Genomic DNA, 57,671 nt, shown 5'->3' on the forward strand with positions numbered 1-57,671 from the left:
CGAGCTGCATCAGGCGTGGCAATTGCCGCTACCCGCGTCGCTACAGAGCGCGGTGACCAAACGCAAAGCCGAGCATCTGGCGAGTCGTTGGCTGGTGCAGCAAAACCTTGCGCACTTCGGCTTACCGCATTTTGTATTGTGTAATGCGCCCGATCGTTCACCGCTGTGGCCCGCCGGCATTCAGGCGTCGCTGTCGCACACGCACAGCGTTGCAGTGATGGCTGCGACGCGCGAACCACTGTGCATTGGCGTGGACGTTGAGCAGATAATGGCGGAGGAAACCGCTGATGAAACTGCTGAGATGTTGATGAACACGGCGGAAAAGCAGCGTCTGCTGGCGCAACCTTTGCCCTTTGCCCAGGCTGCTACGTTGCTGTTTTCACTGAAAGAGAGTGTTTACAAAGCGCTTTGGCCGCAGTTGCATCAGCTGATGGATTTTCTTCAGGCGGAAGTCGTAGAGCTGGACGTGCAGCAAGGCCGCGCAACGCTGCGCTTGTGTCGGGATTTTGATGGGCATTTCACCACGAAAGTATTGCTGGAGGCGCGTTTCTGGCTGGCTGGAAACCGTGTGATTACGCTGCTGACGCATCCGCTACCGACAAAATAAAAAACCGGCTCAGAAATAAACCCGAGCCGGTGACAACACAAGACGACAGAAAAGTGTTCCAGGGACGCAGAAACGAGGATTTCTGCTGAGAGTTACTTTATCCACTCCGCAACACCTTGCCCAATAAGGGTTTTCGCTAAGCTTTCCCGGCTGGCGTTAATGGCCGGTATCGGTACGTTGCACCGCATCCAGCGTTGCCATATCGCGTTCGTTGCCGGTCAACTCACTCAGCTGACCTTCGCGCATCTCCAGCAAGCGATCGGCATGGATAAAGTAGTGATCGTCGTGGCTAATGGCGAACACCGTTTTGCCCGATTCCTGTAACCACGGCAGCAGCTCACGATAGAAGATGCGACGGAAATGCGGATCCTGATCCGCCGCCCATTCGTCGAGCAGCAGGATGTCGCGCTCTTCGGCAGCCGCCAGCAGCAGCGCCAGTCGTTTGCTCTGCCCTTTCGACAGTTGCAGATTGAGCACCTTGTTGCCTTCCAGCTTGAGCTTGTCCTGCATCTTCAGACGCTCCAGCCACTGCTGCACCAGCGCAGGATTGGCCGGTTGCCCCTGGTCGCCGATTAAGCGATCAAACAGATGTACGTCAGTAAACACCGCCGAGAAATGTTTGCGATAGGCATCGAGGTTTTGCCAGTCAACCACTTTGCCGTCCAGCAGTAAGCTGCCCGATTGCGGTTGATACAGGCCAGTGAGCAGCATCGCCAGCGTCGATTTTCCGCTGCCGTTGCCGCCAATCAGGAACACCAACTCGCCGCGACGCAGCGTCAAATTGATCGGCCCAACCTGGAATCCGTGCTCGCCGTAGTGGAAGCAGACGTCGCGCAGTTCCAGCGTTTGCCATTCGCTGACTTTTGGCAGCGCCTTGAAGGTTTCTTCATACGGTGCCAGTTCGAAGGTGTTGAGTTTGCGGAAGGCAACCTGCGCACTGAGCAGCGTCGGCAAGGCGCCAACCGCCGCCAGCAGCGGCGTGCGCAGGAACAGCAGCGTCAGCGAATAGGTTGCCGCCACCGCCGTGTTGGCCCAGCCCAATCCGTTCGCCATAAAGAACACGATGCCAATCGCGCCCAGCATCATGATATTCGACCAGTTCACCGCGCTGAGATGGAAGGTATCGGCGCGCACGATGTGGTGGCGATAGCTTTTGGCATTTTCCTGATAAACGCTGTCGTAAATCAGCTGCGCACGTTCGCGGTTGAGCTGCAGCTCTTTGCGCCCTTCAATAATGGTCTGGAAATCGCGATACAAGTCATCTTCAATCTCCCGCAGCTTAGCCATGTGCTGATAAACCCGTGATACCAGCAACCAACCGCCAACCAGCGTCACCACCAGCCACAGGCAGGTGATCAGCAGCATTTTCGGTGAAAGCCAGGCGAGATAAAGCGCCGAACCCAGCGTAATAATGATGCCCTGAATCAGCTCGGGTAAACGCACGAAGGCGATGGTGATGGCGCGCACATCGCTGGTGAGGCCGGCCAGCAACTGAGCATTGCCGATCTGTTCGATGCGCTCCACGCGCGTGTCGAGGATCCGTTTGATGAATTCGCCACGCAGCCGCCAGACAAAGTGGTGGCCGAGCATGGTCAACGCCAGCTGTGAGCCGAGCGTCACCGCCATCAGCAGGAACAGTTGGCCAAGGAAACTTGGCAGCACCGAAATCGAGGTATTCACCGCGACGATCAGCTCATTATTGATATAGGCAATCAGGCCGATACCGAGCACGGCACTTAACAACGTGAGAAGAATAACGCCAATAAAAGGCCAGCGGTACTGGCGAAAAACGACTTGCAGCAATGCCATTAAAGGGTTCCAGCGGTCAATAAAGCAGCCTGCAGTTTAATGTCGGCTTGGCTGATAGCAAGAATAATTCTCATCTCAAATTTGCCTGAGTAAAATGTTTCTCGCCGCTCGTTTGGTAGCGGCTCGATTTATTGCGCATTGCTTGTCTGATATGAAAGTGTTTTGATTTAAATCTGGTGCGGGCGCTGTCACATCTGCTGCGTCACGGGCCGTCCTCGCTCCGCTAACGCGGTGCCTTCGGCTTCCACGTCGTGCCAACGGACCGTTCGCGGATCGGCCGTCCAGGCCGGCCCCGAACTGCCTCACGCATCCATGCGCGAGGCTCCTGGCCCAACGTAAAAGCCTCAGCGCTGCGAATGGCCCTTTTGCCGCAGCAAACGTGCCAGCGACTCTGGAAAATGTGCCCTTTTCAATAACACGCACTGAAGCTTAGAAGCAGGCCGGGGCCACTTTTGGACAGGCAATCCGCAGCGCTGAACGAAGCGAGGAAGCCAGGAGAGCCCGCAGGACGCGGGCGAAAGGCGGAGCCGGGACATGGAAGTCCCGTCTCCGCCGGTCCGTCAGGCAAACGAGCGAAGTGAAGGTACCGCGTAAGCGGCGCGAGGACCGCCGGACCAAAAGTGGCACCGGCCAGCGCCTTCATCAATGGCTTAACAACATGCATTCCAAATTAATTGAGCCGAGACGAAAATGCGCTAAAAAGCACGGCGGAAAGTGAGGTTGTAGCGGAACGCGCCCGCCTGCGGATGAATGCCGGGTTTGAGCGGCAGAATGCCGTGATAACGCAGGCGCGATGGCCCGCCCCATACCACAATATCGCCATGTTCCAGCAGCACGCGCTGGGTGGCATCACCGCGTTCGAAACCGCCGAACTGGAACACCGCAGGCAATCCTAATGAAACCGACACAATCGGCTGGCGCAGATCCTTCTCATCTTTATCCTGATGCAGCGTCAGTTTTGCGCCGGGTTCGTAGCGGTTAATCAGGCAGGCATCAGGATTGAAACCGGCGAAGCCCGCTTCACGCGCGGTGTGCTGCGCCAGTTCGCGGAACAGCGCAGGCATCGGCGGCCAGTGGTGTCCGCTGTTGCTGTCCTGCTCGGTATATTGATAGCCGCGCGAATCGGTTGACCAGCCAAAATCGCCGCAGTTGGTCATCGCCACCGACATGCGATGGCCGCCAGGTGTGATGCGATGGGCAAAGGGATTTTTAGCAGCGATGTCGTGAATCGCCGCCAGTAGCGCATCAGCCTGATCGCGAGCACGACGTCGCAGAATCACCGCGCCATCCGCCAGCGGTTCCTGCCACGGCGCTTCGTCACTAAATAAATCCAGCATGTGCGCCTCCTTTATTGAGATGCCTGATCGATGAGGAAGGTTTTAAACTGCGGCGACATCCAGTGAGTAAAGCTGTCGCCCTGCTTGCTGATCAAATAGACCGCCAGATGCTCTTTTAACGCCAACGCTTTAGCGCGTTCGCTGCCGAGCACCATTAAACCAGTATCCCAGCCATCCGCCTCCAGCGCGGTAGTAGCAATCACCGTCGCCGAAACCAGCTTGTGCTCAATCGGTCTGCCCGTGGTGGGATCGATGACGTGCGAAATGCGTTTGCCGTCCAGTTCATAATAGTTGCGATAGCTGCCGGAAGTGCTGATGCCGTGCCCTTGCAGATCAACGCGTGCTTCCACTGCGTTTTCGCGATCGGTGGGTTTCTGGATCGCCACGCGCCACGGCTGCTGATTGCCATTAACGCCACGGCTCAATACCGCGCCACCCACCGAAACCAGATAATTGGTGATGCCTTGCTGCTCCATCAGGCGAGCCAGATGATCGGTGGCATAACCTTCGCCCATGGTCGAGAGATCGACATACAAGCCGGGCAGATCTTTCTGCAGCCATTGGCCGTCAACGCCCTGAATGACACGCAGATGCTGCAAACCGGTCAGCGCTTTAGCGGCTGCGATTTCCACCTCGCTGGGCGTGTGCGCCGGTTGCTTCGTCGGGCCAAAACCCCACAGATTAACCAGCGGGCCGACGGTAATATCCATCGCACCCGAGGTTTTGTGCCCAATTCGCAGCGCTTCAGTGACAATATCCGCCATATCGGCGCTCACCGGCTGCGGAGTATTACCTTGATACTGATTAAAGCGCGACAGCACCGAATCACTTTTCCATGTCGAGAGTTCGCCGTCATCACGATCCAGCTGTTGCTGAATCAGCTGCTGTAACGCCGCTTTGCGCTGTTGATCGACGCCGGCAACACTGACGCGCCACAAGGTGCCCATGGTTTTACCTTCCAGCACCAGCGCGGGTTGGCTACTCTTTTTTTCGCAACCGCTGAGGCCGAATGCCAGCAGGCTAATTAGCAGAATATTCTGAAAACGCATCAATTCCTCATCTGTAACGCATTACTACAGCCAATTACAAAGCATAACTCGCTTGTAAAGCAGTCTAAAGCTGCTTGATGTTCGATAAACGCTGACACAGGATAAGCGGTTCCTGCACCGTTATGCCTACAGGAGCATCAGATGGTTTATATGATTGTCGCAATTACCGCCGCGCTGTTTATTTATGGCAGCTTCAAATGTTGGCAGACTTACCGCCATCGCCTGATTCAGCACTATCCTGCACGCCGACGTTAAATTATTGCACCAGAAAATCACCCTTCTGCACCGCTTCAGCGCTGGCGCAGTGTAGCAAAGCCGCTGCAAGGCGCGTGGCGCTGAGAGCGGTGCGCTGGCATGAATGCTGCATTGTTGAAGATGAGTTGAACTTCAGCGAGGTGCAGAATGGAAAATACTAAAACACAAAACAGTAAATGGCAGCACTGGCTTAGCTTCTCCGCCTTCACGCTGGCGGGTGTAGCGATGGAAGGCAGCCTGACAGCCATCACCAACCCGCCGCCGCAACCGGCGCCAAAAGCCAAAAAATGGCGCGGTATCCAATAATCGCTACAACCCCAACTCACTCAGGCCCGGATGATCGTCCGGGCGCGTGCCAGCTGCCCAGTGGAACAGACGCTGGTCTGCGCGGATCGGCAGATCGTTGATGCAGGCGAATCGCTGAATCATCAAACCATCGGCGCCAAAGTGCCAGTTCTCATTGCCATAGCTGCGGAACCAGTTACCGCTGTCATCATGCCATTCATAGGCAAAGCGCACCGCCAGCTTATCTTCGTGCCACGCCCATAACTCTTTGATCAGTCGATAATCCAACTCTTTGACCCACTTGCGCTGCAGGAAGGTCACGACTTCTGCGCGTCCATTGACGAATTCACTGCGATTGCGCCAGCGCGTGTCTTCGCTGTACACCAGCGAAACACGCTGCGCATCGCAGCTGTTCCAGGCATCTTCCGCCATGCGGACTTTCTGTAACGCGGTTTGTTGATTAAATGGTGGCACCAGCATGTTATTTCTCCCGATTAAGTAGACAGGTCTGTCTACTTGATTCATCCTGCCGTATGTAGACAATTCTGTCTACATGCACACAAGGAATTTTTTATGCTTGAGCCTCTGATCTTTGATGCCAGCGCATCCGCGCGCGATCGTATCTTGCTGTGCGCGCAGCAGCTGTTTTACCAACAGGGCATTCGCGCCACCGGCGTGGACAAGGTGATTGCAGAAGCGGGCGTGACTAAAGTGACCTTCTATCGTCACTTTCCGGCGAAAAATGCGCTGGTGCTGGCGTTTTTGCAGCAGCGTCATCAGCGCTGGATGCTGGCGTTTCGTCATGCGCTGAATCAGCACGCGGCGTTGATCGATGCCCTGCCCGCAGCATTACTGAGCTGGTTCAGGGATGACGATTATCGCGGCTGCGCGTTTATTAATACCGCGGCGGAACTGGGCAGCACGTTACCGGAAGCCAGCGAAATTATTCGTCAGCATAAACGTGAGATGGCGCAGGCGATAAGCGACAAGTTGATGCCTGAGCAGCAGGTAAAAACGGCGCAAATGGTGTTGCTGGTTGAGGGAGCGATTGTGCAGGTACAGATTGGCGAGGATGCGGAACTGGTGGTCGAGGTGCTGCGTGCCGCGCTGGTTGCGCTGCTGAAAACGGGAGCGTGACCGGCAAGTCACGCTCCATCACCCTTAGAACTGGTAAACCAAGCCCAGCGCTACGACGTCATCGGTATTGATACCGGCTGCGTCGGTGAAGTTGTTGTCGTCCAGCAGGTTGATCTGGTAATCAACGTAGGTCGACATGTTTTTGTTGAAGTAGTAAGTTGCGCCTACATCAATGTATTTCTTCAGGTTCTGGCTGCCGTAACCTTCGATATCAGTCCCGCGAGAAGAGACGAATGCCAGAGATGGACGCAGGCCGAAGTCGAACTGGTACTGTGCCACCAATTCCCAGTTATCTGCTTTGTTAGCGTAACCGTAAGCGCTTCCGTCGCTTGAACCAAAGCGAGTGGCGTTGTACGAACGGCTGTACATCGCGGCCAGGTAAACATTGTTAGCGTCATACTTCAGCGCACCGCTGTAAGCTTCGGCTTTATCGCCATGGCCCAGAATGCCCGATGTGGTGCTGTTCTGGTTGTTGGTACGGTCAGACTGGAACATCGCTGCACCGATACCGAAACCTGAACCCAGATCATAAGTGGTGCTCAGACCGTAGCCGTCACCGTTCTCGCCCAGCACATCACGGCCAGAAGAGGATTCGGTTGGGTTGTCGTTTTTGCCTTGATACTGAACCGCGAAGTTCCAGCCATCGACTAAACCGAAGAAGTTGGTATTACGATAGGTTGCGAGGCCGTTGCTGCGCTGGAACAGGAAGTTGTCCGCGCCGTAGGTATCGCCACCGAACTCTGGCAGAACGTCAGTCCATGCGCCGAGATCGTACATCACGCCGTAGTTACGGCCGTAATCGAATGAACCTGCATCACCAAATTTCAAACCGGCAAAACCAACACGCGTAAAGCTGTTAGCGGTGCCTTCGCTTTCTGCGGTGTTCAGTGCTGCCTGGTATTCCCACTGGCCGTAACCGGTCAGCTGATCGGTCACCTGAGTTTCACCTTTGAAGCCAAAACGCAGGTAAGACTGGTCACCGTCTGAGCTAGAGTTATCAGAGAAATAATGCAGACCATCCACTTTTCCGTAGAGGTCTAATTTGTTGCCATCTTTGTTGTAAATTTCAGCTGCGCTTGCTGATCCTGCAACCAGCAATGCAGGAATCATCAGGGAGAGAACGCGACGTTTCATTTTATTACCCTCTTTAATGTGCCTTTATTTTTGCCACTGCGAGCTGAACGATTAAAAATTCAGCCGGCAAGCCATTGTTATTTTATGTTGGGCAATAATCTATCACGAAAATGCTACTAAATTTCCAAAACTGTTTCATTCTATTTAATAGTTATTTCAGGATGTAAATATCGGGGAACTAATAACCAGCACAGATAGGTAAAAAATATAGCACTTTTTGCAAATATATAATTTAATCGTTTAAAAACATAAAATTACATGAGTTACATTTCCGCACTGAATGACAAAACTCTAACCCATCCAGAGCATACAATTATTCCCGCTATCATCATTTATTTCATTATTACCTTCATTCACCCCGAATGATTTGATTTACCCTAATTTCCCGCCGGGCTAGATTGCCCGGCATTTTTTTGCCCGAAATTCAGGAATCACCTTATATTGCGTAAAGTTAATTATGCGGGTTAAATTATCCACAATAATCGCCGCGCATTATTTGCCTCTTTCCGCACATTTTGTTCAATTCATAGTCTTAAAATGGCAATGTTAATTTCGGCACGTAACAAAGTTCGCTGCAATAATAGTCGGCGCAGATTATCAACGCTCGCGCAGTGATTCCTTCGCTTTATTCAGCGGCTTAAGTAAATAATCCATGACGGTTTTCTGACCGGTTTTAATTTCAACATTGGCCACCATGCCGGGCATGATGGCGAATTTGCGTCCGCTTTTATTAGTCAGCTCGGCTTTTTGCGTGCGCACATAGACGCGATAGTAAAATTCGTCGTGGCGCACGTCGTCCTGCAACGTATCGGGTGAAACGGTTTCGACTTCTCCGTGTAGGTCGCCATAGATGGAAGCGTCGTAGGCGGTGATCTTCACCACCGCAGGTAAACCCGGCCGAATGTAGCCAATATCGCGCGGATTGATGCGCGTCTCAATCAGCAGCTGATCCTCCAGCGGCACAATCTCCATCAGCTTGCCACCCGGCTCCAGCACGCCGCCCACGGTGGTGACGCGCACATCTTTCACAATGCCGCGCACCGGCGAAATCAGCGTGGTGCGCGTCAGCAGATCCTGTTTGCCCGCCGCCACCTGCAATTGCGCATCCAGCTCACCGTTGTTCTTCACCTGCTCTTCATGGGCGCGCACATAATAATCGTTGCGCGCTTCGTCGATTTTGCCGCGCAGATCGCTCACCTGGCGACGCAGGCGAATCACATCCACTTTGCCCGCCGCACCGCGCAGCATCAGCGGTTCCGTCACGTTGAGCTCTGCCTGCACCAACGTCAGCGATTGCTGCAAATTACCGATGGTCTCGATAAAGTTCTGCCGCCGCGCCTGGTAAAGCTGCGTTTCGCGCGCCACCAGCTCGGGATGCTGCAATATATCGGCACTGAATTTCAGCGGCGTATCGCTGAGCTCGGCCTGTAAACGTTCAGAGGAAGCTCGCAGCGTGCGCACCCGCGCAATCGCTTCACCAAAATTGGTTTGAAAGCGCGTGGGATCGAGCGTTGCCAGCACCTCGCCGCGCTGCACGATATTGCCTTCGTGCACATCGAGCTGTTTGACGATGCCGCCATCAAGGCTATCAATGATCTGCGCGCGGCTGGAAGGCGTGACTTTGCCGATGCCGACCGTCACTTCATCCAGCACCGCAAAGTGCGCCCACAGCAGAAACAGCAGCAGCGCTACCACGCACAGCCAGATGATGGCCGAGGTGCGACGTTCACGCCGCGCCAGATCTTTATCCAGCAACACCACGCTCATGCCGCATCTCCTTTTTTACTGGCGGCATGACGCAGAATCTCATCGCGCGCGCCATCGGCCACAATGCGGCCGTTATCCATCACGATGATGCGATCGACCATGCGTAGCAGCGCGGGACGATGCGTGACCAGCACCAGCGTGCGCCCGGTTACCCATTGCGCCAGCTGGCGAATCACCTGCGCTTCCAGCTGTTCATCCATCGCCGCCGTCGGTTCATCCAGCAGCACCACCTGCGGCTGGCGCAGAATCAGCCGGCTGAGCAGCACCATTTGCCGCTGGCCGCCGGACAAGCCGCGTCCGCCTTCATGAATAATGCGATCGAGGCTGGCTGCGTCCTGCTGTACCAGCGCTAACGCGCCGCTGATGCGCAGCGCTTGCAGCATCTCCTGCTCGCTGGCGTGCGGATTCCCGAGCAGCAGGTTCTGGCGCAGCGTACCGAAAAACAGCCGCGCATCCTGCGACAGCCAGCCAAGCTGACGCCGCAGATCGACCGGATCGATGCAGGTGAGATCGACGCCGTCCACCAACACTTTTCCCTGGCTGGCGCGCGCCTGACCGGCCAGCATTTTCAGCAGCGTCGATTTACCCGCGCCGACTTTACCGAGGATCGCCACACGTTCGCCGGGCGTGATCTGCAGCTGCGGAATGTTAAGCACGCTATTACCGCTCTCCTCTTCGTAGCGGTAATGCACGTTTTGCAGTTGATAGCTGCCGGTCAGCACCGGACAGTGCGCCAGCGTGGCGTGATCGGGTTGGTCGAGCGGCTTTTTCAGCAGCTCATCCAGCCCTTTCATTGCCGATTTAGCATGCTGCCAGCGCGAGAACACCATGGTGAGCTGCATCAGCGGCGCGATGGTGCGTGACGAGAGCAAGCTGCACGCCACTAGCGTGCCGGTGGTGATCTGATTGTCGAGCACCAGATAGACACCGAACACCAACATGCCGGCATAGGTGAGCTGCTGAACGCTGGCCGACCAACCGGTGAGGCGTGCGCCCCACAAACGTTGCTGATTGCTGATGGCCGCGCTGACTTCGTGCGTTTGCTCCCACTGCCGTTGAAAATAGGGTTCCGCTTGCAGCGCTTTGATGTCTTCAACGCCTTCGAGGGTTTCCACCAGCACCGCCTGACGCAGCGCGCTTTCACGCAACCCTTCCTGCGCCAGCCTCGCCATTGGGATCTGCACCAGCAAGCCGGGAATGACAATCAGCGGAATCGCCAGTAACGGAATCAGCACCAGCCAGCCGCCAATCGACGCCATGATCAGCAGAAACAGCAGCACAAAAGGCAGGTCGGCGGCGGCATTCACCGTGGTGGAAGTCAGCAGTTCGCGTACCTGATCAATTTCACGCAGTTGGGCAATAAAGGAGCCGGTAGAACGCGGACGCGCTTCGTTGCGGATATTCATCGCCCGCGCGAACAGCATGGCGGATATTTTCAGGTCGATGCGTTTGCCCATTAGATCGGAAACCTGGGTGCGCATCAGGCGAATCAGATACTCGATCGCCGCCGCCAGCACCACGCCGGCAAACAGCACCCACAACGTCGGCTGCGACTGCGCCGGAATCACCCGATCGTAGACCTGCATGGAAAACAGAATGCCCGCCAGCGCCAGCACGTTACCGACCAGCGATGCCAGGCTGATTTCCGCGATGCGCCGCTTCATGCCACGAAAGTTATGCCAGAACCAGTGCGGCTGATACGGCTGCACAAACTCGTCGATGCGCGCATCGCGCGCCCGTGCCGCCACGCCAATCACGCCAACCTGCATGTCGGCCTGCAGCAACAAATCCTGCAGCTGACCTGTGCGCACCACATCGCCACTTTCGCTCAGCCAGTAACGCACGCCACCATTGCTATCCACCTCTTCAATCAACGCCACGCTGCCGTTTTCCAACAGCAGCAATACCGGCACGATTTCCTGCCGCCAGCGCAGTTTGCTATGCGGCACCAGCATGAAATGCAGGCCTAACAGCCCGGCTAAACGTTCTAGTTGTTGCGTGGGTGCCAGATGTTGAAACCAGCGCATCTGCTGACGCAGCGTGCTGGCGTCTGCTGGTTTACCGAAGCGTGCCGCCACGCGCAGCATCGCCGCGATGCCGTTGTCGCTGTTGAAGGGTTGTGCAGTCATCCCTGTTGTCCCGTGAGCAATGAGAGTGGGCTGGCAACCGCTAGCCGAGGTCGCTAGCGGTTGATGTGCGGATTAAGCAAGGTTCTGAACCTGATGTTGCTGCAGATGATCGGCGAGGGTGTAGCTGCTATCGCTGGCGTTGTAGTGGCTTTCCGTGGCGCGCGCATCGCTGTGCGGAGCGGCGGTGCTGTCGCCTGACGGCTGATTCAGCGTAACGGTCGGCACCTGATGCGTGGCGACGTTGAACAGGTTCTCGATGATTTGCGTGTCGTGGTTACCGTACTCATCCCAGCGCGTGGCCAGCGGCGACACTTCACCATCCGGCAGCGCCTGCAGATCTTCGGCGCTGATGGTCACCATGCCGTTGACCGGCGTGTAGTTTTTGCCGTTGAGCGTCAGCTCCTTTACGCCTTCGAGATAGAAACTGAGATCGTGCTGTGCTTCCTGCTGACTCAGCGTGGTATCGCCGCCAATATCAATTTCGTAATAGATGTCTGGCAGTTTGGTGACCACGTTGAGTTCCAGCAATGCGTCGGTGCTGTTGCCGGCGCCATCCTGCGCATAGACACGCACTTCGCCCAGTGAAATGAAACTCGCCACTTCAGTGGACGGAATCGTCACCTGCCAGTGACCATCGCTGCCAATCTGTGCGTGATAGACTGCATCACCGCTGCACAGCAACAGTTGCTGGCCCGGCACCATCACCGAGAGGTCGCCGCTAAAGGTGAGATCGTTTTGGCTCTCTTCTTTATTGATCACGTTGTCCGCCGTGACCTTATCGAAGCTGATGTGAGGCAAACTGCTGACGTGGGTAATTAAGGTGACATCCTGCTGATAAGCGGTGGTTTTGCCGTTGGGATCGGTGGCGCTGACTTTCAGGCTATAGACGCCATCCTGTAATGCCTGAAGATCTTGTGAGGGAATGGCAGCGGTCCATTCGCCTTTGTCATTAACGCCGCCAATATATTTATTACCGGCTAAGATCACCGTAATGTGGCTGTTCGCCGGCACATGCGTGACGCTGCCGTGCACCTCCACGCCGTAAATGCCTTCAGCCACGTTAACCGCGTTATCCCCGCTGATTGGATCCACCGTCAGCGTGGGCTTGATGGTTTTATCCACGTAAACCCCAAAACCCACCTGCGTATCGGTGCTGTTGCCGGCTTTGTCGGTGATGGTTAGCGTCAACGAATAGGCGCCGTCGGCTAATCCGTTGAGCACCGAAGGCGGCATCGAGGCATTCCAGTAACCCCATTTATTCACCGTGCTGTGCCAGCTTTCACCGTTAAAGCTCAGCGTTACGGTGGCGCCGGGTTCGGATTCGGCGCGGCCGCGCAGGTGAATGTTCCTGCCGGATTCCCACGCGGCGATCACACCATCCATCGCTATGGGTTCATACGGACGTAGCGGCGCGGGCGGCGTGGTATCCACGCTGCGCGTTTGCAAAGTTGAAGTGTCGTCTGCTACCGGATAAAGGCTGACCGCAGATTGCAGAATCGCCGCTAATTGTTGTTCTGATTGATGTGAAGACATAGGTAACCTCGTTACAGGGAATGTATTGCAGCGGCCATTAAGCTTATTAATGATTTAAGCGTACCGGTGCGCCATACAGACCGTTAATAAACGGTCCGCTTCGCCTGATGAAAACGGGTTACCAGCAGGTAACAAGGATTAAAATAAGACACAGCAAAACTCTCCCAATCGGGAGAAATAATCTCGATCTCGCTATATTCCGCATCGGGAGCCGATGGGATGACTAACATATCGGTTTTAGGTGGTCGCTGCCTATTGGCGAAAATCCGGAAATGCGTGCTTTGCGACAGCGCCAAAAAATTGACGTGTAAGCCGCGTGTGGCGCGGAATCTTTCATCAGTATACTGCATCATTCAGTAGAAAAAATTTTACTTAAGTCACTCCAGTTTTGGTTGGCACATGCCAGGAAAGTTCTGGAAAAGCGCAGCGATGCGTGAAAAATCGGTAATATGCCTGTTTCTGGCGTTTAATCGCTGCCATCCGAATTGTCTGATGCGCGGTGTGACGCCCGCTTTGATGCTAAACTTCGTCGCTTCAACCGCTACTGAAAAATACTCTTTATGACAGCACTGGACGCCGCGCCGCACAATAAATTGCATCACCGTGTCAATCTTGGGACACGCATCGTTTTCCTTATCGCCGGATTGGGCATGTCCGCATGGGCACCGCTGGTGCCGTTCGCCAGCCAGCGTCTGGCGTTGAGCGGCGCGTCATTGGGCGGTTTGCTGCTGTGTTTAGGCATTGGATCGCTGGCGGCGATGCCGATTACCGGCGGTTTAATTGCGCGTTTCGGTGGTCGTCGGGTGATGTTGTGCTCCACGCTGGTAGTGCTGGCGGTGTTACCGCTGCTGGCGACACTCGATGTAATGTGGCTGATGGCCGCCACCTTGATGGTGTTTGGTGCCGGACTCGGCATGCTGGATGTGGCGATGAACGTGCAGGCGGTGGAAGTGGAAAAAGCCGCGCGCAAGCCGATGATGTCCGGTTTCCACGGTTTCTTTAGCCTCGGCGGCATTATCGGCGCGGGTTCCGTCAGCCTGCTGCTCGGCAGCGGCCTGACGCCGTTGCAAGCAGTTGGCGCGGTGATGGTGTTGATTGTGTTACTGCTGGTGTGGAGCCTGCCGACGCTGATGACCGAACGCCTGCACCAGCCCGATCAACCGTGGCTGGTTATCCCGCGCGGCTGGGTGGCTTTCCTCGGTTTGCTCTGCTTTATTCTGTTTCTTGCCGAAGGCGCGGTGCTGGATTGGGGCGCGCTGTTGCTGCTGCAAAGCCCGGATATGAGCCCAGCGCACGCCGGTTTGGGTTATGCGGTGTTCTCGGTGGCGATGACCATTGGTCGTCTGACCGGCGATAAAGTGATTCAACGCTTTGGCCGTTATCCGGTGATGTTGACCGGTGCGTTAGCCGCTGCAGCGGGCATGACGCTGGCGGTGTTGTTACCCTGGCCGCAAATTGCGCTGCTGGCTTTCCTGCTGGTGGGTTTTGGCCTCGCCAATACGGTGCCGATGTTGTTCAATGCTGCCGGGAATCAACACGATATGCCGTCGAATCTGGCGATTTCGGCCATGACAACGTTAGGCTATGCAGGTATTCTTTCAGGTCCGGCTTTAATCGGATTAATTTCCCAGTGGATCAGCCTGAGTGGTGCATTTTTGCTTATCGCTCTGCTGCTGCTGGCCGTCGCTGCCAGTGCCCGACGGGTTGCGCGCTAATTCCATGATCCTGAGACACTATGCTGCCTTATAAATTTCCTCTGACATCCGGCAATGTAACGCGCTTTTTCGTGGTGTTTAACCTGGTGCTTTTTCTGGCGCTGGGCGCGATGGTGCACAATAGCGTCAATGCCTGGATTACAGAGAAGCGCTATGCGATGACCGATTTGGCACGCGCGATGCAGAAACGTATCGATGCGTCGCGCTTCGCTACGTGGCAGATCTATGAAAACCTTGCCACCAGCGCCGCCGGATCGTCGCCGAACAGCAATCTTCAGGAAACCCGCCTGCGCCCGGATGTCTATTATCTGGAAAAAACCCGCCGCAAAACCGAAGCGCTGATTTTTGGTTCGCACGATAGCAGCACGCTGGATATGACCATGCGCATGTCCAACTATCTCGATACGCTGTGGGGCGCGGAAAATCCGACCTGGTCGATGTACTTCCTCAATGGTCAGGATAACAGCCTGATTATGATCTCCACGCTGCCGCTGAAAGACATGGCGACACGTTATAAAGAGAGCGCGATTAATACGCTGGTTGATAGCCGCCGCGCCGAAATGCTGCAGCAGGCCAATGCGCTGGATGAGCGTGAAAGCTTCTCGCCGCTGCGTCATTTTGCCTGGCAGAACGATCACTACTTTACGCTGCGTACCACCTTCAATCAGCCAGGCCATTTAGCCACCGTGGTCGCGTTCGATTTGCCGGTTAACGATCTGATCCCGCGCAATATGCCGTTGGAGAATTTCCAGCTACGCCAGGACGCCGCGCAAACTTCCACCACCGCCACCACCAGCGACGATACCAGCAGCGAAAGCACCCACGTGGCGCTGGTAAACCCGAATCTGGAGATCGCCGCATCGCTGCCAAGTACCTCGCTGCAGCTGGTGTATCGCGTGCCGCTCACCAGCCTGGCGCTGGATACGCTGCATAACCTGATGTGGCCGCTGCTGATCAACCTTGTGCTGTTTTTACTGTCGATTGCTGGCATTACGCTGCTGCGTCAGCAGTCGCTGCGCCCGAACGAAAACCAGAGCGCCGAGCTGGATTCGCTGCGCATGCTGAATGAAGAGATCGTGGCCAGCTTGCCGGTTGGTTTGCTGGTGTATGATTTCGCCACCAACCGCACGCTGCTCAGCAATAAAATCGCTGAACATCTGTTGCCGCACCTGAATTTGCAGAAAATCATCAATATGTCGGATCAGCATCAGGGCGTATTGCAGGCGACCATCAATAACGAAGTGTATGAGATTCGCCACGCGCGCAGCGTGCTGTCGCCGCATACCCAGCTGTTTATGATGCGCGATCAGGACCGCGAATTGCTGGTGAATAAGAAGCTGCAGAAGGCGCAACAGGTGCTGGATCGCAATCACCAGATGCGTCAGCAATTAATGCATAACCTCGGCCATGCGCTTAATCGTCCGCTACAAAGCATGGTTAAGCAGTTGGTACAACTCAGCCAGCGTGACGATGACGAAAGCGTGCTCGATCTGCTCGACGAGAGCCAGGGCTTGGCGCGTCTGGTGGATGACATCGTGCTGCTCAATCGTCTTGAAGCGCATGACTGGTCGCCAGATGCCAGCGTGTTTAACCTGCAGGATATGCTGGATGAAATCGCGCTGGAAAGCCTGCCGCTACTGCGCCGTAAAGGTCTGGCTTTAGTGGTGAACAACCATTTAGCCAATGACGAGATGCGCTTTGGCGATCGTCGTGCATTGCGTAAAGTTCTGACCACGCTGATGCACTATTCGCTGACTACCACGCGCTGGGGCAAGATTTCGCTGGAGATTAAAACCACTGAAGACAAGCCCAATCAGGTCTTACTGCAACTGGTGGATACCGGCTCTGGCTTGAGCGTCGATGAGCTGGCGAACGTCGATTTCCCCTATCTCGGTGAAACCACGCAGGATCGTTTTGGTCAGGCATCCGGCATGGCATTTTTCCTCTGTAAGCAACTGTGCAAACAGATGGGCGGCCAGCTGGAGATCATCGCTAAACCTGATATCGGCACACGCTACAATATCCAATTGCCGCTGGCGTTAGAGCAGCAAGGCGAACAGGAAGAGAAACTGCTGGAAGGCGTGACCGCATTGGTGGATATCGCCGTCGAAGATGTACACAAGATCGTTTGCCGCCACCTCGAAAACTGGGGCGCGAAATGCCTGACGTCGGATGAACGCTTAACCGGTCAGGATCATGATGTGCTGGTGACCGACGATCCCGCCCGCCTGAACGGTTGGGCGCTGTTGCTGGCTGGTGACGAAATGGGTCATCACGCGTTGAACGATCAACAATTCCGGGTCAACTTCAATCTCAGTAATGCACTGCTTGATGCGCTGCTGGCCCTGATTGAAAAGCAGCTTTCTCATGATTTGTTAGAGGAGAGTCGCGAAGATGAAGAAGCCACGCCGCTGATGAGCGGAGGCTATTTCCAGCTGTTTACCGAGACAGTACCGCCAGATGTGAAGAGACTGTATACTGAAGCGGCGGAAAAGGATTATCCCTCGCTTGCTCAGACAGCACATCGCCTGAAAGGCGTGTTTGCCATGCTCAATCTGGGGTCAGGTAAACTGCTTTGTGAAGCGTTAGAACAACACATTAAAGTATGTGACGATTTAACCATTAAAAATACCACCAGTGAAATTGACGCGTACGTCAGCCAACTGCTGCAGCAAGGTAACCAATAAGATGAATAACTTGAACGTAATTATTGCCGATGACCATCCGATCGTTCTGTTCGGTATCCGTAAGTCACTGGAACAGATTGAATGGGTTAACGTTGTAGGTGAGTTTGAAGACTCAACAGCATTAGTAAACAGCTTGCCTAAACTGGACGCCAATGTCCTGATTACCGACCTCTCCATGCCAGGCGAGAAGTACGGTGACGGTATCACCCTGATTAAATACATCAAACGTCACTATCCGGATCTCTCGATTATCGTTCTTACCATGAACAATAACCCAGCGATCCTGAGCGCGGTGTTGGATCTGGATATCGAAGGGATCGTACTGAAGCAAGGCGCACCAACCGATCTGCCAAAAGCATTGGCTGCTCTGCAGAAAGGCAAAAAATATACGCCGGAAAGCGTGGCAAAACTGCTGGAGCGCATCAGCGCTGGCGGTTACGGTGACAAACGTCTGTCGCCGAAAGAGAGCGAAGTACTGCGTCTGTTCGCAGAAGGTTTCCTGGTGACTGAGATCGCTAAGAAACTGAACCGCAGTATCAAAACCATCAGTAGCCAGAAGAAATCAGCCATGATGAAACTGGGCGTGGAAAACGATATCGCGCTGCTGAACTATCTCTCTTCTGTTAGCGCCACTCAGGTCGACAAAGAGTAATCCTCAATGGGCGGCGTCTTCTGACACCGCCCGTTTTTTTGCTCGCTTATTACGTCTCTTCCCTGCCCTTTCTGACGCGTTCCGCATACACCGCCAGCGTACTTTTCAGCACATCCAGCGTAACTGGCTTCGACAAACAGTTATCCATGCCCGCATCCATACAGCGCTGCTTCTCTTCCGCTAACGCATTGGCCGTGACGCCAATCACCGGGAAAGTATGTCCTAGCTGACGCAGACGTTGTGTCAGGCGATAACCATCCATGTTCGGCATGTTCACATCGCTCAGCACGATATCGATATGATTGCGGCTCAGCACGTTCAGCGCATCCACGCCGTCCTGCGCGGTTTTGGTCTGATAACCCACGGTGCCCAACTGTTCCGACAGCAGCATGCGGTTGATCGGATGGTCATCAACAATCAGCACGATGATATCTTCGAAGGTCGCGGCCGCTTTTGGCGCGGTTAACGGCAGCGGCGTGGCGGTTTCGCTATTGATGTTGATGCGATAGATGCGGCCTAACAGCTGCGGCAGATCGTGCAGCATCGCGCTGCTCTGAATCCATTGCCCCGGCGCGGTTTCGTGCGGCATGTCGATGTGCTGACCACAGATACGAATATGCGCGCGTCCGCTTTGCGCAGCGGGCTCATCGTGATCGCTGATGATCACATCATCCGCTGCCGCCTGGCCGTGATAATACGCTACCTGAATGCCCTGCTGTTGCAGCAGACGCAGCAGGAAGCTGGCGAGATATTCATTGCGCATATCGAGCCAGATGGCTTTTTCCTGCAAGCCGTCCAGCAACGGTGGTGCCGCCATCTGACCGGAATAGATCGGAATGCGCACGATAAACTGGCTGCCCATGCCCGGTTCGGAATCGACTTCGATATCACCGTCCATCATGTTGATCAGCTTTTCACAGATCGCCAGCCCTAAGCCAGTTCCCTGGAAGTTACGCTGCACGCCCGAACCTACCTGGAAGAATGGATCGAACAGGCGCGTCACCTCTTTGGCCGGAATACCGACGCCGGTATCACGCACGCGGAACGCCAGATATCCCTCTTTGACGTAAGCATGCAGGATGATGCAGCCGGTATGGGTGAATTTGATGGCGTTGTTCAGCAGGTTAGATATCACCTGCTGGAGGCGCATGGCGTCGCCATCCATGGTCAGCGGCACATCATTTTCGATAAATACATACAGCGTCAGGCGTTTACGCACCACCAGCGACAGATAGTTGCTGGCAATATGATTGACCACTTCTCGCGGCGAGAAAGGATGTGGCTCGATTTTCAGCTGCTCGGATTCAATCTTCGAGAAGTCGAGGATGTCGCTGATGATCTTCAGCAGCAGGCTCGACGAGTTGTTCATCGCCGTCACCAGTGAATCGACGCCTTTCGGCAGCACTTTGGTTTGCAGCAGATCGAGGTTACCGATAATGCCGTACAGCGGCGTGCGCAGTTCATGGCTGACGGTGGCAAGGAACATCGATTTCGACTGGCTTGCCTGCTCGGCTGAGTGCGCCATCTCCTGCAGCGACTGCTCCATACGCACGCGCGCCGAAACATCGACCAGCACGCAAATCGCCACGTTTTCATTGCGATAACGCGAATGCACAAAGCTGATTTGCAGGTTGGTGTTGCTGCCGGTCAGCACATCGACAAAGTTAACCTGCTGACCACCGATGATTTCATTCAGACGCTGGCGATCTTCCTGCGTCAGCAGCGTCAGATAGTTATGTGCCAACTCGTTACTCAGAATGTTGGTGCCATCGCTGGTGCGCAGAATACAGATGCCGACCGGCGCCGAGGCGACAATCTTGCGGTTGAACTGTTCGTGCTCCTCCAGCCGATGCGCATTCTCTTCGGCCGGCAGGAACATGCGGCGCTCAAAAATCCACGCCAGCGTAAAGAGAATCACCGCCGTGAAGATGTTGAGCAGCAGCGCGTTAATCAGCATCAGCTTGAGCTGATCCATCAACACGTCGGTGGAAAGCGACCACACCACATTGAGATTCGACGGCGGCAGCGGCTTCTTCAGCACCAGCTGGCGATAGCTGTCGAGATAGCCGAACCAGGTGCTGTTGTCCGGTAGATCGTCAAGCGAGTAGCCCGGTCCGCCGCGACGTGAGCTAAGCAGCGGACGGTAGTTTTCATCGGTGATGGTGGCCACCAGCGGCAAACCGCCCGGCTGAATGAACTCATCAAGACGGATATTCTGCTCCACGCCCAGCAGCGCCTGCAGTTTGTTCGCCACATACACCGGCATCACCATATAGAAGTTGCCGACGCCCGGCTGCGCGCTGCTGGTGATCCAGTACATCGGCTGGCGGCGCTCTTCTTCATTGCCGTTGCGATAGTGCAGCACGCGTTCGCGCAGCGCTTTCAGGCTACGTTCACGATCAACCGAATTGTTGCTGCCGATGGTGAAATCGGCCAGACACTGGTTTTCGCCACCGATGAAGAACACGCGGTTCAATTCATACGCCGAAGCAAAATTGCTTTTCCAGTAATTGATGTAGTAGCTGAGCGAATCCAGCGAGTTGCGCCAGGTGTTGCTCATTGAAGTGCAGTCGCCATCGGAAAACAGCGGCGTAAACTGCGGCAGCGCACCTTTACCCGGCGGCAAACCGTTAAGCACATCCAGACCGTTAGCACTGCTGCTCAGACGATTTTCGGTGATGTATTTCAGCTCGCGCATCACATCCGCCGAATGGCGTACGTACCACTCAGCCTGACCGTAATTGGTAGCAAACTCCTGACGCACCGCGTTCTCTTTCTCGTGCAGCACGTTAATAATGTAGAAAGTGGTCAGCAGCGCACCCAGCGCCCAGAGCAGCAACGCCAGCGCACGAAACAGATAGCGCGAAATTCGAAGCGTAGTGCGAAAGGAGACAAGATATTTCAAAAGAGGCTCACTGGCGGTAAGAGTTATCAGGATGTTGAAAAGCTTTCATACACTAGCTTTATCGGCCCTAAAAAGCCAGCTAGCCCGCGCCTTTAGCGGAAAACTCAGATAAAAAAACGGCAGGCCAGTTTCCTGACCTGCCGTTTAATAAAGCCGTTACGAATTACTCTTCGTCGTCAGCTTCTGGTGCTTCGTCGTCGCTGTCCACTTCCGGCGCGATATCATCCTCGCCTTCCGCTACGCTACCGTCGATGGCGTCGAGTTCTTCCTCTTCCACCGGCTCAGCAACGCGTTGCAGACCCACCACGTTTTCATCTTCCGCAGTACGGATCAGAATCACGCCTTGGGTGTTACGGCCAACCACGCTGACTTCTGACACGCGAGTACGCACCAGCGTACCGGCATCGGTGATCATCATGATCTGATCGCCATCCACCACCTGTACCGCACCGATAACCGGTCCGTTACGATCGGTGACTTTAATCGAGATCACGCCCTGGGTCGCACGCGACTTGGTTGGATACTCGGTATTGGCGGTACGTTTACCGTAACCGTTCTGCGTCACGGTGAGGATCGCGCCCTCTTCACGTGGCACAATCAGCGACACCACTTTGTCACTTTCAGCCAGCTTAATACCGCGCACGCCCGAAGCCGAACGGCCCATCGCACGTACCGCAGTTTCAGCGAAGCGCACCACTTTACCGGCGGCAGAGAACAGCATCGCTTCGTCGCTACCGTTGGTCAGCGCCACACCAATCAGCTCATCATCCTCACGCAGGTTGATGGCGATGATGCCCGCGCTACGCGGACGGCTGAACTCTTGCAACGCGGTTTTCTTCACGGTACCGCTCGCGGTGGCCATGAAGATGTTGAAGCCTTCTGTGTATTCACGCACCGGCAGAATGGCGGTGATACGTTCGTTAGCTTCCAGCGGCAACAGGTTGACGATTGGACGACCGCGCGCACCACGGCTGGCTTCCGGCAGCTGATAGACCTTCATCCAGTAGAGACGGCCACGGCTGGAGAAGCACAGAATGGTGTCATGGGTGTTGGCCACCAGCAGACGGTCGATAAAGTCTTCTTCTTTAATACGTGCGGCGGATTTGCCTTTACCACCGCGACGCTGGGCTTCATAGTCCGTCAGCGGTTGGTATTTGACATAACCCTGATGCGACAGCGTCACCACAACGTCTTCCTGATTAATCAGGTCTTCGATGTTGATGTCTGCACTGTTCGCGGTGATTTCAGTACGACGTGCATCGCCGAACTGATCGCGCATCAGCTCCAGCTCTTCACGGATCACTTCCATCAGGCGCTCAGCGCTCTGCAGGATGTGCAGCAGCTCAGCGATCTGATCCAGCAGCTCTTTGTATTCGTCGAGCAGTTTTTCGTGCTCAAGGCCGGTCAGTTTCTGCAGACGCAGATCCAGAATCGCCTGCGCTTGCTGTTCGGTCAGATAATATTGACCATCGCGAATACCAAACTCGGCTTCCAGCCACTCTGGACGCGCGGCATCGTTACCGGCACGTTCCAGCATCGCGGCAACGTTACCCAGATCCCACGACTGTGCCAACAGGCCCAGTTTCGCTTCGGCTGGCGTTGGTGCACGACGAATCAGTTCGATGATCGGATCGATGTTCGCCAGCGCAATCGCCAGGCCTTCAAGGATGTGAGCACGATCGCGCGCTTTACGCAGTTCGAAAATGGTACGACGCGTAACCACTTCACGACGGTGACGAACGAAGGCTTCGATGATGCCTTTCAGCGTCATGATCTTCGGCTGGCCCTGATGCAGCGCCACCATGTTGATGCCGAAAGAGACCTGCAGCTGGGTCAGCGAGTAGAGGTTGTTGAGAACCACTTCACCGACCGCATCGCGTTTGATCTCAATGACAACACGCATGCCGTCTTTATCAGATTCGTCACGCAGCGCGCTGATGCCTTCTACGCGCTTTTCTTTCACCAGCTCGGCGATCTTCTCGATCAGGCGCGCTTTGTTCACCTGATACGGCAGTTCGTGCACGATGATGGTTTCACGGCCGGTCTTGGCATCGGTTTCCACTTCGCCACGTGCGCGGATATAAATCTTACCGCGCCCGGTGCGATAGGCTTCTTCGATACCGCGACGACCATTGATGAACGCAGCGGTCGGGAAATCTGGCCCGGTGATGTGCTCCATCAAACCTTCAACGGTGATGTCTTCATCTTCGATGAAGGCCAGACAGCCGTTGATCACTTCCGTGAGGTTGTGCGGTGGAATGTTGGTTGCCATACCTACCGCGATACCGGAAGAACCGTTTACCAGCAGGTTAGGAATTTTGGTTGGCAGGACTTCAGGGATCTGCTCGGTGCCGTCATAGTTCGGCACGAAATCGACGGTTTCCTTTTCCAGGTCAGCCAGCAGCTCCGAAGAGATCTTTGCCATGCGCACTTCGGTATAACGCATCGCTGCGGCGGAGTCGCCGTCGACCGAACCAAAGTTACCCTGACCGTCAACCAGCATGTAGCGCAGGGAGAATGGCTGGGCCATACGCACGATACTTTCGTATACCGCGGAATCGCCGTGCGGGTGATATTTACCGATGACGTCACCGACCACACGGGCGGATTTTTTATAGGGTTTATTCCAGTCGTTGCCCAGTTCGCTCATGGCAAAAAGCACACGGCGGTGTACCGGCTTCAGACCATCACGCACATCGGGTAAGGCTCGGCCAACAATGACCGACATGGCGTAATCGAGGTAGGAGTTTTTTAACTCTTCTTCGATATTGACCGGTGTAATTTCTCTCGCAAGGTCGCTCATGGAGCCGCTATCCCTCTACATAATCCCGGATTTAAAGGTGCGAAAGTATATCACATCGCTTCCCTTCGGTGAACGTTAACCAGGCCTTAATCCCGCTTTTCCTTTAGCGTGAGAGATGCGTTCGCGTGACTTAAGCGTTTATACTGAGGGAATATTTTGTCTGGAGTGATGATTCAATGAGTGAACAACCGCAGGAAAGCCGCCAGAACGTTGACCACGCCGAGATTGCCAAGTTTGAGGCCGTGGCATCCCGCTGGTGGGATTTAGAGGGTGAATTTAAGCCGTTGCACCGTATCAATCCCCTGCGACTCGGCTGGATAGCGCAGCACAGCAATGGCCTTTTCGGCAAGAAAGTGCTTGATGTCGGCTGCGGCGGCGGCATTCTGGCGGAGAGCATGGCGCGTGAGGGCGCTGAGGTTACTGGCCTGGATATGGGCGCGGATCCGCTGGAAGTGGCGCGTCTGCACGCGCTGGAGAGCGGCGTTAGTGTTAATTACGTGCAGCAAACCGTGGAAGATCACGCCGCAAGCCACGCCGGCCAATATGATGTGGTGACCTGCATGGAGATGCTGGAGCATGTGCCGGATCCGCGCTCGGTGGTATTGGCCTGCGCGCAGCTGGTGAAGCCCGGCGGCGAAGTGTTCTTCTCCACCATCAACCGCAATCCAAAAGCCTGGCTGCTGGCAGTGTTTGGTGCCGAGTATGTGCTGCGCATGGTGCCGCGCGGGACGCACGACGTGAAGAAATTCATCCGTCCTGCCGAGCTGCTGAACTGGGTCGATGAAACCCCGCTGCGTGAAAGAAACATGATTGGCCTGCACTACAATCCGCTGACCAACCAGTTCCGTTTAGGCCGCGGTGTAGATGTTAACTATATGATTCATACGCATCGTCAGGAGTGATGTCATCCCGGTGCGCATAAATGCGCACCCTACGAAAAATCGCACCATCACCGTATTCATACCGGCGCGCATCAATACGCAGCATCACCGTAGGGTCGCCATTCATGGCGACCTCTTATCCAGATCAATTTCCTTTTAGACGCGTACCAGTCTTTTTTATAGGCTAAGCAAGTCACAAAAAATTCATAAGCAATTTTAGATAAGTTCGCTGCTGGCGGCCTTGTCGGGGCTTTTTTCATCTAAGAAAATTCCTGAAGCGCGGTGGTTGAGCAAGAAACACGCGTCCGATCATAAAGTGAAAAAAAAGTGCTGAGCGGTTGACACTAAGTGCAGGCCTTGCGGCATGCGGATCCAGGATTTTAGCCAGCCGCTAAGGACGATTTTTTAGTGAAAATCAACTCTTGTTAAGAAGAGATTGCTGACTAGAATACTCACCATATTGTTGTTCAAACTTCCCGCACCCCCTATATATAGTGTTTATCCACAGGCTTACTCACAACGAGCGGCTTGTGCATAAACCTTGTGCATAGATGGGGGATAAATACGTCATTCATGCATGGACAGGTAAAAACGCGACATGAACCAAAGTCTGCTCGTTACTAAACGCGATGGCCGCCAGGAGCGCATTGATCTCGACAAAATTCACCGTGTACTGGATTGGGCAGCCGAAGGGCTGAACAACGTTTCCGTTTCACAGGTTGAACTGCGCTCACACATTCAGTTCTACGATGGCATCAGAACCTCTGATATTCATGAGACCATCATCAAGGCTGCCGCAGACCTGATCTCTCGTGATGCGCCGGATTACCAATACCTGGCCGCGCGTCTGGCTATCTTCCACCTGCGTAAAAAAGCCTACGGCCAGTTTGAGCCGCCGAAGCTGTACGATCAGGTGGTGAAGATGGTGGAGATGGGCAAATACGACCGTCATCTGCTGGAAGATTACAGCACCGAAGAGTTCGAGCAGATGGACGAGTTTATCGACCATTGGCGCGACATGAATTTCTCCTACGCAGCGGTTAAGCAGCTGGAAGGGAAATATCTGGTGCAGAACCGCGTCAGCGGCGAAATCTACGAAAGCGCCCAGTTCCTCTACATCCTGGTGGCGGCGTGCCTGTTCTCTGGCTACCCGCGCGAAACCCGTATGGACTATGTGAAGCGCTTCTACGATGCGATCTCAACCTTTAAGATCTCGCTGCCAACGCCAATCATGTCCGGCGTGCGTACTCCAACGCGCCAGTTCAGCTCTTGCGTACTGATCGAGTGCGGCGACAGCCTCGACTCCATCAACGCCACTTCTAGCGCCATTGTGAAATACGTTTCGCAGCGCGCCGGTATCGGCATCAACGCTGGCCGCATTCGTGCGCTGGGCAGCCCGATTCGCGGTGGCGAAGCGTTCCACACCGGCTGTATTCCGTTCTACAAGCATTTCCAGACCGCCGTGAAGTCTTGCTCACAAGGCGGCGTGCGCGGTGGTGCAGCGACGCTGTTCTACCCAATGTGGCATCTGGAAGTTGAAAGCCTGCTGGTGCTGAAAAACAACCGTGGTGTTGAAGGCAACCGCGTGCGTCACATGGATTACGGCGTACAGATCAACAAACTGATGTACACCCGCCTGCTGAAAGGTGAAGACATCACGCTGTTCAGCCCGTCTGACGTGCCTGGCCTGTACGACGCGTTCTTCGCCGATCAGGACGAGTTCGAGCGTCTGTACACCAAATATGAGAAAGACGACAGCATCCGCAAGCAGCGTGTGAAAGCCGTTGAGCTGTTCTCACTGATGATGCAGGAGCGTGCATCTACTGGCCGTATCTACATCCAGAACGTCGATCACTGCAACACCCACAGCCCGTTCGATCCAAGCATCGCGCCGGTTCGCCAGTCGAACCTGTGCCTTGAGATCGCACTGCCGACCAAACCGCTGAACGACGTCAATGACGAAAGCGGCGAAATCGCCCTGTGTACGCTGTCTGCCTTTAACCTTGGCGCGATTAACAGCCTTGACGATCTGGAAGAGCTGGCCACCCTTGCGGTGCGTGCACTGGATGCGCTGCTGGATTATCAGGATTACCCAATCCCGGCAGCACAACGTGGCGCGATGGGCCGTCGTACGTTGGGTATTGGCGTGATCAACTACGCGTATTATCTGGCGAAAAACGGCGTGCGCTACTCCGATGGCAGCGCGAACAACCTGACGCACAAAACCTTCGAAGCCATTCAGTACTACCTGCTGAAAGCCTCGAACGAATTGGCGAAAGAGCAAGGTGCGTGCCCGTGGTTCAAAGAGACCACTTACTCGCAGGGCATTCTGCCGATCGATACCTATAAAAAGGATCTCGACGCGGTGTGCAACGAGCCGCTGCATCTGGATTGGGAAGGTCTGCGTGAGTCCATCACCACGCACGGTCTGCGCAACTCGACGCTCTCTGCGCTGATGCCATCTGAAACCTCTTCGCAGATTTCAAACGCCACCAACGGTATTGAGCCGCCGCGCGGACACATCAGCATCAAAGCATCGAAAGACGGCATTCTGCGTCAGGTGGTGCCAGAGTATGAGCGTCTGAAAGATCAGTACGAACTGCTGTGGGAAATGCCGTCTAACGACGGTTATCTGCAACTGGTTGGCGTGATGCAGAAGTTCATCGATCAGGCGATTTCGTCGAACACCAACTACGATCCGAGCCGCTTTGCCAATGGCAAAGTGCCGATGAAACAGTTGCTGAAAGACCTGCTGACCGCGTACAAGTTCGGCGTGAAAACCCTGTACTATCAAAACACCCGCGACGGTGCGGAAGATGCACAGGACGATATGGCGCCTTCCATTCAGGATGATGGCTGCGAAAGCGGCGCTTGTAAGATCTAATCTCATCTTGTCAGGGCCGGCATTGGTCGGCCCTCTTCACATTTGGACTCAAAATGGCTTACTCCACATTCTCGCAGAACAAGAATAACCAGCTGTTAGAACCGATGTTCTTCGGCCAGTCCGTCAACGTTGCCCGTTTCGATCAGCAGAAATATGACATCTTTGAAAAGCTGATCGAAAAGCAACTCTCCTTCTTCTGGCGTCCGGAAGAAGTGGACGTCTCGCGCGATCGTATCGATTACCAGGCGCTGCCGGAGCATGAAAAGCACATCTTCATCAGCAACCTGAAGTATCAAACGCTGCTGGACTCGATTCAGGGCCGTAGCCCGAACGTGGCGCTGCTGCCGCTGATTTCCATCCCTGAGCTGGAAACCTGGATTGAAACCTGGGCGTTCTCCGAGACCATTCACTCGCGCTCTTACACCCACATCATCCGTAATATCGTTAACGATCCGGCGGTGGTGTTTGACGATATCGTTACCAACGAGCAGATTCTGGCGCGCGCCGAAGATATCTCGAAGTACTACGATGATCTGATCGAGATGACCAGCTACTGGCATCTGCTGGGCGAAGGTACGCATCAGGTCAACGGTAAAACCGTTACCGTGAACCTGCGCGATCTGAAAAAGCAGCTGTATATCTGCCTGATGAGCGTCAATGCGCTGGAGGCGATTCGCTTCTACGTCAGCTTCGCCTGTTCATTTGCTTTCGCCGAGCGCGAGCTGATGGAAGGTAACGCCAAAATCATCAAGCTGATTGCACGCGATGAAGCGCTGCATCTGACTGGCACCCAGCACATGCTGAACCTGCTGCGCACCGGTGAAGACGATCCAGAGATGAAAGCCATCGCCGCAGAGTGCCGCGACGAATGCTACGACCTGTTCAAGAAGGCAGCCGAGCAGGAAAAAGAGTGGGCAGAATATTTGTTCAGCGGCGGCTCAATGATTGGCCTGAACAAAGACATTCTGTGCCAGTACATCGAGTACATCACCAACATTCGTATGCAGGCGGTCGGTCTTGATCTGCCGTTCCAGACGCGTTCCAACCCGATTCCATGGATCAACTCGTGGCTGGTATCGGACAACGTGCAGGTTGCACCGCAGGAAGTTGAAGTGAGCTCGTATTTGGTCGGTCAGATTGATTCTGAAGTGGGCGAAGACGATTTCGACGGCTTCCAGCTGTAAGCATGAGCCGCTCTGTTGTTATTCTGCGTAGCTCCGGCTCCCGGTTGGAGTGCGCAGAAGATCACCCCAATCTGCTGGCGACGCTGGAAGCCAATAATCTGTGCGTTGAGTTTCAGTGTCGCGAGGGCTACTGCGGCTCTTGCCGTATGCGCTTGCTGAAAGGCGAAGTGGATTATGCGGAAACCCCGTTGGCGTTTGTGCAGCAAGGCGAGATTTTACCGTGCTGCTGTCGCGCCAAAGGGGAGATTGAGATCGAGTTGTGATTGAGTAGGTCGCCATGAATGGCGACCCTCCGAATTAACGTTTCACTGTTTCCAGCACATCAATCCAACCGTGCCCGGTGCTGACTTCGCTGCCGTGCAGCCAGCGACGCAGCATGTTCATCGCCATCATCGCCACCACTTTCTGCCGCGTTTCCACGTTATGACGTCCATGGGTGAACTTCACGCGTTGGCCCCAGCTCGCTTCCAGCGTGTGCAAGGCAATCGACACTTCACCTTCCACTAAATTTCCTACCGACAATGCCAGCGCCGCGCCCTGCTGTTTCGCCCAATCACGCGTGCGCGCAACCTGTGCTTCCAGATCTTCATCCTGCGGCGGCAGAATTTCTGCTTTGCTGAGCGCCACGTCTGCAGCGGCCAACTGCCAGTTAAGCAAACCGGCGGTGAACTGCTCGCTCAGCGCCAAATGGAAGCCGCGTTGCTGCAACTCGCGCGCCAGTAGCGCCGGTAAACCTTCGGTGCCTTCAAAAATGGTGCACTCAGCAAGCAACAGTTTTACCTGCTGCCACACTTGCTCCATCGCCACGCGCTGGCTGGCGGGTCCGGTGAGTTTGATTTCGATAATCGGCATCGATGAGCGATAGCCCATCACCACGCCTTCCGGCAGCGGTAACGGCTCCAGCTCGGCGGCAATATCACTCTCGCCACGGCCAAAGGTGGTGAGGCGTAAACACAACGGTGGTTCCGGCAATTCAAAGCGTGCTTTAAGGCGCGGAATGATCTCCTGCTCGACCATCACTTTAAATTCCGACGGCACGCCGGGCGTGAAGAAAATCCAGCAGCGATTAAGCTGCATGGCAAAGCCGCATGCGGTGCCGACCGGATTATCCAGCATCTCGGCGATGGCGGGGATTTCTGCCTGCTTGCGATTGCTCGGCGCCATCACGCGTCCGCGACTGGCGAACCAGGCTTCCATTTTTTCCAGCCAGTCTTGCTGGATAACTAATTCACTGCCGCTGGCAATGGCTGCGGCCTGCGCGCTGAGATCGTCACTGGTCGGTCCTAAACCACCGTTAACGATCAGCACGTCTGCAATCTGGCTGCGGCTCTGCAGCGCCTCCACCAGCGAGCTCATCGCATCACCGACGGTGCTGCGGCTGGTCATCGGCAAACCGTGCTGGAACAGCACATCGGCCAGCCAGGCGGCGTTGGTATCGACAATCTGCCCATGTAACACTTCATCGCCCGTTGAGAGCATTTCTACACGTATCACGTTGCGTTCTCCTTTTCCCTGTCGCTTTACTGTAGGAAGCGCGCAGGCGAAACACAATCGCGGATGATGCGAAACAGGGATTTAGCGGGAATAAGCGGCAGGATAATCAGGAAGCGGGCGCGAAGCGTGTCGCGCCCGTTGGAACTTAACGTCGAGCCAGCAGTAAACCGACAAACAGGCCAGCGGCGGCACCGATGCCAATCCCCTGCCATGGTTTTTCATGCACATAATCATCGGCGCGATAGGCCGCATTTTTAGCACGATAGTAATAGCTGTCTGACGCTTGGCTAACGCGCGATTTAACGTCTTCCAGCGCTTGTTCAGCTTTGAGTTTCAGTTCGATGTATTTCTGATCGGCCGGATCGCCAGATGCGCGTAACACTTCTTCCAGCGTTTCCGTCAGCAGCGCCAGGTCGTCGTCAAGGTGCGTTTCAAATTGGTCTGAAGATGACACTATGTAGTTCCTCCATGTTCCTAACTCGTTGTGGTTTAACTATAGTCTTAAATTCCAGCTTTGCTGGACGGCGACTGCCAGGATTTAACCGAGTTTCGTCCATCTCAATGCAAAGTTGTGTCATGCACGGCTGAGCGGCGCGAATTCTGCTTCGCTTATTTGATTAATCTGATAAATTTTCCGCAGACTGAATTTTTTATTTCCACGACTGTCGTAACCCCCTGTAGTCAGACGTTTCTCGTCTTACGAGAGTCAAAATACACCCGAGCAGCTAAGGATTAGATTTCCGGCATGAATCGTAGAAAATTTATGAAAGCGTCCATGGCCCTCTCCGCTGTTAGCGGCATGACGGGTCTCTCCACGCTGTTTGCACAATCCGCCTGGGCTGATGATGGTATCGCCGACGGTACCGCAGTGCGCTTCGATTTCGACTCACTGAAAAAGAAAGCCTCCGCACTGGCAAAACAGCCCTGGGGCGGCGCACCCGGCCCCTTGCCCGACACCCTGGCCAATCTAACTCCGCAGGCCTATAACGAAATTCAGTACGACGCCAATCACTCGCTGTGGAACAACATCGCCGATCGTGAGCTGGACGTGCAATTCTTCCACGTCGGTATGGGCTTCAAGCGCCGCATCCGCATGTTCTCGGTCGATGCCGATAGCCGCGAAGCACGTGAGATCCACTTCCGTCCGGAGCTGTTCAACTATCACAACGCTAACGTTGATACCAAACAGCTGGTGGGTAAAACCGACCTCGGCTTTGCCGGTTTCCGCGCGTTTAAGAAGCCAGAACTGGCGCGCCGCGATATCGTCTCTTTCCTCGGCGCCAGCTATTTCCGAGCAGTTGATGAGACCTTCCAGTACGGGCTCTCCGCACGCGGCGTGGCGGTCAACACCTTTAGCAACGGCAAAGAAGAGTTCCCGGACTTCACCGCATTCTGGTTTGAAACGCCAAAAGCGGATGACACCACTTTTGTAGTTTATGCCCTGCTGGATGGCGCGAGCGTTACCGGTGCCTACAAGTTCACCATTCACTGCGAAGAAAAACGCGTGGTGATGGAGGTAGAAAACCACCTGTTTGCGCGTAACGACATTCGCCAGCTCGGCATCGCGCCGATGACCAGCATGTTCAGCTGTGGCACCAACGAGCGCCGCATGTGCAACACTTACCATCCGCAAATTCACGACTCCGATCGCCTGGCGATGTGGACCGGTGAAGGCGAGTGGATTGCGCGTCCGCTGAACAACCCGCAGCGTTTGCAGTTCAACGCCTATCAGGACGAAAACCCGCGTGGTTTTGGCCTGTTGCAGCTGGATCATGACTTCAAAAATTATCAGGATGTGATTGGCTGGTACGACAAACGTCCAAGCCTGTGGGTGGAACCGATTGGTAAATGGGGCAAAGGCGCCATTAACGTGATGGAGATTCCAACCACCGGCGAAACGCTGGATAACGTGGTGTGCTTCTGGCAGCCGTCAGAACCGGTGAAAGCCGGCAGCGAGTTCAACTTCCAGTACAAGCTCTACTGGAGTCAGTTGCCGCCAGTGCGCAGTGGTTTGGCGCGTGTCGATGCCACGCGCACCGGTATCGGTGGCTTCCCGGAAGGTTGGGCGCCAGGCGAACACTTCCCGGAAACCTGGTCACGTCGCTTTGCCATTGATTTTGTCGGTGGCGATCTGAAAGCCGCAGCGCCGAAAGGCATTGAGCCGGTGATTACCGTTTCAGAGGGCACATTCAAGCAGGTTGAGATTCTCTACGTCGAGCCGCTGAACGGCTACCGCATTCTGTTTGACTGGTATCCGAATAGCGACTCAACCAAGCCGGTTGATATGCGCCTGTTCCTGCGTACTAAGGATGAGACGCTGAGTGAAACCTGGCTCTATCAGTACTTCCCGCCGCCGCCGGATCAACGCAAATATGTTGATGACCGGCAGATGACGCCGGGCTGATGATAACGGCGAGGAGCAATCCTCGCCGTTATGCTTTCTGCATGCCGATGTGGGGAATGTCATCTTCCATGTAAACTTCAGTCACCGCTTTAAAGCCCAGACGACCGTAAAAACCTTCCAGATGTGCCTGCGCAGAAAGATAAATAGCGCGCTGCGACCAATGCTTCTCGCAGCTTTCCAGCGCCTTCTCCATCAAGCGATATCCCAGCTTCAAACCGCGCGCCTCTTCAGAAACGATCACACGACCAATCAGCACCGGCGCAGAGTCCAGCGCTGGCGTTAACACCCGTGCATAGGCCAGCAGCTTACCGTCGAGGAATCCCAAAATGTGACGGTTATCAGCGGCTAAATCCTGACCATCAATATCCTGATACGGACAGTTTTGTTCCACGATGAAGACATGATTGCGCAGCGCCAGCAGCGTGTAGAGTTGCTGCGCCGTCAGTTCACTGTGGTGGCAATCAAGCCAAAGCATTTTCATGGTGCTTCCTTGTCTGAGCAATAAAAGTGATCCGTTGAGAATATCACACCGGCTACGCCAAACGCAGTGAGCAGCAGCGGCAGCTGAAAACCTCGTGGTGACTCTGTGCTCAATCTCTCACTACGCCGTGAATTGCAGGCAAAAAAAAATCAGGCCCGAAGGCCTGATTCAGTCATGACGCGAGTCTTTATTACATCAGCGGCTGAGCCATTTGCACCAGTGTAATCAGCGGCTGCGGATAAACACCGAGCAGCAATACCAGAATCGCAGAGATCAGCACCACAACACCGCCAGCCGTAAACGCCCAGTTGGCTTGCGTATCGCGGTTATGCAGTTCAGGCGGGCTGAGATACAGACTCACCGTTACGCGCAGATAGTAGTAAAGACCAATCGCACTACCTGCAACCACCGCACCACTCAACCACCACAGGTGTGCGTTCACACTCGAGGCGATAACGTAGAACTTACCGATGAAGCCGAGCGTCATTGGGATACCGGCCAGTGACAACATCATCACCGTCATGACCGCAGACAGAATCGGACGATGCCAGAACAGACCGCGATAGGAATACAGCGTGTCGGCATCCGGACCGCGATACGGGCTCGACATCAGGCTTACAACGCCGAACGCGCCCAGGCTGCTGAACAGGTAACCGGCCAGATATACGCCCGCGGTTTCCAGTGACAGCTGATGGGTTTTCACCGCAATCAGCGCCACCAACAGATAACCAAGGTGCGCGATTGACGAGTAACCCAGCAGACGCTTGATGTTGCTCTGGGAAATCGCCATCAGGTTACCAAACAGAATCGACGCGAAGGCAATGATGCCCAGCACGGTGCGAACGGCTTCGCTGTCTGTAACTGGTGCGTACATGAACAGGCGCATAATCACGCCAAAGATGGCGATCTTGCTGGCGGTGGCGAGGAAGGTTGAAACCGGCGCAGGCGCACCCTGATAAACGTCCGGCGTCCACAGGTGGAACGGTACCAGCGACAGTTTGAAGCCCAGACCGATAATCATCATGCCCAGACCCAGCAGCAACAGCGGCTCCTGAATCATGCTATCGCTCAGACTTTTGCCCAGCTGCACAAAGCTCAGGCTGCCAGAATCAGCATAAATCAGCGCGATACCGAACAGCAGGAACGATGAGGCCGCCGCCGACAGGATGGTGTATTTCAGTGACGCTTCCAGTGAACGTTTTTGGCGGAAAGCATAACCAATCAAACCAAACAGCGGCAGTGACAGCAGTTCGATACCGATGAACAGCGCCGCCAGATGGTTGGCGCTCGCCAGCACAATCCCGCCGAGTGCCGCAATCAGCACCAGCAGATAGAACTCATCTTTGTTGTCCGGGAAACCAGCCAGCCACGGATAGGCAAAGGTGCAAGTGGCTAAACTCGCCAGCACCACCAGCGCGGTGTAGAACATCGAATAGCCATCAACGCGCAGCAGCGGCGTGACATCCATCGCTCCCGCCTGGCCAACAAACCACAGAGAAAACAGCGCAATGTTAAGTCCGATCACCGTCAACGTGGCATTAACAAAGTGATTGCGTCGCCACGCAATGGACAGCATCACCACCACCACCGTCAATCCGACGATCAACAGCGGCAGTAACGCGATCAGATGTTGAGGAGTTATTGTCATGGCGAATTACGGCCTTGTAGTTGAAATTGAAGCGGTAAACCACTGCTGAATATTGCTCATCGCAGCATGGGATGTGTCGAGGATTGGCTGTGGATAAATCCCCAGCAGCACCAGTAACACCACCAATACGCCGATAGTCAGGAACTCACGCGGTGACATGCCTGGCAGCGGATCTTTCGACTTGGCTTCGCCGAAGTAAGCGCGCTGCATCATGATCAGGGAGTAAACCGAAGCAAACACCAGACCAAAGGTTGCGATGACGATAATCACCGGCACCACTTGGAAACTGCCGGTCAGAATCATGAATTCGCCAACAAAGTTACCGGTGCCCGGCATACCGAGGTTCGCAACCGCAAAGAACAGTGACAGACCCGGAATCCATTTGATTCGTGACCACAAACCGCCCATCTGACGAAGGTCGCGGGTATGCAGACGCTCATACAGCTGACCACACAAGATGAACAGTGCCGCAGCAGAAAGACCGTGCGCAATCATCTGAATTACTGCGCCCTGGAAGGCCAGTTGGCTGCCGGTGTAGATGGCGATCAACACGAAGCCCATGTGCGAAATAGAGGTGTAAGCAATCAAACGTTTGATATCGAACTGCGAGAACGCCATCCATGCACCGTAGAAGATGCCGATGATACCGAGCCACATGGCAATCGGTGCGAACTCTGCTGACGCATTCGGGAACAGCGGCAGGCTAAAGCGCAGCAAGCCGTAGGCCGCGGTTTTCAGCAAGATACCTGCGAGGTCAACCGAACCAGCGGTTGGTGCCTGGCTATGTGCATCTGGCAGCCAACCGTGTAATGGCACCACCGGCATTTTCACCGCAAAGGCGATGAAGAAGCCGAGCATCAGCAGATACTCAACGGTGTGTGACATTGGCGTTTTCAGCAACTCTTCGTAGCTGAAAGTCCATACGCCAGTGGCGTTGTAGTGCACAAACACCAGCGCCAGAATCGACACCAACATGATCAGACCAGATGCCTGGGTGTAGATGAAGAACTTGGTCGCGGCGCTAATACGCGTTTTACCGTCGGATGCTTTATGGCCCCAAAGTGCGATGAGGAAGTACATCGGCACCAGCATCATTTCCCAGAAGAAGAAGAACAGGAACATGTCGATGGAGAGGAACACGCCAATCACACCACCGAGAATCCACATCAGGTTGAGGTGGAAGAAGCCCTGATATTTCTCAATTTCGTTCCAGGAGCACAGCACCGCCATCAAACCGAGCAGTCCGGTCAGCACCACCATCAGCAGCGACAGACCATCAATCGCCAGATGGAAGTTGATGCCAAAGCGCGGAATCCACGGTACTGAGAAAGTCGATTGCCATTGCGGAATACCCGCAGCCTGCGTCAGTGAATAGCCTCCCTGCAACCACAATTGCAGGCCAAGCGCTAGCGTCAGGCCCATGGTGATCATGGCAATCCAGCGCGGTACCTTTGCGCCGAGGCGCTCTGCCAACCAGCAGAGTAAGCCCCCAACGAAGGGGATAATTATTAGCCAAGGTAATAACACGGCGAACTTCCCTTTTTATTGCCTTACTTCAGGCAATTTTTGACATTCTAATTGGGCGAGCGAACCCGCCCCGCTCATCAATCTTTAAATCACCAGCAGCAGCGCCAGCACCACAACGGCACCGACACTTATTGAAGCCACGTACCAGCGCAGATAACCGTTTTCACTCACCACCAAACCTTTATTACCAATGCGCGACAGCAGCGCAGGCAGGTTCATCAGTGAATTCAGCGGATCGCTTTTCAGTAACCAGGCAATGCCGAGATAAGGTTTTACAAACACCTTGTCATACAGCCAGTCGAAGCCCCAGGCCGCGAACCACCAGGTGCCGAAGAAACGACCCGGCGCACTGTTGGCAATGCTGGTCACCAGCTGACGTTTACCCAGCCACAGCGCTGCAGCAATCAGGATACCGACGATGGCAACAACGCCTGAGGTGATTTCCAGCATCACTTTGCCGCCTTCACCAAACTCGTTCTGCGGCAGCACGCCCGCCAAAGGAGGTGTAATCAGCGCACCAATAAAGGTGGAGAGCACCATCAGAACAATCAGCGGCAGGTGATGAGTAATGCCTTTACCGGCGTGAGCATGAATTTTCTCTTCACCGTGGAACACGATAAAGATCATGCGGAAGGTGTAGATCGAGGTGAGGAATGCACCCACCAGACCCGCCACCATCAGATTGATGTGACCATTCGCCATCGCACCAAACAGGATTTCATCTTTACTGTAGAAACCTGCAGTGATCAGCGGCAGCGCAGCCAGCGCGGCGCCACCCACCAGGAAGCAGACATACACCAGCGGGATGCTTTTACGCAGGCCGCCCATCTTGAAAATGTTCTGCTCGTGATGGCAGGCCAGAATGACCGAGCCTGAAGAGAGGAACAGCAAAGCTTTAAAGAATGCATGCGTCATCAGGTGGAAAATCGCCGCGTCCCATGCCTGCACGCCTAGCGCGAGGAACATGTAGCCGATCTGACTCATAGTTGAGTAAGCCAGCACACGTTTGATGTCGGTTTGCACCAACGCCGCAAAACCTGCCAGCACCAGGGTAATCGCACCAATGATACCCACCAGATGCAGCACTTCCGGCGTCAGCAGGAACAGACCGTGCGTACGAGCAATCAGGTAAACACCGGCGGTCACCATAGTCGCGGCGTGAATCAGTGCCGAAACCGGAGTTGGACCGGCCATCGCATCCGCCAGCCAGGTTTGTAATGGCAGCTGTGCAGATTTACCGACCGCGCCACCCAACAGCATCAGGGTTGCCCACTGCAGCATATGGTTGTCTGCAGCGAAGTGCGCTGGTGCCAGTTCAACCAGTTCGCGGAAGTTCAGCGTACCCAGCTCGTTGTAGAGGATGAACAAGGCGAAAGCGAGGAACACATCACCTACACGGGTGATGATAAAGGCTTTCATCGCCGCTTTGCCGTTCTCTGGATTGCTGTAGTAGAAACCAATCAGCAGATATGAGCACAGGCCCACGCCTTCCCAGCCTAGATACATCAGCATCAGGTTATCGGCCAGCACCAACACCACCATGCTCGCAATGAACAGGTTGGTGTAAGCGAAGAAGCGCGAATAACCCTCTTCATCACGCATGTACCATGAAGCAAACATGTGGATGAAGAAGCCAACGCCGGTGACAACGGACAGCATGGTCAGAGAAAGACCGTCCAGCACCAGATTCACTTTGATGTCAAAGTTGCCGACGTGAATCCAGGTCCACAGCGCCTGGGTAAACGGCTGCTGCCCCTGGTTGAAAAAGTCGAAACCGGCATAAATAGTGGTTAATGCTGCCAGACCAACAGAACCCATACCGATTGCTGCCGACAGGTTCTCCGACCAGCGACCGCGTGAAAACGCCAATAGCAGGAAGCCAATTAGCGGAAATAATACGGTTAAATAGAGAAGATTCATCCGCGCATCTCGCTCACTGTGTCAATGTTCAGCGTCTGACGACGACGATAGAGCTGGAGCAACAGCGCCAGACCAATACTCGCTTCCGCCGCCGCAAGGCTGATCGCCAGGATGTACATCACCTGACCATCAGCTTGTCCCCAATAGCTGCCTGCTACCACCAGCGCTAACGCGGAGGCATTGATCATGATTTCCAGACCAATCAGCATAAACAGGATGTTACGACGCAGCACCACGGAGGTCAGGCCGAGAACAAATAGCACAGCGGCCAGCATCAGGCCGTGTTGTAACGGGATCATGCGTGATCCTCCTTATTCGCTTGCGCATCAGCTTGACGATTGCTCAGCACTTCGCCATGACGCTCTTCACGTCCAATATGGAAGGCCACGACCAGACCTGCGAGCAGCAGCATTGATGCCAGCTCAACCGCCAGAACATAGGGACCAAACAAGCTGATACCGACTGCTTTAGCGTCGATGACGGTGCCATCAATGCCTTGATCGGTAGCTGTGCTAATCGCGTAAATCATTACCGCCAGCAGCAGTAAAGAGACGATGCCCGGACCAATCCATAGCGAAGGCTTCAGCCACTCGCGCTCCTGATCCTGCTGGGTTTTGCCCAGGTTCAGCATCATCACCACGAAGACGAACAGCACCATGATGGCGCCTGCGTAGACGATGATTTCCAGCGCACCGGCAAAGTAGGCGCCCATTGAGAAGAACACGCCTGCAATCGACAGCAGCGAAACGATCAGGTACAGCAGCGCATGTACCGGATTGGTGTGGGTGATGACGCGCAGCGTCGTCAACACCGCCACCAGTCCGCAAAGATAAAACGCAAATTCCATACCTGGCTCCTTAAGGTAACAACCCTTTGACGTCGATCGGCTTGGCTTCGTTTTCCGCTTCGCCCTTCTCTTTTCCGTCGATCGCCATACCAGCCATACGATAGAAGTTGTACTCCGGATATTTACCCGGACCGGAAATCAGCAGGTCTTCTTTCTCATACACCAGATCCTGACGCTTAAACTCACCCAGTTCGAAATCGGGTGTCAGCTGGATCGCGGTGGTTGGGCAAGCCTCTTCACAAAGGCCGCAGAAGATGCAGCGTGAGAAGTTGATGCGGAAGAATTCCGGATACCAGCGTCCATCTTGCGTCTCGGCTTTCTGCAGTGAGATACAGCCGACAGGACAAGCTACCGCACATAAGTTACAGGCAACGCAACGCTCTGCGCCGTCCGGATCGCGCGTCAGCACGATACGGCCACGATAACGTGGCGGCAGATAAACCGGCTCTTCCGGATACATTTGGGTTTCGCGCTTGGCGAAGGCATGCATGCCTATCATCCAGATACTGCGCACTGTCGTGCCGAAGCCAACGACAATATCTTTTAAAGTCATCTCAATGTCCCTTACTGCGCGGTGTACAGAATCACTGCGGCGGTCGCCAGCAGGTTCAACAGCGTCAACGGCAGACACACTTTCCAGCCGAACGACAGCACCTGGTCATAGCGTGGACGCGGCAGCGCAGCACGAATCAGGATAAACATCACCATAAAGAACGCTGTTTTCAGAGCGAACCAGATGAATGGCGGCAGGAACGGACCGTGCCAGCCACCGAAGAACAGCGTCACGATCAGCGCTGATACGGTGGTGATCGCCACGTATTCACCCACGAAGAACAGGCCGAACTTCATACCGGCGTATTCGATGTGGTAACCGTCCGCCAGCTCCTGCTCTGCTTCGGGTTGGTCAAACGGATGACGGTGACATACCGCTACGCCCGCGATGCAGAAGGTAAGGAAGCCAAAGAACTGAGGAATGATGTTCCACAGATGCGCCTGGCTTTCGACGATGGCATTCATGTTGAACGAGCCGGCTTGCGCCACCACGCCCATCAGTGACAAACCAAGGAACACTTCGTAGCTCAGCGTCTGCGCCGATGCACGCATCGCACCCAATAGTGAGTATTTGTTGTTACTTGACCAGCCCGCGAACAGCACCGCATACACCGCCAGACCCGCCATCATCAGGAAGAACAGCAGACCGATGTTCAGGTCGGTGACCATCCAGGTTGGCGAAACCGGCACAATAGCAAAGGCCAGCAGCAGCGATACGAAGGCAATAACCGGTGCCAGCGTAAAGATGAAGCGGTCGGTAAACGGTGGAACCCAGTCCTCTTTAAAGAACATTTTGATCATGTCGGCAGCCAGCTGCAGCGAGCCGCCCCAGCCAACACGGTTCGGTCCGTAACGGTTCTGCCACAGGCCGAGCAGACGACGCTCGGCGAAACTCATGAAAGCACCGCAACCGACAACCACCAACAAGATGACCAGCGCTTTGCCGATGTTGATCAGGATTTCAATAACGTCCGGTGTCAGCCAACTCATTGCGCGGCCTCCTGCAGTTTGTCAATTTGCGCACCTGAGAGGAACGGTGGCACACCCGGCATACCGAGCGGTAAACCAACCTGCCCTGCTTGCAGCGACGCAGAGAAACGTACCGGCAAGCGCAGTGTTTCGCCCGCACAGACCAGCTCAACGGAAGCACCGTTATTGACGCCCAGTTTCTCAGCATCAGCCGGGTTAATCACCAGCGTGGCTGGCGACATGCGTTTTTGGAAGGTGGTTGAACGCTGAGTCATCTCCTCGCTACCAAACAGCTGATAGTAAGGTGCGACGCGCCACTGGCTGCCTTCAACAAAGCTTTCCGGAATCGCGGTAAACCACGGCAGAGAACGATCGCTGGCTTCGAACAGACGCACGCCAGGATCACCATGACGCAATTTGCCGCCCACTTCAGCCTGGAACTTATTCCATGCTTGCGGTGAGTTCCAGCCAGGCGCCCAGGCAAATGGAATCTGCGAACGCGGTGCGCTTGGTTGGTTGTTACCTTCCATGGAGAAGGCAAACATGGTGTCTTTATCTTGCGGCTGACGCGGTTCATGCACGCTGATGTTGGCGCGCATCGCAGTACGGCCACTGTTACGGTGCGGTGAACGTGCCAGTTTTTGACCGCGGATACGGAAGCTGGCGTCTGGCGCAGCATCCTTAATGCCTTTCAGCTGTGGCAGCGCCGCAACGGTGGCATCAATCACGTGATCCAGCTGAGTCCAGTCGATGTGACGGCTCTCAACCGCGCTGTGCAGCGAACGCAACCAGCGCCAGCTTTCCAGCATCACTACACTGTCATCGTAATAAGCGGGATCGTAAACCTGGAAGAAGCGCTGCGCGCGGCCTTCGTGGTTGATAGAGGTGCCATCGCTCTCTGCGAAGCTGGCGGTGGAAAGCACCAGACCGGCTTTTTCCAGCGTGGCGGTACGTTGATGATCGACCACAATCACGTTAGCGGTAGTATCCAGCGCTGCATCCACGTTGGCTTTAGGTGCATGACGATAGAGATCGTTTTCCAGCACCACCAGCGCATCGGCTTCGCCTTTGCTCAGCTGTTCCAGCGCGCTATCCAGCGATTGACCGCCCATCAGGCCGAGGCCAAAGCTGTTTGCCGCACCCGCGAGGAAGGTAATACCGACATCGGCACCACGCGCTTTCAGCGCTTTCGCCACATTAGCTGCGGCTTCAATCATCGCGATGCTACCGGAATGGGTTCCGGAGATAATCAGCGGTTTTTTCGCACCTGCCAGCGCCTGAACCACTACATCAACCTTGCCGTTGAGTTTGCTGTCGAAGCCGCTAACTGCCGGCGCGCTTTCATCCAGCGCATTGGCAATCGCGAAGCCGAGACGCGCCTGATCTTCCACCGGAGCGCGATAGCTCCACGCAGCGATATCATCCAGGCGGGTTTCGTCGACGTTGGTGACGAACAGCGGATGTTTGGCGTGCTGACCGATATTAAGGATGGCCGCGATCTGCCAGTCAGCCACTTTCTGCGCCGCTGCCATCTCACGTGCTTTGCCTTTTACTGCCTGACGAACAGACAACGCCACGCGCGCGCCGACCTGAGTCAAATCTTCACCCAGCACCAGCACCGCATCGTAGCTTTCAATTTCGCGCAGTGATGGCGTGTAGATGCCGCCGTCCTGCAGGACTTTAAGCATCAGCTCAACGCGAGCCTGCTCACCTGCTGGCATACCGGTTGAGAAGTTGGCTGCGCCAACCAGCTCACGCAGCGCGAAGTTGCTTTCAATGCTGGCGCGTGGAGAACCGATACCGATCACTTTTTTCGCCCGACGCAATACATCCGCCGCCGCATTCACCGCTTGTTCAGCATTCAGGCTGACCCAATCGTTGCCGCGTTGCTGAACGGGATGACGTGGACGATCTTTGCGGTTGACGTAGCCGTAACCGAAACGACCGCGATCGCACAGGAAGTAGTGGTTTACGGTGCCGTTGTAACGGTTTTCGATACGACGCAATTCACCATAGCGTTCGCCTGGGCTGGTATTACAACCCACGCTGCACTGCTGGCAGATGCTTGGCGCGAACTGCATATCCCATTTTCGGTTATAGCGTTCAGAGTGCGTTTTATCGGTAAATACGCCGGTCGGACAGATTTCCACCAGGTTACCGGAGAATTCGCTTTCCAGCGTGCCATCTTCCGGGCGACCAAAGTAGACGTTGTCGTGAGCGCCATAAACGCCGAGATCTTTGCCGTCAGCATAATCTTTGTAGTAGCGCACACAGCGATAGCAGGCGATACAGCGGTTCATTTCATGCGAAATGAACGGACCGAGATCCTGATTCTGGTGGGTGCGTTTGGTGAAGCGATAACGACGGAAACTGTGTCCGGTCATTACCGTCATATCTTGCAGATGGCAGTTACCACCCTCTTCGCACACCGGGCAGTCGTGCGGATGGTTGGTCATCAGCCATTCCACCACGCTTTCACGAAACTCTTTGGCTTCGCCATCGTCGATGGAGATAAAGGTGCCGTCCGACGCTGGTGTCATGCAGGACATGACAAGGCGACCGCGGGTATCTTCGGCATTCTGGAATTGCTTCACCGCGCACTGGCGGCAGGCCCCTACGCTTCCCAGCGCCGGATGCCAGCAAAAATAAGGAATATCAAGGCCCAGAGAGAGACACGCCTGTAGCAGGTTGTCCGCTCCGTTCACATCATATTCTTTACCGTCTACATGGATTGTAGCCATAGTGAACATGCTTCCGTAAGGCTCGCCCTAAGACGAGCGTTAAACATCTAATTCTTTCCCCACGCCATTTCGGCGTGAGGTGAGTTCCGTGTACGGCGGCTGATTACCAGCGCGCTTTCAGCAGGTTCGGCTGAATACCGCCGATGGCTCGGGTATTGCCAAACACCTGCGGCGCAATGCCAGCTTCAAACTCTTCACGGAAATATTTAATCGCGCTCTGTAATGGCTCGACGGCGCCCGGTGCGTGGGCACAGAAGGTTTTCCCTGGACCAAGCTGGCGGCAGAGTTGCTGCAGGGTTTCAATATCACCCGGCTGACCTTTCTTCTGCTCCAGCGCACGCAGGATCTTCACGCTCCATGGCAAGCCATCGCGGCACGGCGTACACCAGCCGCAGGACTCGCGCGCAAAGAACTCTTCCAGGTTACGCACCAGCGAAACCATGTTGATTTCGTGATCGACCGCCATCGCCAGCGCCGTACCTAAACGGCTACCGGCTTTACCAATGCTGGCAAACTCCATCGGCAGATCGAGGTGCTGATCGGTGAGGAAGTCAGTTCCTGCGCCACCTGGCTGCCAGGCTTTGAATTTCAAGCCATCGCGCATGCCACCGGCGTAATCCTCGAGGATTTCACGCGCGGTGGTACCGAACGGCAATTCCCAGACGCCAGGATTTTTCACGCGGCCGGAAAAGCCCATCATTTTGGTGCCGGTGTCTTCGCTGGTAGAGATGTTTTTGTACCAGTCAACGCCGTTAAGGAAGATGGCAGGCACGTTCGACAGCGTTTCCACGTTGTTAACGCAGGTCGGCTTACCCCACACGCCGGCACTGGCCGGGAATGGCGGCTTAGAACGCGGGTTCGCACGACGCCCTTCCAGCGAGTTGATCAGCGCTGTCTCTTCACCGCAGATATAACGACCCGCGCCGGTGTGGACGATTAGCTCGAAATCAAAACCGGTGCCGAGAATATTCTTGCCGAGATAGCCCGCTTCGGTGGCTTCCGCAATCGCGCGACGCAAATTGACGGCCGCTTCGATGTACTCACCACGTAAGAAGATGTAGCCACGATAAGCTTTCAGCGCGAACGCACTGATCAGCATGCCTTCCACCAACTGGTGCGGCAATTGCTCCATCAGCAAGCGGTCTTTATACGTGCCCGGCTCCATTTCATCGGCGTTACACAGCAGGTAACGGATGCTCATGGATTCGTCTTTCGGCATCAGGCTCCACTTCAGGCCGGTGTTAAAGCCTGCGCCACCACGACCTTTCAGGCCGGAGTCTTTGACCGCCGCGACGATTTCGTCCTGGCTGAAATCTTTCAGCGCTTTTTCTGCGCCGACATACCCGTTTTTACTGCGATATTCATCGATCCAAATTGGCTGCTTGTCGTCACGGAGACGCCAGGTCAGCGGATGCGTTTCGGCAGTACGAATGATCTGTTTAATGGTCATTGATACTGCTCCAGCAAGTTGGCGATGCCTTCAGGCGTCAGATGAACGTGGGTATCTTCATCCACCATCATCGTCGGCCCTTTATCGCAGTTACCGAGACAGCAGGTTGGCAGCAGCGTAAAGCGACCATCCGCCGTGGTTTGGCCCGGCTTGATGTTCAGCTTCTGCTCCAGCGCATACTGAATCCCCTGATAACCCGTGATGTGGCACACCACGCTGTCACAGTAGCGAATGACGTGACGGCCAACCGGCGTGCGGTAGATTTGGCTATAGAAAGTCGCCACACCTTCAACATCACTGGCAGGAATACCCAGAACGTCTGCGATGGCGTTAATCGCGCCATCTGGCACCCAACCGCGCTGTTTCTGCACGATCTTCAACGCTTCGATCGAAGCGGCGCGTGCATCTTCGTAATGGTGTTTCTCGTGCTCGATAGCGTGGTGCTCGGCCTCGCTCAGCACGAAGACCTCTGTAGGGTCGATAGTGTGAATAGCAATTTTTTGATCGTGCATAATTAGCGGTCCACGTCTGACATAACAAAATCGATACTACCGAGGTAAACGATCAAGTCGGATACCAGGCTGCCGCGGATCACCGATGGGATCTGCTGCAGGTGCGGGAAGCTCGGCGTACGCACGCGGGTGCGATAGCTCATGGTGCTGCCATCGCTGGTCAGGTAGTAACTGTTGATCCCTTTGGTCGCCTCAATCATCTGGAAGGATTCGTTGGCCGGCATGATTGGGCCCCACGAAACCTGCAGGAAGTGAGTGATCAGGGTTTCAATGTGCTGCAGCGTGCGCTCTTTCGGCGGCGGCGTTGTCAGCGGATGATCCGCTTTGAACGGGCCTTCCGGCATGTTGTTCAGGCACTGTTCCAGAATGCGCAGTGACTGCCACATCTCTTCCATTTTCAGCTGAACGCGGGTATACGCATCACTGATGCCAGCGCCAACCGGAATCTCGAAATCGAAGTTTTCGTAGCCTGAATACGGACGCCATTTACGCACGTCAAAATCTAAACCGGTGGCACGCAAACCAGCGCCGGTGGTGCCCCACGCCAGTGCTTCATCCATGTTATACGCCGCAACGCCTTGCGAACGGCCCATCAACACGGTATTGCGCAGTGCGGCTTTGTCATACTCTTTCAGACGCTTCGGCATCCAGTCGAGGAAGTCACGCAGCAAACGTTCCCAGCCTTTCGGCAGGTCATGCGCTACGCCGCCGATGCGGAACCACGCCGGGTGCATACGGAAACCGGTAATCGCTTCCACCACGTCATAGATTTTCTGACGGTCGGTAAAGGCGAAGAACACCGGCGTCATCGCGCCGACGTCCTGAATAAAGGTGGAGATATAGAGCAGATGGCTGTTGATGCGGAACAGCTCGGACAGCATCACACGGATCACATTGACGCGATCCGGCACGGTAATACCCGCCAGTTTTTCCACCGCCAGCACGTACGGCATTTCATTTACGCAGCCGCCGAGGTACTCGATACGGTCGGTGTACGGAATGTAGCTGTGCCAGGATTGGCGCTCGCCCATCTTCTCAGCACCACGATGGTGGTAGCCGACATCGGGAACGCAATCGACGATCTCTTCACCATCCAACTGCAGAATGATACGGAAAGCACCGTGCGCAGAGGGATGGTTTGGACCGAGGTTGAGGAACATGAAGTCCTCATTGGTGGTACTGCGCTTCATGCCCCAATCTTCAGGCTTGAAGGTCAGCGCCTCCATCTCCAGATCTTCTTTCTGCTTGGTCAGCTCGAAGGGATCGAACTCGGTGGCGCGCGCCGGATAATCTTTACGCAGCGGATGTCCTTCCCACGTCTGCGGCATCATGATGCGCGTCAGGTGCGGGTGACCATTGAAAGTGATGCCAAACATCTCCCAGGTTTCGCGCTCATACCAGTTGGCGTTGGCGAAAATTTTGGTGATGGTTGGCACATTCAGATCGTTTTCAGATAAAGCGACCTTGAGCATGATGTCGCGGTTGCGTTCAATTGAAAGCAGATGATAGAAAACGGAAAAATCCGCGGCGGGCAAACCGGCGCGGTTAGTGCGTAAGCGCTCATCAAAACCGTGCAAGTCATAAAGCATGACATACGGCTTTGGCAGCTTGCGCAGGAATTCAACGATTTCTAATAGCTGTTCACGCTTTACCCAGACAACCGGAATCCCGGTGCGGGTAGCCTGAACGGTAAAGGCATCCGGCCCAAAACGGTTACGCAGCTCGCCGACCACTGGGTCATCCAGGTGATCGCGGGTTTGCCATGAAGGCTGTGCGAGATCTTGCGTGGTTAAATCAGTCATACGTTACTCACCATTCCGGCCTGTAATCAGGCGCTCAAAAGAAGGCGTCAGGATGGCGGCGCACATTAAATTGTGATGTTCTGCTGTGGCCGTGGCTCCATCCGTGTACGGGAAGCTTAAACTTCGTCTGGCGATCTCAGGTTGGTGACGGCAATACGCTCGCCACGCTTTCTTTCACGCTCTGGCTGCATGTTGGCGCGATAAACACCCTGGTCACCCACCACCCACGACAGTGGACGGCGCTCTTTGCCAATCGACTCACGCAGCAGCAGCAACGCCTGCATATACGCTTCTGGACGCGGCGGGCAGCCAGGAATGTAAACGTCAACCGGCAGGAATTTATCCACGCCCTGCACCACCGAGTAGATGTCGTACATGCCACCCGAGTTAGCGCAAGCGCCCATGGAAATCACCCATTTCGGCTCCAGCATTTGGTCATATAAACGCTGAATAACCGGCGCCATTTTGGTAAATGGCGTACCGGCGATCACCATGAAGTCAGCCTGACGTGGCGAGGCGCGCATTACTTCGGCACCAAAACGTGCCACGTCATGCACTGCGGTGAAGGATGTGGTCATTTCCACGTAGCAACAGGAAAGGCCGAAGTTATACGGCCAGAGAGAGTTTTTACGACCCCAGTTCACCATGTCATGCAGGGCATGCTCGAGCTTGCCCATATAGACGCTGCGGTGAACGTGCTGTTCCAGCGGATCGGTAACCGTTTCCTGTTTCTGCAGAGGATAACGATCGTTATCGCCGCCCCCGTTCGGGTCTACGCGTGTCAGCGTGTAGTCCATCTTATTGCCTCGCTTTTACTGCTTATGAGGGTTGGTGTGGCTGTGACTGACCGGGACAGATTTGACCACTACGCGACGACGCGCAGGAGCCCAATCCAGCGCACCGATGCGCACCAGATAAACCAGGCCTGCCAAGAGCACCAAAATGAAAATTGCGGCTTCGACAAAGCCGACCCAACCGCTTTCGCGAATGGACGTCGACCATGCGTATAAATAGAGGGCTTCGACGTCAAATATGACGAAGAACATCGCAACCAGATAGAATTTTGCAGAGAGGCGAATATGAGTGTCACCAACCGACTCAATACCCGATTCGAACGGAGTGTCCTTGTGTCGCGCACGCGCACGACCACCTAACAACCAGCCACCGGTCAACATAAAGGCACACAGGCCGAATGCGATAACGATAAAAACAATAAATGCCCAGTGATGAGCGATCACTTCTGTAGTTGTCGACATACTCTTTGCTTACTCATCAAAAGTGGTGATGGCATCCTGCTCTGTTGCAGCAAACACACCACATCGATTCAAGGGAAGGATAAAAAACCTTATAAATTTTGCTGTCATTAGCAATAAAGCAGCAATTTTATAGGGGTTTTTACTCCTTTCTATAACCTTTTGTCAACTTTGACAAAAGTATCCAAACATTATTTTACAGCTGCATCATATTATTAACATTCAACCCTCGAAGCGCCAGCTAAATCGCTTCAGTTTGTGAGGTTAATTTTAGTGTAGCGGGTATTCACATGCGTGGATCGTGCATTTAACAATCATATTTTGACAGGTCTCGCCCGAGATTCCCCCCCCTTATCAGGGGTATTTTTTTGATCTAAAGCACATAACTGGGTTTTATGCTGCAAAAAACAGCGGAGTGGACGAACAAATGCCCTGGTAAAGTTGGCACGAATTGATAAAACCATTCCAAAATGGATAAAAATGGAACACGTTTCATTTTTAAAAATGAGATCGAAATAAAGTCGAGGGAATTACATTTAAAGCGGCAAGTAAAATGGCATAAAAAAAGCCTTAGCCGGTAATTACCACGCTAAGGCCCATTTTTATACGTTTTAACAATTAACCGGTATTCCATTTGCGAGGAATTACCAGCAACTGTAACCCTTACTCTTCGTCATCCAGCAGCAAAGTACCGTCTGGATTAGCGCTCAGATTGTAAGGATCATTGGTAGACTGCATGGCATTGAAGATGGCCAACGCCAGTTCGTTATCGCTGTCTGGATTACGGCACAGCAGATATTGGGTATCCGGCAGCACTGGCAAACCTTCTGCAGCGCCCATCACCCGCAATTCTGGGCTCATCATCTCGACTGGACGCGCTGTCACACCCAAGCCCGCTTTAACCGCCGCACGAACGGCAGCCAGCGTAGAAGCAACATACGAGATGCGCCACGGAATGCCAGCTTCGTTGAGGTGATCAATCGCCATATCGCGATACGGGCTTGGCTCATCCAGCAGGACCAAAGGAATGGCTTCCCCGCGCTGGAAGATATAATCTGCCGCGCAGTACCACAACGTTGGCGAAGTACGCAGTACCTGATGAGTAAAGTTTCCTGGGCTGGACGTCGTCACAACCAGATCGACTTCACCTTGATTAAGCATTTCCATCATGAACGGGTTGCGCTTAACACGCACATCAATGGCCAGCTTCGGATAGACCGACGTTACGCGGTTAAGCAGGAACGGCAGAATGGTATCTGAGGTATCATCTGAAGCGCCAATGGTCAGAACGCCCTGGATGTTGCTGTACATTAAAGAGGTGCAAGCTTCGTCATTAAAACGAAGGATTTTCCTGGCGTAACCCAGCAGTTGAATGCCATGCTCCGTCAGCAATTTATTACGTCCATGTCTGGCAAACAGCTCTTTACCTACCAATTGTTCCAGACGTTGCATCTGCTGGCTCACTGCTGACTGCGTTCTGCACACGGCGGCAGCGGCTGCTGCAAAAGTGTTCAGATCGGCAACGGCAACAAATGTACGCAGCAGATCGAGGTCGAGATTCAGTATCGGACGATTTGCATTAGTCATGTTTTTTCTTCACTTATAAGATTTTTTAAAACTACTACCCTGGTGTATTACCCGACTTATCAAAGAGATAAGAGGCAATGGTGCTTAATGACAGCCCTGTGTGGAGCTGCCATGAAAAAATTTTGTCAGGCGGATGCCGACGATCGCACCACTCTGAGATCAGAGCAGCGTCGTCATTATAGACAGCAGAACTTCTGGGCCGAAAACGTATGTCGTACAGGTGCTGGAAGCTGCGTAGTTGTCTATGTATCCCGCGTAAAGTCCATGCGGGTTAAAAAGAAATAACATCATGTTATGTAGATGCGAAGCGATAAAGTGCATCAAATAATAAATTATACTTAATCATTTTTACGTTATAAATGGAAATGTTTTTGTTCAAAACATCGCAATTTTTGACCAAAAGCCTTTCCGCACAGATCCTGCCATAACGCTGCTCTTTTTTTAAGCCCCCCAGGTTCTGAATCTTGAGCATCAGCGTTAAAGTGACAGTGCAAATGCTATTTTAAGACTGTTTTACACGATATTAGGTCCGTTACTGACGCTTAATCTCGCCCTTGATAAGTGAATAAGAATGCACTTCATTTTAAGACGCCAGCCAGAGCTTAATCATTGCCAGACATTTTTTCGCCATCTAACAAGAATCACTTAACTATTTCGTTAGGTCGCTATTCTTTTTTTGCGCCAATAGTGACTGAAAAATTTCTGAATAGTCTTCTGTGGCGATGGAAGAAGGCATTTACACGTCAACGCCACCTTACCAGTTTTTAATCTCACTTTTTTTCGAATTAGTGGATTAATGAACCAGATTAATCGATTTTCAATGACTTTTACGCCATATGGCGAGAGAAAAAATGGCAAACGCGCCAAAACCAAGCGCTACCCTTCTTTTGTTAAGGTGAGAAGAGTAAATTGGGCAAGTTTGATTTTTGGTGGCAGGTTAAAGGACTCTGCCCGTAAAGGCGGTAAAAATGAATTTTCAAATTGATAAATCCGGCAAGCTGGAAAATGTCTGTTATGACATCCGTGGGCCGGTACTGAAAGAAGCTAAACGTCTCGAAGAAGAAGGCAACAAAGTTCTCAAGCTGAACATCGGCAACCCTGCCCCATTCGGTTTTGAAGCACCTGATGAAATCCTGGTGGATGTCATTCGCAATCTGCCGAGCTCGCAAGGTTATTGCGACTCGAAAGGGCTGTATTCAGCGCGTAAAGCGATCATGCAGCATTACCAGGCGCGTGATATGCGCGATGTCACTGTCGAAGACATCTATATTGGTAACGGCGTATCTGAACTGATTGTGCAAGCGATGCAGGCATTGCTCAACAGCGGCGATGAAATGCTGGTGCCTGCGCCGGATTATCCGCTATGGACCGCCGCGGTTTCGCTGTCGAGCGGCAAAGCAGTGCATTATCTGTGTGATGAATCAGCGGGTTGGTTCCCTGACCTGGATGACATTCGTAGCAAGATCACCCCGCGTACGCGTGGCATTGTCATTATTAACCCGAATAACCCGACCGGCGCGGTTTACAGCAAAGAGTTGTTACTTGAGATTGTTGAAATTGCGCGCCAGCACAATCTGATTATTTTCGCCGATGAAATCTACGACAAGATTCTTTACGACGAAGCACAACATCATTCAATTGCTGCGCTGGCTCCCGATCTGCTGACCGTGACCTTTAACGGCTTGTCGAAAACCTATCGCGTGGCGGGCTTCCGTCAGGGCTGGATGGTTTTGAACGGTCCGAAGAAACACGCGAAAGGTTATATTGAAGGGCTGGAAATGCTGGCGTCGATGCGCCTGTGTGCCAACGTTCCGGCACAACATGCAATTCAGACCGCACTGGGTGGATATCAAAGTATTAGCGAATTTATCGCGCCTGGCGGGCGTTTGTATGAACAACGCCAGCGTGCGTGGGAATTAATTAATGATATTCCTGGCGTCAGCTGTGTGAAGCCGCAAGGTGCGCTGTACATGTTCCCGCGTATTGATGCCAAGAAGTTCAACATCTTTGATGATCAGAAGATGGTGCTGGATTTCCTGTTGCAAGAGAAAGTGCTGTTGGTTCAGGGCACCGCGTTCAACTGGCCGTGGCCAGATCACGTGCGCATTGTTACGCTGCCGCGAGTGGACGATTTGGAAATGGCCGTCAGCAAGTTTGGTCGTTTCTTACAAGGGTATCGCCAGTAAATTGTGACGCGTATACTGTTCGCATTTCGGGGAAAAGATATCTTCCCCGCCGTGCGAACAGGAACCGTCCATGACTCGTAGCCATTTTTTCGCCCACCTTTCCCGCCTCAAACTGATCAATCGCTGGCCGTTGATGCGCAATGTGCGCACTGAAAACGTCTCCGAGCATAGCTTGCAGGTGGCGATGGTTGCTCACGCGCTCGCCATCATCAAAAACAAAAAATTTAACGGCAACCTCAATGCCGAACGCATTGCCATGCTGGCGCTCTATCACGATGCTAGCGAAGTGCTGACCGGGGATTTACCGACGCCGGTGAAGTACTACAACGCGCAGATTGCCCACGAATACAAAAAGATCGAGAAAATTGCGCAGCAGAAGCTCATTGATATGCTGCCACCCGAACTGCAGGACGCTTATCGCCCGCTGATTGATGAACATTTGCATACCGAAAGTGAGCAATCCGTGGTGAAGCAAGCGGATGCACTCTGCGCCTATGTGAAGTGTCTGGAAGAGTTGTCGGCAGGTAATAACGAGTTTCTGCTGGCCAAAGCACGCCTGGAAAAAACCCTCACCCAGCGCCGTTCACCGGAAATGGATTATTTTGTTGAGGTGTTTATTCCCAGCTTTAGCCTGTCGCTGGATGAAATATCACAAGATACGCCGCTGTAAAAAAACGGGCCGCATCGGCCCGTTTTTTTATGCGGTGATAGAAAGTGTAAACTCGCCGCTATCTTCTTTGATGACGTTTACCGGTTCAAGCGTTGCGACGCGGAAGGTAACTTCATTAAGGCGCGGTGCATCTGCTGGCGCATTCATGGCGATCACCGCACTGCCCGCATCCAAACCAGAAATAATGCCCGCCGGCGCATCCTCAACTACCACGCAATGCGTCGCTGGAAGCCCCAAACGCTCAGCACCCAGCAGGTAAGGTTCGGGATTAGGCTTACCGTGCTTGATATTCTCAGCGGTAATAAACACTTTTGGCATCGGTAAATTTGCGGCTTTATGGCGCGCGTGGGCGACTGGAATCGAACCCGAGGTCACAATCGCCCACGGGATCTGCAACTCATTCAACGTTGACAGTAACGCTAACGCGCCCGGAATCGCCTGTACGCCTTGCGTGTCTTCCGCTTCGAGACGTTCAAGCCAGAGAAATTCCGCCTGAATCGCCTCTTCAGATTGCCCTGCCATGAAATGGCGCAACGAATTGATGGCAGGCTTCCCGTGTATATAGCTCAGGACCTCTTCCGCCGACAAACCATGGCGCTCGCCCCACAGTGACCATGCGCGAATCACTGCAGGCAATGAATCCACCAGCGTACCGTCTAAATCAAACAGAAAACCCCTGTACTTCACGCGTCGCTCCTTATTCAGGCATTGATAATCTGCGCGATCTCATTCGCGCTGAGATGATATTGACGCGGACAAGTGTGCCACACCGTTAACATGCGTTGGTATTTTTCCCACATCGGCGTTTGAGCATTGAAGCCGTGGGTGCCGGAATCAAAGTGGGTATAGCGTCCTTCAACATTCACCATAAAGCGCACGTAGCCGAGATAACGCGCTTCGGTGGCCGCATCAAAACCAAGAAACGCCAGGCGACGCTCGTCAATCGCGCTGCCATCTTTGAGGTTCGACCAGGAAACATGCAGCGCATGGTGCATTTCCATAATATCGATCAGCAGGCGACAGGTCGCTTCGGTTAGCTCGCCGAACTCTTTATCGAGCTCGCGTAACTGCAAGCCATAGCCGCGTTCAATAATGGTTTGATAACGACGATAACGCTCAGCGTTATCAGGCTCCAGCATGGCCATCATTTTGTATTGATTGGAGAGGATCAGTCGTTGGGCGTGGGTCATTTCCATGGTTTGCTCCCGGGCCAGCAGGCCGCTTAAGATTTAAACAATGAAGAAATGATTACACAAGGAGAGTGATGCGTGTATGTCCGCACCACTTTTCTTTGATTTGAACCGGGATTTGGCTCAAATTCTCTGGCAGGTAAAAGCATCAGCAGATCAAAGATCGTCGAGGAAAGTGCGATCAAGCTGCTTAAAGGCACGTTTCAACACTTCGGCGAGTGACTGATATGTCGGCTTACCATCAACCGGTGCAATCGCCTGCCCCGCTTCTTCCAGTTTGGTGCGCACTTCATGAAACCACTGCAGCAACGTCGGCGGCAACGGCGTCACAGAACGTTTCCCCAACCACCACAATCCTTGCATCGGCAGGCTGCAGGCAAACAGCGCAGTCGCAATCGCAGGGCCGAGTTGTCCACCCATCGCGATTTGCCACGTCAGAGTGAAAATCGCCAGCGGCGGCATAAAACGAATGGCAAAGCGGGTTGCATTGACCACGCGATTCTCAGGAAACACCGGCGCCAGGCGCTTGTCTGTAGGCCAGGTCTTCATGTATCGCTGTCCGCGCTGGAACAAGCCGAACCAGCCGGGATTGTCTGTCTCATTCGCCATGATAGACCTCAACTAAATCTGCAATATTTAAAATAAACCGATAACTACACAACTTTACGTGACATCCTTCAAAAGTTTTTGTCTTTGCGGGTGACAGTGAGTATTCTGACGCCGTTTCAGTAACATTACCGGAAGCTTTAGCTCAATAAAAGAGCGGCCAGAGCCATGTTTCGCTAAGTGCTTATCAAAAATAAGCGTAAAATCACCAAAATTTTTTGCATGTCAGTGAAATTTTGACTAGCACATGATGTTTATCATTAACCTACCAGCTTTCATGGGCTACGCTGTTAGTCTGATTGCGTTTTTTTTAGCCACTATTTAACAAAATAGGTACTTCCATGTCGACGAAGTTAGTTCTGGTTCTGAACTGCGGCAGTTCTTCACTTAAGTTTGCCATCCTTAACCCTGTTACCGGCGACGAATATCTGTCCGGTCTGGCTGAATGCTTCCACTTACCGGAAGCACGCATTAAGTGGAAACTGGACGGCAGCAAACAAGAAGCTCAGCTTGGCGCGGGTGCGGCACACAGCGAAGCACTGAACTTCATGGTTAAAACTATTCTGGCACAAAAACCAGAGCTTTCGGCACAAATCGCTGCAATCGGCCATCGTATTGTTCACGGCGGCGAGCAGCTGACCAAATCGGTCATCATCGACGAATCTGTTATTCAGGGCATCAAAGACGCCTCTTCTTTTGCGCCACTGCATAACCCTGCGCATCTAATCGGTATAGATGAAGCGCTGAAAAACTTCCCGCATCTTTCCGATAAAAATGTGGCGGTTTTCGACACCGCATTCCATCAGACAATGCCGGAAGAGTCCTATCTCTATGCTCTGCCGTATAAATTGTATAAAGAGCACGGCGTTCGTCGCTACGGCGCACACGGCACCAGCCACTACTATGTGACGCAGGAAGCCGCGAAAATGCTGAACAAACCGGTTAGCGAACTGAACATCATCACTTGCCACCTCGGCAATGGCGGTTCTGTTTCTGCTATTCGCAACGGCCAGTGTGTTGATACCTCAATGGGCCTGACACCACTGGAAGGTTTGGTGATGGGCACCCGCAGCGGTGACATCGATCCGGCCATTATCTTCTTCCTGCATGATTCCCTGGGCATGAGCGTTGATTCCATCAACAAGCTGCTGACCAAAGAGTCTGGTCTGCTGGGTCTGACCGAAGTCACTAGCGACTGCCGCTATGTGGAAGACAACTACGCCACCAAAGAAGATGCCAAGCGTGCGATGGATGTGTTCTGCCACCGTCTGGCGAAATACATCGGCAGCTATACCGCGCTGATGGAAGGCCGTCTGGACGCGGTGGTCTTCACCGGTGGCATCGGTGAAAACGCTGCGATGGTACGCGAGCTGGCGCTGCAGAAACTGGGCCTACTCGGCTTCGAAGTTGATCACGAGCGCAACCTGGCGGCACGCTTCGGCAAATCTGGCTTCATCAACAAAGAAGGCACGCGCCCGGCCGTGGTGATCCCAACCAATGAAGAGTTGGTGATTGCTCAAGACGCCGCGCGTCTCACCGCTTAAAAACACTTCTCTCCGTCAGCTTAGGCTGACGGAGTTGTTTTAGACAGTCTGCAACACCTGAGAGGTTTCTATCGTGTCACGTACAATTATGCTCATTCCTACCGGCACCAGCGTCGGTCTGACCAGCGTCAGCCTCGGCGTGATCCGTGCCATGGAGCGCAAAGGCGTGCGCCTGAGCGTATTCAAGCCCATTGCCCAGCCACGTGCGGGCGGCGATGCGCCAGACCAAACCACCAGCATTATCCGTAAAAGCTCCGCGATTCCTGCCGCTGAACCGCTGCAGATGTCACGCGTTGAGTCGCTGCTCGGTTCTAACCAGCAAGACGTGCTGATGGAAGAGATCATTGCCAACTACCACGCAAACGCCAAAGACGCGGAGGTGGTGCTGGTAGAAGGCCTGGTTCCTACGCGTAAACATCAGTTCGCTTCCGCATTGAACTATGAGATCGCCAAAACCCTGAACGCTGAAATCGTCTTCGTGATGTCGCTGGGCAACGATTCTCCGGCGCAGCTGAAAGAGCGTATCGAACTGACGCAAAGCAGCTTTGGCGGCAGCAAGAACAAAAACATCACTGGCGTGATCATCAACAAACTCAATGCGCCAGTGGATGAGCAAGGCCGTACGCGCCCGGATCTGTCAGAGATTTTCGATGATTCCACCAAAGCCAGCATCGCCAACATCGATCCTAAGCAACTGTTTGCCAACAGCCCGCTGCCGGTACTGGGTTGTGTGCCGTGGAGCTTTGATCTGATTGCTACCCGCGCCATCGATATGTGCCGTCACCTGAACGCCGATATCATCAACGAAGGTGAAATCCAGACGCGCCGTGTGAAATCCGTGACCTTCTGTGCGCGTAGCATTCCGCACATGCTGGAACACTTCCGTCCGGGTTCACTGCTGGTGACTTCAGCCGATCGTCCTGATGTGCTGGTTGCCGCCTGTTTGGCCGCGATGAATGGCGTTGAAATCGGTGCGGTGCTGTTGACCGGTGGATATCAGATTGAAGCGCCAATCGCACGCCTGTGCGAACGTGCGTTCCAGACCGGCCTGCCAGTATTTATGGTGAAAACTAACACCTGGCAGACGTCACTCAGCCTGCAGAGCTTCAACCTTGAAGTGCCGACTGACGATACGCAACGCATCGAAAAAGTGCAGGAGTATGTGGCCAGCTTCATCAATGAAGATTGGGTGGAATCGCTGACTGCAACGTCAGAGCGCAGCCGTCGCCTGTCTCCACCGGCATTCCGCTACCAGCTTACCGAGCTGGCGCGCAAAGCCGGCAAACGCATCGTGCTGCCAGAAGGCGACGAGCCACGTACCGTCAAAGCCGCAGCGATTTGCGCCGAACGCGGCATCGCCACCTGTGTGCTGCTCGGCAATCCGGAAGAGATTCAGCGTGTTGCGGCGGCGCAAGGTGTAGAACTCGGCAAAGGCATCGTGATCGTGGACCCAGAAGTGGTACGCGAAAACTATGTGCCGCGTCTGGTTGAGCTGCGTAAGAGCAAAGGCATGACCGAAGTGGTGGCTCAGGAGC

The 57,671-nt window shown here is 54.2% G+C and carries 47 protein-coding genes (2 of these 47 only partly in view); 16 read left to right on the plus strand and 31 right to left on the minus strand.

All coding sequences use genetic code 11. From position 1 onward, the window contains the following. Positions 1–607, plus strand: partial view of a 4'-phosphopantetheinyl transferase gene (locus NR302_RS12825; protein ID WP_258143655.1) — the 3' portion only. Its footprint begins 119 nt before the window's first position; 607 of the gene's 726 nt are visible here — the last part of the coding sequence; its start codon lies off the left edge, out of view; its stop codon occupies positions 605–607. Positions 608–763: 156 nt separating this feature from the next. Here NR302_RS12825 and NR302_RS12830 read toward each other — a convergent pair whose 3' ends face one another. From NR302_RS12830 to apbE, 3 genes are all read right to left on the minus strand, one after another. Next, positions 764–2,416 (minus strand): multidrug ABC transporter permease/ATP-binding protein, encoded by a 1,653-nt coding sequence (locus NR302_RS12830; RefSeq protein ID WP_008105082.1) that lies wholly within the window; start codon positions 2,414–2,416, stop codon positions 764–766. Between the two features lie 695 nt (positions 2,417–3,111). Continuing rightward, positions 3,112–3,753, minus strand: a complete 642-nt coding sequence (gene alkB / locus NR302_RS12835) for a DNA oxidative demethylase AlkB (RefSeq protein WP_154155864.1) — start codon at positions 3,751–3,753, stop codon at positions 3,112–3,114. Positions 3,754–3,764: 11 nt separating this feature from the next. Then, on the minus strand, positions 3,765–4,802 hold the full coding sequence (apbE, locus tag NR302_RS12840) for an FAD:protein FMN transferase ApbE (RefSeq protein ID WP_258143656.1): 1,038 nt from the start codon (positions 4,800–4,802) through the stop codon (positions 3,765–3,767). Positions 4,803–5,204: 402 nt separating this feature from the next. On the opposite strand from apbE, the gene NR302_RS12850 reads away from it, so the two are divergent. After that, a complete protein-coding gene (locus tag NR302_RS12850) occupies positions 5,205–5,363 on the plus strand; it encodes a hypothetical protein (RefSeq protein ID WP_008105090.1) in 159 nt (52 codons plus the stop codon). Between the two features lie 3 nt (positions 5,364–5,366). On the opposite strand, the gene NR302_RS12855 is transcribed toward NR302_RS12850, so the two are convergent. After that, entirely contained in the window at positions 5,367–5,822 is a 456-nt protein-coding gene (locus NR302_RS12855) for a nuclear transport factor 2 family protein (protein WP_258143657.1), read from the minus strand. A 93-nt stretch (positions 5,823–5,915) separates the two neighbouring features. On the opposite strand from NR302_RS12855, the gene NR302_RS12860 reads away from it, so the two are divergent. Continuing rightward, the gene (locus NR302_RS12860; RefSeq protein WP_258143658.1) at positions 5,916–6,479 is read left to right on the plus strand and encodes a TetR/AcrR family transcriptional regulator; all 564 of its coding nucleotides are present in this window, start codon (positions 5,916–5,918) and stop codon (positions 6,477–6,479) included. Positions 6,480–6,503: 24 nt separating this feature from the next. On the opposite strand, the gene ompC is transcribed toward NR302_RS12860, so the two are convergent. The 5 genes from ompC to NR302_RS12885 form a co-directional block, all read right to left on the minus strand. Beyond that, positions 6,504–7,613 carry a porin OmpC gene (gene ompC, locus NR302_RS12865; RefSeq protein WP_154190313.1) on the minus strand — a complete coding sequence of 370 codons (1,110 nt, stop codon included), beginning with the start codon at positions 7,611–7,613 and terminating at the stop codon, positions 6,504–6,506. 597 nt (positions 7,614–8,210) lie between these two features. Beyond that, positions 8,211–9,380, minus strand: a complete 1,170-nt coding sequence (locus NR302_RS12870) for an HlyD family efflux transporter periplasmic adaptor subunit (protein ID WP_258143659.1) — start codon at positions 9,378–9,380, stop codon at positions 8,211–8,213. Beyond that, positions 9,377–11,509, minus strand: a complete 2,133-nt coding sequence (locus NR302_RS12875; protein WP_258143660.1) for a type I secretion system permease/ATPase — start codon at positions 11,507–11,509, stop codon at positions 9,377–9,379. Before NR302_RS12875 ends, NR302_RS12870 begins: the two co-directional genes overlap by 4 nt. Before the next feature lie 72 nt (positions 11,510–11,581). Then, positions 11,582–13,042 carry an Ig-like domain-containing protein gene (locus tag NR302_RS12880; protein WP_258143661.1) on the minus strand — a complete coding sequence of 487 codons (1,461 nt, stop codon included), beginning with the start codon at positions 13,040–13,042 and terminating at the stop codon, positions 11,582–11,584. Positions 13,043–13,419: 377 nt separating this feature from the next. Further along, positions 13,420–13,644: a hypothetical protein gene (locus tag NR302_RS12885; RefSeq protein WP_258145228.1), complete on the minus strand. Its 225-nt coding sequence runs from the start codon at positions 13,642–13,644 to the stop codon at positions 13,420–13,422. On the opposite strand from NR302_RS12885, the gene NR302_RS12890 reads away from it, so the two are divergent. The 3 genes from NR302_RS12890 to rcsB are packed head-to-tail and all read left to right on the plus strand — an operon-like array spanning position 13,603 to position 18,096. Continuing rightward, a complete protein-coding gene (locus NR302_RS12890) occupies positions 13,603–14,757 on the plus strand; it encodes an MFS transporter (protein ID WP_154155848.1) in 1,155 nt (384 codons plus the stop codon). The genes NR302_RS12885 and NR302_RS12890 overlap by 42 nt on opposite strands. Before the next feature lie 23 nt (positions 14,758–14,780). Then, complete coding sequence (gene rcsD, locus NR302_RS12895; RefSeq protein ID WP_061718432.1) at positions 14,781–17,444, plus strand: phosphotransferase RcsD; 2,664 nt, start codon at positions 14,781–14,783, stop codon at positions 17,442–17,444. Between the two features lies 1 nt (position 17,445). Next, complete coding sequence (gene rcsB, locus NR302_RS12900) at positions 17,446–18,096, plus strand: response regulator transcription factor RcsB (RefSeq protein WP_007889370.1); 651 nt, start codon at positions 17,446–17,448, stop codon at positions 18,094–18,096. Positions 18,097–18,145: 49 nt separating this feature from the next. Here the strand turns inward: rcsB and rcsC are convergent, their stop codons facing one another. Together rcsC and gyrA are read right to left on the minus strand one after the other, a co-directional pair. Then, complete coding sequence (rcsC, locus tag NR302_RS12905; RefSeq protein ID WP_008105111.1) at positions 18,146–21,001, minus strand: two-component system sensor histidine kinase RcsC; 2,856 nt, start codon at positions 20,999–21,001, stop codon at positions 18,146–18,148. Positions 21,002–21,164: 163 nt separating this feature from the next. Further along, a complete protein-coding gene (gene gyrA, locus NR302_RS12910) occupies positions 21,165–23,804 on the minus strand; it encodes a DNA topoisomerase (ATP-hydrolyzing) subunit A (protein ID WP_008105113.1) in 2,640 nt (879 codons plus the stop codon). A gap of 176 nt (positions 23,805–23,980) precedes the next feature. Here gyrA and ubiG point away from each other — a divergent pair, with 176 nt between their 5' ends. From ubiG to yfaE, 4 genes are all read left to right on the plus strand, one after another. Next, positions 23,981–24,706, plus strand: a complete 726-nt coding sequence (ubiG, locus tag NR302_RS12915; protein ID WP_008105116.1) for a bifunctional 2-polyprenyl-6-hydroxyphenol methylase/3-demethylubiquinol 3-O-methyltransferase UbiG — start codon at positions 23,981–23,983, stop codon at positions 24,704–24,706. Between the two features lie 577 nt (positions 24,707–25,283). After that, complete coding sequence (nrdA, locus tag NR302_RS12920; RefSeq protein WP_154190330.1) at positions 25,284–27,569, plus strand: class 1a ribonucleoside-diphosphate reductase subunit alpha; 2,286 nt, start codon at positions 25,284–25,286, stop codon at positions 27,567–27,569. Positions 27,570–27,622: 53 nt separating this feature from the next. After that, complete coding sequence (gene nrdB, locus NR302_RS12925; protein ID WP_008105120.1) at positions 27,623–28,753, plus strand: class Ia ribonucleoside-diphosphate reductase subunit beta; 1,131 nt, start codon at positions 27,623–27,625, stop codon at positions 28,751–28,753. Positions 28,754–28,755: 2 nt separating this feature from the next. Beyond that, a complete protein-coding gene (gene yfaE, locus NR302_RS12930) occupies positions 28,756–29,016 on the plus strand; it encodes a class I ribonucleotide reductase maintenance protein YfaE (RefSeq protein ID WP_061717835.1) in 261 nt (86 codons plus the stop codon). Between the two features lie 34 nt (positions 29,017–29,050). On the opposite strand, the gene NR302_RS12935 is transcribed toward yfaE, so the two are convergent. Both NR302_RS12935 and elaB read right to left on the minus strand, forming a co-directional pair. Beyond that, the gene (locus NR302_RS12935) at positions 29,051–30,247 is read right to left on the minus strand and encodes a nicotinamide mononucleotide deamidase-related protein YfaY (protein ID WP_258143662.1); all 1,197 of its coding nucleotides are present in this window, start codon (positions 30,245–30,247) and stop codon (positions 29,051–29,053) included. A 145-nt stretch (positions 30,248–30,392) separates the two neighbouring features. Further along, positions 30,393–30,701: a stress response protein ElaB gene (elaB, locus tag NR302_RS12940; protein WP_008105125.1), complete on the minus strand. Its 309-nt coding sequence runs from the start codon at positions 30,699–30,701 to the stop codon at positions 30,393–30,395. A gap of 291 nt (positions 30,702–30,992) precedes the next feature. On the opposite strand from elaB, the gene NR302_RS12945 reads away from it, so the two are divergent. After that, positions 30,993–32,651, plus strand: a complete 1,659-nt coding sequence (locus NR302_RS12945) for a glucan biosynthesis protein D (RefSeq protein WP_008105127.1) — start codon at positions 30,993–30,995, stop codon at positions 32,649–32,651. 28 nt (positions 32,652–32,679) lie between these two features. Here the strand turns inward: NR302_RS12945 and NR302_RS12950 are convergent, their stop codons facing one another. From NR302_RS12950 to lrhA, 15 genes are all read right to left on the minus strand, one after another. Next, positions 32,680–33,132: a GNAT family N-acetyltransferase gene (locus NR302_RS12950; RefSeq protein ID WP_258143663.1), complete on the minus strand. Its 453-nt coding sequence runs from the start codon at positions 33,130–33,132 to the stop codon at positions 32,680–32,682. A gap of 190 nt (positions 33,133–33,322) precedes the next feature. Beyond that, complete coding sequence (gene nuoN / locus NR302_RS12955) at positions 33,323–34,780, minus strand: NADH-quinone oxidoreductase subunit NuoN (protein WP_008105131.1); 1,458 nt, start codon at positions 34,778–34,780, stop codon at positions 33,323–33,325. A 6-nt stretch (positions 34,781–34,786) separates the two neighbouring features. After that, the gene (gene nuoM, locus NR302_RS12960; RefSeq protein ID WP_036648497.1) at positions 34,787–36,307 is read right to left on the minus strand and encodes an NADH-quinone oxidoreductase subunit M; all 1,521 of its coding nucleotides are present in this window, start codon (positions 36,305–36,307) and stop codon (positions 34,787–34,789) included. A gap of 84 nt (positions 36,308–36,391) precedes the next feature. Further along, complete coding sequence (gene nuoL, locus NR302_RS12965; protein WP_258143664.1) at positions 36,392–38,227, minus strand: NADH-quinone oxidoreductase subunit L; 1,836 nt, start codon at positions 38,225–38,227, stop codon at positions 36,392–36,394. Next, the gene (nuoK, locus tag NR302_RS12970) at positions 38,224–38,526 is read right to left on the minus strand and encodes an NADH-quinone oxidoreductase subunit NuoK (protein WP_007889334.1); all 303 of its coding nucleotides are present in this window, start codon (positions 38,524–38,526) and stop codon (positions 38,224–38,226) included. The genes nuoL and nuoK overlap by 4 nt, the downstream gene beginning before the upstream one ends. Beyond that, on the minus strand, positions 38,523–39,074 hold the full coding sequence (nuoJ, locus tag NR302_RS12975; protein WP_008105138.1) for an NADH-quinone oxidoreductase subunit J: 552 nt from the start codon (positions 39,072–39,074) through the stop codon (positions 38,523–38,525). Before nuoJ ends, nuoK begins: the two co-directional genes overlap by 4 nt. A 10-nt stretch (positions 39,075–39,084) precedes the next feature. Continuing rightward, on the minus strand, positions 39,085–39,627 hold the full coding sequence (gene nuoI / locus NR302_RS12980) for an NADH-quinone oxidoreductase subunit NuoI (protein ID WP_007889332.1): 543 nt from the start codon (positions 39,625–39,627) through the stop codon (positions 39,085–39,087). An 11-nt stretch (positions 39,628–39,638) separates the two neighbouring features. After that, a complete protein-coding gene (gene nuoH / locus NR302_RS12985; RefSeq protein ID WP_008105140.1) occupies positions 39,639–40,616 on the minus strand; it encodes an NADH-quinone oxidoreductase subunit NuoH in 978 nt (325 codons plus the stop codon). After that, entirely contained in the window at positions 40,613–43,336 is a 2,724-nt protein-coding gene (gene nuoG / locus NR302_RS12990; protein ID WP_258143665.1) for an NADH-quinone oxidoreductase subunit NuoG, read from the minus strand. The genes nuoH and nuoG overlap by 4 nt, the downstream gene beginning before the upstream one ends. A 103-nt stretch (positions 43,337–43,439) precedes the next feature. Continuing rightward, a complete protein-coding gene (gene nuoF / locus NR302_RS12995; protein WP_258145194.1) occupies positions 43,440–44,780 on the minus strand; it encodes an NADH-quinone oxidoreductase subunit NuoF in 1,341 nt (446 codons plus the stop codon). 2 nt (positions 44,781–44,782) lie between these two features. After that, positions 44,783–45,298 (minus strand): NADH-quinone oxidoreductase subunit NuoE, encoded by a 516-nt coding sequence (gene nuoE, locus NR302_RS13000; RefSeq protein ID WP_258143666.1) that lies wholly within the window; start codon positions 45,296–45,298, stop codon positions 44,783–44,785. 2 nt (positions 45,299–45,300) lie between these two features. Beyond that, a complete protein-coding gene (gene nuoC, locus NR302_RS13005; RefSeq protein WP_008105149.1) occupies positions 45,301–47,100 on the minus strand; it encodes an NADH-quinone oxidoreductase subunit C/D in 1,800 nt (599 codons plus the stop codon). Between the two features lie 116 nt (positions 47,101–47,216). After that, positions 47,217–47,897 (minus strand): NADH-quinone oxidoreductase subunit B family protein, encoded by a 681-nt coding sequence (locus NR302_RS13010; protein ID WP_008105151.1) that lies wholly within the window; start codon positions 47,895–47,897, stop codon positions 47,217–47,219. A gap of 15 nt (positions 47,898–47,912) precedes the next feature. Then, the gene (locus NR302_RS13015; protein ID WP_007889316.1) at positions 47,913–48,356 is read right to left on the minus strand and encodes an NADH-quinone oxidoreductase subunit A; all 444 of its coding nucleotides are present in this window, start codon (positions 48,354–48,356) and stop codon (positions 47,913–47,915) included. Positions 48,357–49,016: 660 nt separating this feature from the next. Next, on the minus strand, positions 49,017–49,940 hold the full coding sequence (lrhA, locus tag NR302_RS13020; RefSeq protein ID WP_007889314.1) for a transcriptional regulator LrhA: 924 nt from the start codon (positions 49,938–49,940) through the stop codon (positions 49,017–49,019). A 796-nt stretch (positions 49,941–50,736) separates the two neighbouring features. Between lrhA and NR302_RS13025 the strand changes: the two genes are divergently transcribed. From NR302_RS13025 to yfbR, 3 genes are all read left to right on the plus strand, one after another. Then, positions 50,737–50,925 (plus strand): hypothetical protein, encoded by a 189-nt coding sequence (locus NR302_RS13025; protein WP_139221411.1) that lies wholly within the window; start codon positions 50,737–50,739, stop codon positions 50,923–50,925. Further along, entirely contained in the window at positions 50,909–52,126 is a 1,218-nt protein-coding gene (locus NR302_RS13030; protein ID WP_008105154.1) for a pyridoxal phosphate-dependent aminotransferase, read from the plus strand. The genes NR302_RS13025 and NR302_RS13030 overlap by 17 nt, the downstream gene beginning before the upstream one ends. 70 nt (positions 52,127–52,196) lie before the next feature. Further along, the gene (yfbR, locus tag NR302_RS13035; RefSeq protein ID WP_008105157.1) at positions 52,197–52,796 is read left to right on the plus strand and encodes a 5'-deoxynucleotidase; all 600 of its coding nucleotides are present in this window, start codon (positions 52,197–52,199) and stop codon (positions 52,794–52,796) included. A gap of 27 nt (positions 52,797–52,823) precedes the next feature. Here the strand turns inward: yfbR and NR302_RS13040 are convergent, their stop codons facing one another. The 3 genes from NR302_RS13040 to yfbV form a co-directional block, all read right to left on the minus strand. Next, complete coding sequence (locus tag NR302_RS13040) at positions 52,824–53,483, minus strand: sugar phosphatase (RefSeq protein ID WP_258143667.1); 660 nt, start codon at positions 53,481–53,483, stop codon at positions 52,824–52,826. A gap of 14 nt (positions 53,484–53,497) precedes the next feature. Then, entirely contained in the window at positions 53,498–53,992 is a 495-nt protein-coding gene (locus NR302_RS13045) for a YfbU family protein (RefSeq protein WP_008105160.1), read from the minus strand. 150 nt (positions 53,993–54,142) lie between these two features. Continuing rightward, positions 54,143–54,595: a terminus macrodomain insulation protein YfbV gene (yfbV, locus tag NR302_RS13050; RefSeq protein WP_008105162.1), complete on the minus strand. Its 453-nt coding sequence runs from the start codon at positions 54,593–54,595 to the stop codon at positions 54,143–54,145. Positions 54,596–54,933: 338 nt separating this feature from the next. Between yfbV and ackA the strand changes: the two genes are divergently transcribed. Together ackA and pta are read left to right on the plus strand one after the other, a co-directional pair. Next, positions 54,934–56,136 (plus strand): acetate kinase, encoded by a 1,203-nt coding sequence (gene ackA / locus NR302_RS13055; protein ID WP_008105164.1) that lies wholly within the window; start codon positions 54,934–54,936, stop codon positions 56,134–56,136. A 73-nt stretch (positions 56,137–56,209) separates the two neighbouring features. Then, positions 56,210–57,671 carry the 5' portion of a phosphate acetyltransferase gene (pta, locus tag NR302_RS13060; protein WP_008105167.1) on the plus strand. The gene runs 683 nt beyond the window's last position, so the window shows 1,462 of its 2,145 coding nt (coding positions 1–1,462); it begins with the start codon at positions 56,210–56,212; its stop codon lies off the right edge, out of view.

It is taken from the genome of Pantoea sp. SOD02 (assembly GCF_024707505.1).
GTDB classification, from domain to species: Bacteria; Pseudomonadota; Gammaproteobacteria; order Enterobacterales; family Enterobacteriaceae; genus Pantoea; species Pantoea symbiotica.

Coding starts and splice junctions, on each gene's coding strand:
- NR302_RS12830 (WP_008105082.1), bottom strand. CDS start 2,416: ATGGCATTGCTGCAAGTCGTTTTTCGCCAGTACCGCTGGCCTTTTATT.
- alkB (WP_154155864.1), bottom strand. CDS start 3,753: ATGCTGGATTTATTTAGTGACGAAGCGCCGTGGCAGGAACCGCTGGCG.
- apbE (WP_258143656.1), bottom strand. CDS start 4,802: ATGCGTTTTCAGAATATTCTGCTAATTAGCCTGCTGGCATTCGGCCTC.
- NR302_RS12850 (WP_008105090.1), top strand. CDS start 5,205: ATGGAAAATACTAAAACACAAAACAGTAAATGGCAGCACTGGCTTAGC.
- NR302_RS12855 (WP_258143657.1), bottom strand. CDS start 5,822: ATGCTGGTGCCACCATTTAATCAACAAACCGCGTTACAGAAAGTCCGC.
- NR302_RS12860 (WP_258143658.1), top strand. CDS start 5,916: ATGCTTGAGCCTCTGATCTTTGATGCCAGCGCATCCGCGCGCGATCGT.
- ompC (WP_154190313.1), bottom strand. CDS start 7,613: ATGAAACGTCGCGTTCTCTCCCTGATGATTCCTGCATTGCTGGTTGCA.
- NR302_RS12870 (WP_258143659.1), bottom strand. CDS start 9,380: ATGAGCGTGGTGTTGCTGGATAAAGATCTGGCGCGGCGTGAACGTCGC.
- NR302_RS12875 (WP_258143660.1), bottom strand. CDS start 11,509: ATGACTGCACAACCCTTCAACAGCGACAACGGCATCGCGGCGATGCTG.
- NR302_RS12880 (WP_258143661.1), bottom strand. CDS start 13,042: ATGTCTTCACATCAATCAGAACAACAATTAGCGGCGATTCTGCAATCT.
- NR302_RS12890 (WP_154155848.1), top strand. CDS start 13,603: ATGACAGCACTGGACGCCGCGCCGCACAATAAATTGCATCACCGTGTC.
- rcsB (WP_007889370.1), top strand. CDS start 17,446: ATGAATAACTTGAACGTAATTATTGCCGATGACCATCCGATCGTTCTG.
- gyrA (WP_008105113.1), bottom strand. CDS start 23,804: ATGAGCGACCTTGCGAGAGAAATTACACCGGTCAATATCGAAGAAGAG.
- ubiG (WP_008105116.1), top strand. CDS start 23,981: ATGAGTGAACAACCGCAGGAAAGCCGCCAGAACGTTGACCACGCCGAG.
- nrdA (WP_154190330.1), top strand. CDS start 25,284: ATGAACCAAAGTCTGCTCGTTACTAAACGCGATGGCCGCCAGGAGCGC.
- nrdB (WP_008105120.1), top strand. CDS start 27,623: ATGGCTTACTCCACATTCTCGCAGAACAAGAATAACCAGCTGTTAGAA.
- yfaE (WP_061717835.1), top strand. CDS start 28,756: ATGAGCCGCTCTGTTGTTATTCTGCGTAGCTCCGGCTCCCGGTTGGAG.
- NR302_RS12945 (WP_008105127.1), top strand. CDS start 30,993: ATGAATCGTAGAAAATTTATGAAAGCGTCCATGGCCCTCTCCGCTGTT.
- NR302_RS12950 (WP_258143663.1), bottom strand. CDS start 33,132: ATGAAAATGCTTTGGCTTGATTGCCACCACAGTGAACTGACGGCGCAG.
- nuoN (WP_008105131.1), bottom strand. CDS start 34,780: ATGACAATAACTCCTCAACATCTGATCGCGTTACTGCCGCTGTTGATC.
- nuoL (WP_258143664.1), bottom strand. CDS start 38,227: ATGAATCTTCTCTATTTAACCGTATTATTTCCGCTAATTGGCTTCCTG.
- nuoK (WP_007889334.1), bottom strand. CDS start 38,526: ATGATCCCGTTACAACACGGCCTGATGCTGGCCGCTGTGCTATTTGTT.
- nuoJ (WP_008105138.1), bottom strand. CDS start 39,074: ATGGAATTTGCGTTTTATCTTTGCGGACTGGTGGCGGTGTTGACGACG.
- nuoI (WP_007889332.1), bottom strand. CDS start 39,627: ATGACTTTAAAAGATATTGTCGTTGGCTTCGGCACGACAGTGCGCAGT.
- nuoH (WP_008105140.1), bottom strand. CDS start 40,616: ATGAGTTGGCTGACACCGGACGTTATTGAAATCCTGATCAACATCGGC.
- nuoG (WP_258143665.1), bottom strand. CDS start 43,336: ATGGCTACAATCCATGTAGACGGTAAAGAATATGATGTGAACGGAGCG.
- nuoE (WP_258143666.1), bottom strand. CDS start 45,298: ATGCACGATCAAAAAATTGCTATTCACACTATCGACCCTACAGAGGTC.
- nuoC (WP_008105149.1), bottom strand. CDS start 47,100: ATGACTGATTTAACCACGCAAGATCTCGCACAGCCTTCATGGCAAACC.
- NR302_RS13010 (WP_008105151.1), bottom strand. CDS start 47,897: ATGGACTACACGCTGACACGCGTAGACCCGAACGGGGGCGGCGATAAC.
- NR302_RS13015 (WP_007889316.1), bottom strand. CDS start 48,356: ATGTCGACAACTACAGAAGTGATCGCTCATCACTGGGCATTTATTGTT.
- lrhA (WP_007889314.1), bottom strand. CDS start 49,940: ATGACTAATGCAAATCGTCCGATACTGAATCTCGACCTCGATCTGCTG.
- NR302_RS13025 (WP_139221411.1), top strand. CDS start 50,737: ATGAACCAGATTAATCGATTTTCAATGACTTTTACGCCATATGGCGAG.
- NR302_RS13030 (WP_008105154.1), top strand. CDS start 50,909: ATGAATTTTCAAATTGATAAATCCGGCAAGCTGGAAAATGTCTGTTAT.
- yfbR (WP_008105157.1), top strand. CDS start 52,197: ATGACTCGTAGCCATTTTTTCGCCCACCTTTCCCGCCTCAAACTGATC.
- NR302_RS13045 (WP_008105160.1), bottom strand. CDS start 53,992: ATGGAAATGACCCACGCCCAACGACTGATCCTCTCCAATCAATACAAA.
- yfbV (WP_008105162.1), bottom strand. CDS start 54,595: ATGGCGAATGAGACAGACAATCCCGGCTGGTTCGGCTTGTTCCAGCGC.
- ackA (WP_008105164.1), top strand. CDS start 54,934: ATGTCGACGAAGTTAGTTCTGGTTCTGAACTGCGGCAGTTCTTCACTT.